55 protein-coding genes and 1 tRNA gene (1 of these 56 running past the window's edge) are annotated in these 57671 nt (G+C 29.5%); 35 read left to right on the top strand and 21 right to left on the bottom strand.

Going from position 1 to position 57671, the window contains the following annotated elements; translation table 11 throughout:
* The 7 genes from J0H68_09055 to J0H68_09025 form a co-directional block, all read right to left on the bottom strand.
* Positions 1-1026, bottom strand: the 5' portion of a protein-coding gene (locus tag J0H68_09055; GenBank protein MBN8828841.1) for an AAA family ATPase. 273 nt of this gene lie to the left of the window's left edge; only the first 1026 of its 1299 coding nucleotides appear in the window; it begins with the start codon at positions 1024-1026; its stop codon lies beyond the left edge, outside the window.
* A gap of 109 nt (positions 1027-1135) precedes the next feature.
* Entirely contained in the window at positions 1136-1606 is a 471-nt protein-coding gene (locus tag J0H68_09050) for a DNA starvation/stationary phase protection protein (protein MBN8828840.1), read from the bottom strand.
* Between the two features lie 27 nt (positions 1607-1633).
* Positions 1634-3400: an ATP-binding cassette domain-containing protein gene (locus tag J0H68_09045; GenBank protein ID MBN8828839.1), complete on the bottom strand. Its 1767-nt coding sequence runs from the start codon at positions 3398-3400 to the stop codon at positions 1634-1636.
* 1 nt (position 3401) lies between these two features.
* Positions 3402-3683, bottom strand: a complete 282-nt coding sequence (gene cyaY / locus J0H68_09040) for an iron donor protein CyaY (GenBank protein ID MBN8828838.1) — start codon at positions 3681-3683, stop codon at positions 3402-3404.
* A 70-nt stretch (positions 3684-3753) separates the two neighbouring features.
* Positions 3754-4545 carry a hypothetical protein gene (locus J0H68_09035; GenBank protein ID MBN8828837.1) on the bottom strand — a complete coding sequence of 264 codons (792 nt, stop codon included), beginning with the start codon at positions 4543-4545 and terminating at the stop codon, positions 3754-3756.
* Entirely contained in the window at positions 4521-4841 is a 321-nt protein-coding gene (gene trxA, locus J0H68_09030) for a thioredoxin (protein ID MBN8828836.1), read from the bottom strand. Before trxA ends, J0H68_09035 begins: the two co-directional genes overlap by 25 nt.
* A 77-nt stretch (positions 4842-4918) precedes the next feature.
* Positions 4919-5647, bottom strand: a complete 729-nt coding sequence (locus J0H68_09025; GenBank protein MBN8828835.1) for a prepilin-type N-terminal cleavage/methylation domain-containing protein — start codon at positions 5645-5647, stop codon at positions 4919-4921.
* Positions 5648-5801: 154 nt separating this feature from the next.
* Here J0H68_09025 and rpmI point away from each other — a divergent pair, with 154 nt between their 5' ends.
* The 4 genes from rpmI (at position 5802) to J0H68_09005 (ending at position 8535) form a co-directional block, all read left to right on the top strand.
* Entirely contained in the window at positions 5802-6011 is a 210-nt protein-coding gene (gene rpmI / locus J0H68_09020; protein MBN8828834.1) for a 50S ribosomal protein L35, read from the top strand.
* Between the two features lie 3 nt (positions 6012-6014).
* A complete protein-coding gene (gene rplT / locus J0H68_09015; GenBank protein MBN8828833.1) occupies positions 6015-6368 on the top strand; it encodes a 50S ribosomal protein L20 in 354 nt (117 codons plus the stop codon).
* Between the two features lie 132 nt (positions 6369-6500).
* Positions 6501-7688 carry a hypothetical protein gene (locus tag J0H68_09010; protein MBN8828832.1) on the top strand — a complete coding sequence of 396 codons (1188 nt, stop codon included), beginning with the start codon at positions 6501-6503 and terminating at the stop codon, positions 7686-7688.
* Between the two features lie 58 nt (positions 7689-7746).
* The gene (locus tag J0H68_09005) at positions 7747-8535 is read left to right on the top strand and encodes a hypothetical protein (GenBank protein ID MBN8828831.1); all 789 of its coding nucleotides are present in this window, start codon (positions 7747-7749) and stop codon (positions 8533-8535) included.
* Between the two features lie 410 nt (positions 8536-8945).
* On the opposite strand, the gene J0H68_09000 is transcribed toward J0H68_09005, so the two are convergent.
* From J0H68_09000 to hflK, 3 genes are read right to left on the bottom strand one after another with little or no spacing between them, the layout of a single operon-like run.
* Positions 8946-10451: a Do family serine endopeptidase gene (locus J0H68_09000; protein MBN8828830.1), complete on the bottom strand. Its 1506-nt coding sequence runs from the start codon at positions 10449-10451 to the stop codon at positions 8946-8948.
* Between the two features lie 5 nt (positions 10452-10456).
* Positions 10457-11317 carry a protease modulator HflC gene (locus J0H68_08995; protein ID MBN8828829.1) on the bottom strand — a complete coding sequence of 287 codons (861 nt, stop codon included), beginning with the start codon at positions 11315-11317 and terminating at the stop codon, positions 10457-10459.
* A gap of 5 nt (positions 11318-11322) precedes the next feature.
* Entirely contained in the window at positions 11323-12438 is a 1116-nt protein-coding gene (hflK, locus tag J0H68_08990) for an FtsH protease activity modulator HflK (protein ID MBN8828828.1), read from the bottom strand.
* 221 nt (positions 12439-12659) lie between these two features.
* On the opposite strand from hflK, the gene J0H68_08985 reads away from it, so the two are divergent.
* The 10 genes from J0H68_08985 to J0H68_08940 all read left to right on the top strand — a co-directional run bounded on the left by J0H68_08985 (position 12660) and on the right by J0H68_08940 (position 25687).
* A complete protein-coding gene (locus tag J0H68_08985) occupies positions 12660-13133 on the top strand; it encodes a hypothetical protein (protein ID MBN8828827.1) in 474 nt (157 codons plus the stop codon).
* A gap of 93 nt (positions 13134-13226) precedes the next feature.
* The gene (locus tag J0H68_08980; protein ID MBN8828826.1) at positions 13227-14147 is read left to right on the top strand and encodes a D-alanyl-D-alanine carboxypeptidase; all 921 of its coding nucleotides are present in this window, start codon (positions 13227-13229) and stop codon (positions 14145-14147) included.
* A 78-nt stretch (positions 14148-14225) separates the two neighbouring features.
* Entirely contained in the window at positions 14226-14390 is a 165-nt protein-coding gene (locus J0H68_08975) for an adenosylhomocysteinase (protein MBN8828825.1), read from the top strand.
* A gap of 70 nt (positions 14391-14460) precedes the next feature.
* On the top strand, positions 14461-16911 hold the full coding sequence (locus J0H68_08970; protein MBN8828824.1) for a PAS-domain containing protein: 2451 nt from the start codon (positions 14461-14463) through the stop codon (positions 16909-16911).
* 121 nt (positions 16912-17032) lie between these two features.
* Entirely contained in the window at positions 17033-17914 is an 882-nt protein-coding gene (gene galU, locus J0H68_08965; GenBank protein ID MBN8828823.1) for a UTP--glucose-1-phosphate uridylyltransferase GalU, read from the top strand.
* A gap of 2 nt (positions 17915-17916) precedes the next feature.
* On the top strand, positions 17917-19227 hold the full coding sequence (locus J0H68_08960) for a UDP-glucose/GDP-mannose dehydrogenase family protein (protein ID MBN8828822.1): 1311 nt from the start codon (positions 17917-17919) through the stop codon (positions 19225-19227).
* Positions 19220-20008 carry a signal peptide peptidase SppA gene (gene sppA / locus J0H68_08955; GenBank protein MBN8828821.1) on the top strand — a complete coding sequence of 263 codons (789 nt, stop codon included), beginning with the start codon at positions 19220-19222 and terminating at the stop codon, positions 20006-20008. Before J0H68_08960 ends, sppA begins: the two co-directional genes overlap by 8 nt.
* A 3-nt stretch (positions 20009-20011) precedes the next feature.
* Positions 20012-20890, top strand: coding sequence for a glycine--tRNA ligase subunit alpha (locus J0H68_08950; protein ID MBN8828820.1), 879 nt, complete (start codon positions 20012-20014; stop codon positions 20888-20890).
* Between the two features lie 45 nt (positions 20891-20935).
* Positions 20936-23026, top strand: a complete 2091-nt coding sequence (locus tag J0H68_08945; protein ID MBN8828819.1) for a glycine--tRNA ligase subunit beta — start codon at positions 20936-20938, stop codon at positions 23024-23026.
* Positions 23027-23029: 3 nt separating this feature from the next.
* The gene (locus tag J0H68_08940) at positions 23030-25687 is read left to right on the top strand and encodes a pyruvate, phosphate dikinase (GenBank protein MBN8828818.1); all 2658 of its coding nucleotides are present in this window, start codon (positions 23030-23032) and stop codon (positions 25685-25687) included.
* A gap of 4 nt (positions 25688-25691) precedes the next feature.
* On the opposite strand, the gene J0H68_08935 is transcribed toward J0H68_08940, so the two are convergent.
* Positions 25692-26828 carry a hypothetical protein gene (locus tag J0H68_08935; protein MBN8828817.1) on the bottom strand — a complete coding sequence of 379 codons (1137 nt, stop codon included), beginning with the start codon at positions 26826-26828 and terminating at the stop codon, positions 25692-25694.
* Positions 26829-26943: 115 nt separating this feature from the next.
* Here J0H68_08935 and J0H68_08930 point away from each other — a divergent pair, with 115 nt between their 5' ends.
* From J0H68_08930 to lon, 10 genes are all read left to right on the top strand, one after another.
* A complete protein-coding gene (locus J0H68_08930; protein MBN8828816.1) occupies positions 26944-27912 on the top strand; it encodes an AAA family ATPase in 969 nt (322 codons plus the stop codon).
* A 44-nt stretch (positions 27913-27956) separates the two neighbouring features.
* Positions 27957-28604: a tRNA (adenosine(37)-N6)-threonylcarbamoyltransferase complex dimerization subunit type 1 TsaB gene (gene tsaB, locus J0H68_08925; GenBank protein ID MBN8828815.1), complete on the top strand. Its 648-nt coding sequence runs from the start codon at positions 27957-27959 to the stop codon at positions 28602-28604.
* Positions 28604-29308, top strand: a complete 705-nt coding sequence (locus tag J0H68_08920; protein MBN8828814.1) for an RNA methyltransferase — start codon at positions 28604-28606, stop codon at positions 29306-29308. The genes tsaB and J0H68_08920 overlap by 1 nt, the downstream gene beginning before the upstream one ends.
* A 104-nt stretch (positions 29309-29412) precedes the next feature.
* Positions 29413-30030: a 30S ribosomal protein S4 gene (gene rpsD, locus J0H68_08915; protein ID MBN8828813.1), complete on the top strand. Its 618-nt coding sequence runs from the start codon at positions 29413-29415 to the stop codon at positions 30028-30030.
* Positions 30031-30191: 161 nt separating this feature from the next.
* The gene (locus J0H68_08910; GenBank protein MBN8828812.1) at positions 30192-31148 is read left to right on the top strand and encodes a hypothetical protein; all 957 of its coding nucleotides are present in this window, start codon (positions 30192-30194) and stop codon (positions 31146-31148) included.
* 190 nt (positions 31149-31338) lie between these two features.
* Positions 31339-31423: transfer RNA gene (locus J0H68_08905), tRNA-Leu, on the top strand.
* A 57-nt stretch (positions 31424-31480) separates the two neighbouring features.
* Positions 31481-32758 (top strand): trigger factor, encoded by a 1278-nt coding sequence (locus J0H68_08900; protein ID MBN8828811.1) that lies wholly within the window; start codon positions 31481-31483, stop codon positions 32756-32758.
* A 98-nt stretch (positions 32759-32856) separates the two neighbouring features.
* On the top strand, positions 32857-33462 hold the full coding sequence (gene clpP, locus J0H68_08895; GenBank protein ID MBN8828810.1) for an ATP-dependent Clp endopeptidase proteolytic subunit ClpP: 606 nt from the start codon (positions 32857-32859) through the stop codon (positions 33460-33462).
* A gap of 64 nt (positions 33463-33526) precedes the next feature.
* Positions 33527-34822 (top strand): ATP-dependent Clp protease ATP-binding subunit ClpX, encoded by a 1296-nt coding sequence (gene clpX, locus J0H68_08890; protein MBN8828809.1) that lies wholly within the window; start codon positions 33527-33529, stop codon positions 34820-34822.
* Positions 34823-34854: 32 nt separating this feature from the next.
* Positions 34855-37284, top strand: coding sequence for an endopeptidase La (lon, locus tag J0H68_08885; GenBank protein MBN8828808.1), 2430 nt, complete (start codon positions 34855-34857; stop codon positions 37282-37284).
* Between the two features lie 40 nt (positions 37285-37324).
* On the opposite strand, the gene J0H68_08880 is transcribed toward lon, so the two are convergent.
* A complete protein-coding gene (locus J0H68_08880) occupies positions 37325-39013 on the bottom strand; it encodes an ankyrin repeat domain-containing protein (protein MBN8828807.1) in 1689 nt (562 codons plus the stop codon).
* A gap of 198 nt (positions 39014-39211) precedes the next feature.
* On the opposite strand from J0H68_08880, the gene J0H68_08875 reads away from it, so the two are divergent.
* The 3 genes from J0H68_08875 to J0H68_08865 all read left to right on the top strand — a co-directional run bounded on the left by J0H68_08875 (position 39212) and on the right by J0H68_08865 (position 40932).
* Entirely contained in the window at positions 39212-39703 is a 492-nt protein-coding gene (locus tag J0H68_08875) for a HEAT repeat domain-containing protein (protein MBN8828806.1), read from the top strand.
* Positions 39704-39736: 33 nt separating this feature from the next.
* Positions 39737-39958 carry a DNA alkylation repair protein gene (locus J0H68_08870; protein ID MBN8828805.1) on the top strand — a complete coding sequence of 74 codons (222 nt, stop codon included), beginning with the start codon at positions 39737-39739 and terminating at the stop codon, positions 39956-39958.
* Between the two features lie 533 nt (positions 39959-40491).
* Positions 40492-40932, top strand: a complete 441-nt coding sequence (locus tag J0H68_08865) for a hypothetical protein (GenBank protein ID MBN8828804.1) — start codon at positions 40492-40494, stop codon at positions 40930-40932.
* On the opposite strand, the gene xseB is transcribed toward J0H68_08865, so the two are convergent.
* On the bottom strand, positions 40929-41180 hold the full coding sequence (gene xseB, locus J0H68_08860) for an exodeoxyribonuclease VII small subunit (GenBank protein ID MBN8828803.1): 252 nt from the start codon (positions 41178-41180) through the stop codon (positions 40929-40931). The genes J0H68_08865 and xseB overlap by 4 nt on opposite strands.
* 168 nt (positions 41181-41348) lie before the next feature.
* On the opposite strand from xseB, the gene J0H68_08855 reads away from it, so the two are divergent.
* On the top strand, positions 41349-41732 hold the full coding sequence (locus J0H68_08855) for a DUF805 domain-containing protein (protein MBN8828802.1): 384 nt from the start codon (positions 41349-41351) through the stop codon (positions 41730-41732).
* Between the two features lie 32 nt (positions 41733-41764).
* Here J0H68_08855 and J0H68_08850 read toward each other — a convergent pair whose 3' ends face one another.
* The 8 genes from J0H68_08850 to J0H68_08815 form a co-directional block, all read right to left on the bottom strand.
* Positions 41765-42583, bottom strand: a complete 819-nt coding sequence (locus tag J0H68_08850) for an ABC transporter permease (protein MBN8828801.1) — start codon at positions 42581-42583, stop codon at positions 41765-41767.
* Positions 42567-43202, bottom strand: a complete 636-nt coding sequence (gene nth / locus J0H68_08845; protein ID MBN8828800.1) for an endonuclease III — start codon at positions 43200-43202, stop codon at positions 42567-42569. Before nth ends, J0H68_08850 begins: the two co-directional genes overlap by 17 nt.
* A gap of 81 nt (positions 43203-43283) precedes the next feature.
* Positions 43284-43598, bottom strand: a complete 315-nt coding sequence (locus J0H68_08840; GenBank protein ID MBN8828799.1) for a hypothetical protein — start codon at positions 43596-43598, stop codon at positions 43284-43286.
* Positions 43599-43791: 193 nt separating this feature from the next.
* Positions 43792-44607, bottom strand: coding sequence for an SDR family oxidoreductase (locus tag J0H68_08835; GenBank protein MBN8828798.1), 816 nt, complete (start codon positions 44605-44607; stop codon positions 43792-43794).
* 83 nt (positions 44608-44690) lie between these two features.
* Positions 44691-45146 carry a hypothetical protein gene (locus J0H68_08830; protein ID MBN8828797.1) on the bottom strand — a complete coding sequence of 152 codons (456 nt, stop codon included), beginning with the start codon at positions 45144-45146 and terminating at the stop codon, positions 44691-44693.
* 91 nt (positions 45147-45237) lie between these two features.
* Positions 45238-46342, bottom strand: a protein-coding gene (gene prfB, locus J0H68_08825) for a peptide chain release factor 2 (protein MBN8828796.1) whose coding sequence is annotated in 2 segments (ribosomal slippage) — positions 45238-46272 and positions 46274-46342 — 1104 coding nt in all. Because the reading frame shifts where the segments join, the coding sequence is not laid out codon by codon here.
* Positions 46342-48729 (bottom strand): penicillin-binding protein 1A, encoded by a 2388-nt coding sequence (locus J0H68_08820; GenBank protein MBN8828795.1) that lies wholly within the window; start codon positions 48727-48729, stop codon positions 46342-46344. Before J0H68_08820 ends, prfB begins: the two co-directional genes overlap by 1 nt.
* 1 nt (position 48730) lies before the next feature.
* Complete coding sequence (locus J0H68_08815) at positions 48731-49981, bottom strand: N-acetylmuramoyl-L-alanine amidase (protein MBN8828794.1); 1251 nt, start codon at positions 49979-49981, stop codon at positions 48731-48733.
* A 250-nt stretch (positions 49982-50231) separates the two neighbouring features.
* On the opposite strand from J0H68_08815, the gene J0H68_08810 reads away from it, so the two are divergent.
* The 7 genes from J0H68_08810 to tuf form a co-directional block, all read left to right on the top strand.
* Positions 50232-50606 (top strand): hypothetical protein, encoded by a 375-nt coding sequence (locus J0H68_08810; protein ID MBN8828793.1) that lies wholly within the window; start codon positions 50232-50234, stop codon positions 50604-50606.
* Positions 50545-52860 carry an Rne/Rng family ribonuclease gene (locus J0H68_08805; GenBank protein ID MBN8828792.1) on the top strand — a complete coding sequence of 772 codons (2316 nt, stop codon included), beginning with the start codon at positions 50545-50547 and terminating at the stop codon, positions 52858-52860. Before J0H68_08810 ends, J0H68_08805 begins: the two co-directional genes overlap by 62 nt.
* A complete protein-coding gene (gene aroA / locus J0H68_08800; GenBank protein ID MBN8828791.1) occupies positions 52839-54179 on the top strand; it encodes a 3-phosphoshikimate 1-carboxyvinyltransferase in 1341 nt (446 codons plus the stop codon). Before J0H68_08805 ends, aroA begins: the two co-directional genes overlap by 22 nt.
* A gap of 308 nt (positions 54180-54487) precedes the next feature.
* Positions 54488-54859: a 30S ribosomal protein S12 gene (gene rpsL / locus J0H68_08795; protein ID MBN8828790.1), complete on the top strand. Its 372-nt coding sequence runs from the start codon at positions 54488-54490 to the stop codon at positions 54857-54859.
* Positions 54860-54887: 28 nt separating this feature from the next.
* The gene (rpsG, locus tag J0H68_08790; protein MBN8828789.1) at positions 54888-55364 is read left to right on the top strand and encodes a 30S ribosomal protein S7; all 477 of its coding nucleotides are present in this window, start codon (positions 54888-54890) and stop codon (positions 55362-55364) included.
* A gap of 24 nt (positions 55365-55388) precedes the next feature.
* Positions 55389-57476 (top strand): elongation factor G, encoded by a 2088-nt coding sequence (gene fusA, locus J0H68_08785; GenBank protein ID MBN8828788.1) that lies wholly within the window; start codon positions 55389-55391, stop codon positions 57474-57476.
* Positions 57477-57542: 66 nt separating this feature from the next.
* Positions 57543-57671, top strand: a 129-nt coding sequence (tuf, locus tag J0H68_08780; GenBank protein MBN8828787.1) for an elongation factor Tu, incomplete at its 3' end; no start/stop codon positions are given.

Genomic DNA, 57671 nt, shown 5'->3' with positions numbered 1-57671 from the left:
AGTTGTTAAATCGAATTCTTCATAATTCCAACTATCAAAACCTATAACTTTTACAACGCCGTTATTAAATTTTACTACAGGCAAATGATATGAATCTTCAGCAACAAAATCAATTATTTTGCCAATAGATCCATTAATAATTCCATCTTTATAGTAATTGTTTTTAAGCATCATTACTAATGCCCCAATTTTAAGCTCTAAAACTTTAGGTGCTATACAATTATTTGCAAGAAATTCTGATTTTTTCTCATCTCCTTGTGAAGACATTTCATAAATAAATGACTTAGAGGATAATGACTTTAAATGCGTATTATTGATTTGTTCAATTTGATAATTATGAGTAGCGAGAAAAGTAGGTGTAATATTATTTGGCCTAGTAATAGTTCGAGATTTAATTAAAGCAACATCATTATCATTTAGCCTTCCTTTTCTTAGATTTGATAAAAAATCAATAAATAATTGTTCGCTATGTCTAAAAATTTTCTGTAAACAAAAAGTGGTGATTTGTCCTTCTTGCCAAGCGCGTGTTTCAAAGCAAAATATTGGGGTTTCATTATCTTTAGTAACAGGCGGTAATTGAAAAAAATCACCAGATAAAATTAATTGAATTCCTCCAAAAGGTTTCGGAGAATTTTTTACAGCTTTAAGCACAGTATTTAATTTATTAAATATATCGCCAGGAAGCATAGATATTTCATCAATCGCTAACATCTTACAATTTTTTATTTTTCTTCTAACATATGTTCCTTTTCCTGAAAGAATATAATCAATTAAATATTCTACATTCGCTTGGCCATTACCAAGTCCTGCCCAAGAGTGAAGTGTATGACCTCCAATTTGTACCGCTGCAATACCGGTACTAGCTGTTATATGTAACCCTTTGCCATAATATAGGTCTCTAATACATTTAAGTAAATATGATTTACCTGTACCCGCATGTCCTGTAATAAAAACATTCCGTCCATTTCTAATTGCTTCCAGAACTTGAAGCTGGTCAAATGATAAACCATTAAGGCTATTTAGCATTAAAATATATTCCAGATAGATTTTGTGATTGTTTATAAAGTGCTGAACTTTTTAGCATATTAGTAGGTTTTTAACAATTTATCAAGAATGAAAAATAATATTAATAATTTTACTTTGTAAGAAGTGCTCTAAGCATCCACATAGTTTTTCCATATGTGCTAATTTTTTGTGTAAGCAAATCTGCTGTTTCTACATCATTATAATTTTCAGTTTTTTCAATTGCATCGCGTATATGAGTTATAATCAATTCAAAATCTTGATGTAAAATCTGAATCATCTCATTTGCTGTTACATGGTTTTCGCACTCTTTCACTTCAGAATAAGAAAGTAATTCAATATAATTATATGGAGCCAAGGAATTTAAGGCTCTTATTCGTTCAGCAATTTCATCAATATCTTCATGTAATTGTGTATAAATATTTTCAAAAAAAGTATGTAATTCTAAAAAGTTTTGCCCCTCAACATTCCAGTGAAAGGAATGAGATTTTACATATAAAACATAGGTTTCAGCTAAAATTTTCTTTAATAAAGAAATTATAATTTGCGTGTCTTCTTTTTTCAAACCTAGAACGTTAGACATTGGATAAAACTACCTTAAAAAAATTACTCAAACTTCAGAATAAACTTCATTATTAACTTTTGCAAGTTTTTGATACGTTTCACAATTTTTAATTAATTCATGGTGAGTGCCCATGCTAATTATTTCGCCATTATCCAATACAATAATTTTATCAGCATTTAATATAGTAGAAAGTCTATGAGCTATTACTAAGGTTGTCCGTCCGGTCATAAGCCGTGCTATAGCTTTTTGAATTAATAATTCATTTTCTGTATCTAAGTTACTTGTTGCTTCATCTAAAAGAAGTATTGGAGAGTTTTTTAAAATAGCTCTTGCGATTGCTATTCTTTGTTTTTGACCTCCAGATAGTCTCATTCCCCTTTCACCAACAAAAGTATTATATTTTTGTGGAAATTTGTTTACAAATTCATCAACTTCTGCAGCTTTCGCTGCTTCTAAAATTTCATTATCTGAAGCATCGGGATTGCCGTATTTTATATTATCCCAAATACTTGCTGAAAAAATTACTGTATCTTGTGGGACAATAGAAAAATGTTCCCTTAGGTTATTTAATGATAGATCCTTAATATTGATATTATTAATAGCAATTTTCCCTTCTTCAACGTCGTAAAACCTTAAAAGTAAATTAAATAATGTAGTTTTTCCAGCTCCGGAATGGCCAACAAATGCTATTAATTCGCCTTTATTAATTTCTAAAATGAAGTTTTTAATAATCCCGAAATTTTTATTAGCTGGATAAGAGAAGAATACATTTTGAAAATTAATATTTTCAAATAATTTTGGATTATTATATTTGGGATTAGGGTTTTCAATTATTTTAGATTCTAAAAGAGGTAATTCAAGAATACGTTCTATAGCTCCACTTGCTCTTTGTAAATCGCTAACAATTTCACTTATTGCACCTAAACTTGAAGCAACAATAATTGAATAAAATACAAAAGATGATAATTCGCCAGCGCTTAAATTCCCTTTTAATACTTCTTTGCCTCCAATCCATAGGACAAAGCTAATAGCCCCAAAAATTCCTGCTATTACAAGAGCTATTAGAACTGATCTTTTAAAAATTCTATTTTTTGATGCAGTAAGGGCATCATTTACCGTATTATTAAATTGCGATATTTCAAAATTTTCACGATTAAAAGCTTGAACAGTAAATATACCATTTAAACTTTCTTCAATTTGATATCCAATTAAAGAAACTTTTTCTAACGCTTCTTTTGAAAGGCCTCTTACTTGTTTACCTATTAAAAGAATAGGGGAAATTACTATTGGAATAAGTAAAATTACATATAGGCTTAACTTTGAACTTGTGTTCAATAATAATATTAAACCACCTATAAATAATATTATATTTCTAAGAGCTACAGAAAGGACATTGGCTATTACATTTGTTAAAAGTGTGGAGTCGTTAGTCAGTCTACTAATAATATCGCTAGTTTTATTTTCTTCAAAATATTCTGGTGATAAATTGACTATTTTTCTATAAGCATCTTTTCTTATATCAGCTATCACCTTTTCACATAAATTATTTGTAAGAAAAGATCTAAAAAAAGTAGCTATAGCTAAAAAGATAGTAATACATATTAATATTAATAAAGCAGTATCTAAAACATTTGAATTATTATTTTTAAACCCTTTATCAATAAGGTTTTTAATGCCTTGTCCTATAGCAAGAACTGAGCTTGAAGTTAAAATTAATGATAAAACTATCCATGCAAGGTCAAATTTGTATGGAAGGATATATTTTAGTGATCTTGAAAATGATCTAAATGATTTTTGTATTTTTTCTGACATTTTAGTTAAATTCTTTATCTAATAAATCAAATAATTCCTGTCCTTTAGCGCTTATCCAAGATTTTAAATTTTGATCCCATATAAAATGATGTCCTCCAGACATTGGAGAAGATAACCATACTTGTTCAGTAGGAGCATGTTTATTAACTACGTATTCACCATGTGTAGTGTAAATACATAATACATCATTTATTAAATCATAATCAAACTCTTTTCTATCACTAATTTCAATTATTTGATTGAAAGTTTCATTTGCAATTTTATTAAATGTTAGTGCTTCCATGATATTTTCTAATTAATTATAAAAATTAAATTCAATATGACTAGTAAGATTAACGAAGAATAATAATCAATTAAAGAGACATTAACATATGCCATTGAATTTTGCTATTAATATTATAATTAAGTGCTTCTAAATAAGTTTGTGGTAATACTTCTTTAAAGTATTGTTCATTACTTGCAATGCCGTAAGTTGGTTCAGGAGGAAGAAGCTGTTCGTCTATTCCAAATTTTGCTGCATATAAAATTACCGAAATAGCTAAATAAGGATTAGCGTTTGGTGATGAAATACGATGTTCAATTCTTTTTACATCGCAATTTTCATTGGGAGGTGGAACTCTAATAGCAGTGCTTCTATTATTAAATCCCCAGCTAATATTTTTTGGACTATGTAAATCAGCTTTATTAGTAAAACGTGTATAGTCATTGTCGCTCGGGCAAAAATAAACTAATGATTCCTTTAAATATTTTATAAGACCTTGAATAATGTATTTAAAGTTATTTTCAAAAAAATCTTTATTAGGGAAACTAAAATTAAAGTGTAAGCCGCTTGAGGGTTGATTAATAAATGGTTTTGCTGAAAAAGTTATATCTGTAAGGTTATTTTTTACTTTATCAATTAAATTTGCTAAATTTAAAGCATCATTGAAAGGTGGAAAAATAATCTCAAATTGATTTTCACCATCTTCTTTTACTACTTTAATATTTTTATCAAAAGAACGTAAGAATAAATTTAAATTCTCTAATTCTAAAGGTTTTAAGGAATAAAATTCTAATTCAGCTCCAAAAGTTACTTTTTCTTTAAAATAACCTAAAGAGCTGATTAAAATTTTTTCTGAATTTAAGCTATATGTTTTTCTAGCCATTCAACTAACGAACTTTTTGGTAAAGCGCCTACTTTAGTATCTAATAGTTTACCATCTTTAAAAATCATTAAAGTTGGAATTCCTCTTACTCCATATTTTTGAGGTGATTCAGGACTATTATCGATATTTACTTTAACCACTTTAATTTTTTCTTTCATTTCTTCAGCTATAGAATCGATTATTGGAGTAAGTTGACGACAAGGTCCGCACCATTCAGCCCAAAAATCAACTAATACTGGTTGGTTAGATTCTAAAACTTCTTGATCAAAATTTTCATCAGATATTTGATTTGCCATATATATCCCTTATTAATAATTGTTAAGTTATTATATTTATTATTAAAATAAAACTATGTAAATAATATTATCAAACTTTAATTAGTTGTTGAATAAAAATCTCGTTTAATTCTAAAATCTATATAACAATTAAGTGTTTCTGAATTTTGGTCAGTAGGAGTAGCATAATTTCCCGCGTTCACACATGAATTAGCGGTAGCATCACTCCCAGTATAAGATATTATCATACCTAATGATGGATTACCGTCATCATATTTAGTATCTAACGCTTTAGTATCAACTACTGTTAAAGCTGCACGAGTTAGAGCTGCGCCTGAAATAACAGTTACATCAGGATTTGAATATGTTACTTTTGCAAAGCGTAAAACTAGTGGGTCGCCATATGCTGAAGTAAAGTAAAATACACTATTAGCTATAGGTCCTTTGTACATTCTATTATAAATCCACTGTCCATTATAATTTCCTGTAATAATATTTGCTAAAGCTAGATGTTGGAAAGCATAAATCCCCTCATTTCCGCTAATGGTACCATTACCATCTCCTCTTGTAGTTGCAGGGTTTCCATTTACAGAACTAGTGGTAAAATAATTGTCCGGATTATACATATCCCCGGGTAATTGTTTGTAGGTAATTTCAAATGTTTCCACTGCATTTTTAATTTTTGTAACTTCACTCATAATAGATTGTAAATTTGCATTGTTTTTCAGAGTAAGACCGTAATAAGCAGAAGCAGAAATTATTGATATAATTAATAAAACAATAGCTATTTCAACAAGGGTAAATGCAGAAGAATTATTTTTTGACATATAATTAATATTTTAATAAGTGTAAGTTTTTTTGATTGCGCCTAATATCTTGACTAAAGTGATTAAATATTATATTTTAACCACACAATTATCAAGCAGAAAAGGCTATAGGCATGCCTTAATGCTATATCAATCAATAGTTTAGGAGACTAAAATGCCAAAAATGAAAACAAAAAGCGGTGCTAAAAAACGCTTTAAAATAACTGCAAGTGGTCTTGTTAAGGCAACTCAGGCAGGTAAACGCCATGGAATGGTTAAACGTACAAATAAACAAATTAGAAATCAACGTGGTACTACTATTTTAAAGCCATGTGATGCTAAAATTGTTATCCAATTCTTACCTTATAGAAAAAAAGGAGTTTAAGCCATGACCCGTTCTGCTAAAAGTCCAAAAATCCGTAGAAAAAAAATATTAAGCCAAGCTAAAGGTTACTACGGTCGTAAAAAAAGCTGTATAAGAGTTGCAAACCAAGCAGTTGAAAAAGGTTTACAATACGCTTACCGTGATAGAAGAAATAAAAAGCGTACTTTCAGAAATTTATGGATTCAACGTATTAATGCTGCAGTTAGAATGCATGATATGGTTTATTCACAATTCATTCGTGGATTAATTCTTGCAAATATAGAAATTAATAGAAAAATGCTTTCAGAGATTGCTATTCATAGCCCAGAAAGCTTTAAAGAGTTAGTGGAAAGTTCTAAAAAAGCTTTAACCAGCTAAAATATTTATTAGCTTTATAATTAAGCGGCCTAAGGGTTTAATCCTTTAGGCCGCTTTTTTTTTAACTTGCTTTACATTTTTAAGAATTTTAAATTAAATAAACATTCTTAAAAAATTAAGGAGGTTAATTAAATGATACTTTCTGAGCATGATAAAAACGCAAAGACGACTGCTAAAGAATATAATGAAATTTATGACCTTATAGATGAGGAACAAAATGAAACATTTCTTAGATTAATGGAAAATCCAGTATTTATTCAAAATGTTATAGAAGTGAATAACTGGGGATTGTTTAGAAAAATAATTATAACTAAAAATTTACTTTTATTTCAAAAAGTTTTTGAATATTGTAAAACCTATATCCCTGATAAACTTAAAGATTTTTTAAAAAAAGAAACTAATTATATTTATTACCCTTATGACGGTATTGAAGTTGACGATTATACAAGATACGTTTATTACACTCCTTTAAAACTTGCGTGCTGCAAAGCTCAAAATGAAATGGTTTTAGAAATAATAAATTTTCATGGATTGAGTGAAGAAAGTTTTAGCGAAGCTATAAAGGAATGCGTAACTTATAATAACTTTTCAACTTTTATATTACTATTGAATAAGGGAAAATATTATCTAACTCCCGAAATTTACTATCAAAAAATAATTAATGCGGAAACCTTGAAGCTTTCATACGGATATAATTACAATAATGAATGTTTTAATTTTATCTTCAATACGTTAATAACACGATTTGAAAAAGATATAAAAAATTATCATTTAACTAATAATCCTATTACTACTCGAATTAATTTTACATTTAATTCGCCTTATAAAGGAATTGCAAGATTTGCAAATATATTATCTATAGTAAAAGATAGAGATAGATTGCACTTATTAGTAAAAGTAATAGATAACAATAGTTTGATTGATGTTTCAAAAAATAAAAGTCTTCTTGAATATATTAGTAAGAATTATCCAAAAGATTTTATAAATTTTATTTGTTCAATATGTAAAGAATTTGAGAATCGTAAAAGTGAATTTGTAGATAAAAAAGAAATTAAAGAATATAATATATTAAAAGCAAACTTTATTGAAAATTTAAATTCACATCAAAGTATTAAAAATATCTTTCAACCAAATGCATTTACTGTCACGAATGATCTTAAAGTTAATCTTATAATTAATGAAAATTTATCATCAAATTTAACTGATAAGAATGTTGATGAACAAATTGCATTTATACAAAAATTTTTTAAAGAAGATAAATTAAACAATTCTTATAGGCATAAAATAAAAAATAAAGATACATGCTGTATTTTTATTTAATTTCATCGTAAATAATATAATTAGCTTTTAAATATAAAATTAATTAAGCAGGTTAAAAATGAGAAAACCATTGCTATATATTTGGTTAAGAGGATGGGGGGAAATCGCTCATCATAAAATTCTTCCATATGTAAATATTTTAGATACTACATATAGTAAATTTTTTTCAGTAAAATTTTTAATTTGCACTAATGAAAATGATATTATTTTGAAGGACAATAATTTTTTATCATTATTTAAACATAAAAAATTTCAAATTATATATGCCAATATGCACTTATTTAGCGATGCAATAAATAATCTTGCTAACGCTACCCCTAAAAATGTTCCTGTTTTGAGTATTTCCTTAGGAATAGAGCTTGAGATGCAGGCTTTAATAAATGCATATGGCTGGATAAAAGTAGGTGCTTATGCTCATGGTTGGCAAATAAAAGGTTTAGGTAATGATGGTACTGAGCCTGGAAAAGGTTGGTATAATACATGTGTCTTATTAAATGCAAAATTTATAAAGTCAATTAAATTAAATCCTTTACCTTCATGGATTGATAATGGGATTTTAGGGAATATTAAAGTTAGAGAAAAAGAAATTCCTATAGGGGGAGGAGAAGAAATATTATTAATGAAAGATATTTTATTAAAAGATAAAAATGCTTATTTTATTCTGGATACAAATATGAAGCTAACTAATCATGAACATATTGCTACTGAAGTAAATTTTGAAGAGAAGATTGAAAGAAAAGTAGCTGTTGCTGCATATTATTTATCGAATCAACTTAAAATTTCAAAAGATATGTTATGGAATTCTTTAATAGTCATAAAAAATGACGGTTTATGGCGTGGTGTTTAAATAAATTATTTATGTGGAACAATTTTATAATTAATGCTCAAAGGTATTCTTTCTAGTATTTCTATAATATTATCTTTCCTAGAATTACAAATAATCGTAATGTGCAAGTTAAAATTAGTACGTAAACCTCAGAACACTTGATATTCTTTAATCAATTATTTTTCCCTAAAGTAGGTAAGATAGTCAATTTATTTAAACAAATTAATTGGTATAAAATTTTTAATTCAAATATTAAAATATAAGAAATAATTTATATATCACTTGCAAAAGTAACTAATATAAATCAAAACTTTAAATAAATAATTTTGGAAAGCTAATGCTTTTTGCGCCCTAATAGATTGAGTAAGTGACTAGTATCACCAATTAAACAGTAATACTTTCGTATTAAAAAATGAATACTCATTTATGCTCTATTTTACATCAACTGCAACTAAGTGTTTTTGGCCATTTCTATCAACAAGCATAATTAAGCTTTTCTTTTTATCATCATAAATAGCTTTTTTAGTAATATTATAAAAATCTTCAATAGTCTTAATATCTTGCTTATCAATTTGAACTATAATATCACTTTGTCTTAGACCGTTTACAAATGCAAGCGATCTAGGTTTTATTTTCGCAATAACAACACCGAATTCAACTTCACTTTTAAGTCGGCTTTTAATTCTGGTATCTAGTTCAGCAAGTTTAATACCAAAATAACCTTCCATATCTTCAGAAACTTTACTAAATTTTGGTTTACTTAGATTACTCGCCGAACCTGGGTTTTCGCTAATGTTAACTTTATATATTTTAACTTTACCATTTCTAAAAACTTCCATTTCATAAGTTTTCCCTATTTCTGCTTCTGCAATTAATTTAGGTAAAGTTCTTGCTGAATTCTTTTCTAATTTTTTACCATTAAAAGAAATGATAATATCATTTGGTTCAATTCCTGCTTTTCCAGCCGGTCCTTCTTTTAATAATTGTGAAACAACTACCCCAATTTTATCTTTATAATTTAAAGCTTGAGCGATTTTTTCATCAACAGGCTGTATATAAACTCCAAGCCAACCGCGTTTTACCTTACCATATTGCTTAATCTGATCAGCAACTTTTTTAACTATTGAAGAAGGAGTGGCAAAAGCAATACCGACATTTCCGCCTGAAGGCGAATAAATAGCAGTATTAACACCAATAACTTCACCATTAGTGTTAAAAAGAGGGCCTCCTGAGTTGCCAAAATTTACTGCAGCATCTGTTTGAATAAAATCGTCGAAATTACCATATTTAATATCACGACCACGCGCAGAAATTATTCCAGCTGTAACTGAGCCAGTTAATAATCCAAATGGATTTCCTATTGCAACTACCCAATCTCCAACCATCGCTTTATCTGAATCACCGAAGGGAGCTACCGGAAGATTTTTGTTAGCTTTAATTTTAAGTAGAGCTAAATCTGTTACTACATCAAAACCTACTACTTCAGCGCTATGTTCTGAATAATCATTTAATGTAACTTTAATATCATCAGCTATAATATTATTTTCACTTGGGGATGTTGGAGACATTGAATTGTTAGAAGCAGCGATTACATGATAATTAGTTATAATATAACCTTCATTATCTATAATAAAACCTGACCCTTGTGAAGCCATTTGGCGCCCACCGCCACCCTCAAGGTCACCGTCAATGCCTGGAATCATAAAGCCAAACCGTTCTAATAATTCCATTAAATCCTCATTTAAACCGGGATCGTTTGGAAAGCCTTGCCTGCTAATATTATTTTGAACTTTAAATTTTGCAACTATATCAACTACGCTTGGCATAACCTTTTCTACAACATCACTAAAGCCACCATGTGGCAACATTGATGCATTAATTTCTATAGAGTAAAATATTGTAATAAGTGCAATAAAATAATTAACAAACTTTTTCATGTTTTTTACCTTACTTCATTTACTATGTATTTAAAAAATTCGCTTTCCGGTGTTATAACTAACTTAGTATTGTTTTTATTTAAAGCTGTTTTGTAAGCCTGAAGAGTTCTATAAAATCCATAAAATTCAGGATCAGATTCAACGATCGAAGCGATTATTTTATTTGCTTCCTTATCACCTTCACCACGAGTAATTTCAGCCGTCATTTTTGCCTCAGCAAGGATTTCACGACTTTCCTTATCAGCTTCAGATTTAATCCGTTGAGCATCTTCAAAACCTTGTGCTCTAAACTCTTTTGCTTCTTTTTCTCTATCAGCCTGCATGCGGCTATAAATCGCATTACTGTTTTCTTTTGGTAAATCAGCGCGTGAAATTCTTACATCAACAATTTTAATACCAGCTTTCAATGCTTTTTCATTAACAATACTACTGATACGTTTCATCATTAAAGCTCTTTCATTAGTTAGAAGAGCTGATAATGGAACCTCACCAATTACCTGACGCATAGAAGATTCTAAATCGCTAATTAATCTAGTTCTTGCTTCAGAAATGTTACGCACTGATTGATAATATTTAAGAGGGTCAATAATTTTATATTTAGCATACGCGTTAACAATAATTCTTTTTTGATCCTTTGCTAGAACTTCTCTTTCAGCAGCTGCTACATCTAGAATCATTTTATCAGAATAAGCTACTCTTTGGATAAATGGCACTTTAATATGTAACCCTGCCTCTCTTTCGGTCCGTACAACTTCACCAAATTGAAAAATAAGAGCTTGCTTTCTTTCATCAACAATGAAGAGTGAATTAATAATTATAAATAATCCTAGAACTACAGCAAAAATTTTCATCATATAGTTATTCATAATTTCTAATCCTGTTTAGATTTTGATATTTTATCAAGTGGTAAGTAAGGAACTAAATTTTTTGCATTTTGATCAATAATAATTTTATCCATATCACCTAAAATTGATTCCATCGTTTCAATATATAAGCGTTTTTTTAAAGTTGACTTAGCATTTTTATATTGATCATAAACTGCTTTATAACGACTAGATTCACCTTGCGCTTTAGCGGTTACTTCGCTTTTGTAAGCTATAGCGCCTTGTACTATTTTTGTTGCTTCACCACGAGTTCGTGGCAAGAGATCATTTTTATATGAATAAGCTTCATTTATTTCTCTTTCTTTATCTGCTCTAGCTGTTTGAACATCTCTAAATGCATCAATAACTTGTTGAGGTGGATCAACTTTTAACATTTGTAAACTTACTATAGTAATGCCAGTTTTGTATAAATTAAGTATATCCTGAAGTAAATTCATAGAGCTAACTTCAACTTTAGAACGACCAAGTGTTTGTGCTTCAGCAAAAGGCGTATTACCTATAATTTCCCTTACAGCGCTTTCTGCAGCCATTTTAACGGTTTCTCTCGGATTACTAACATTTAATACATAATCTTGAATATTGTCTATTTTCCATTTTACCATAAAATTTATATCAACAATATTTTCATCACCTGTAAGCATTAAACTTTCTTCTGGTATATTTCTAAGATCTGCACGTCTATTTGAACGGTACACATCATTTTGAGCTGATCTATAGCCAAATTCTTCTATTTGATGGACTGTGACTTTATGTTTTAAAGTTGACTCAATTGGATAAGGTAAATGAAAGTTAGGGCCTGGATTTGCGATCCTTACAAACTTACCAAATCTAAGCACAACAGCTTGTTCATCTTCTTCAATAATGTAAAAACCTGAAGCAAGCCAAATTGCAAAGAGAATAAATAATATTCCATAAATAAAATTATTATTACCACTGAAATTCATATTATCTTGCCCAAATGGGTTGTTTTTCTTAAAAAAATTATCAAATTTATTTTGATTATTTTTAAAAAAGTTTTCTATTTCCTCACCTTGACCCCAGGAAGTTTTTTTCTCTTTGTTATTTTTATTGTTATTGTCGTTATTTTGCTCACCCCAAACCATAAAAAAACCACTTTATAAAATTTTATTAAATCATCATAAGCATTTTGTTTTTTTTATCAAGATTTTATATTTGTAATTACAAATTATAGTTTTTAAATTTATTTTTTAGTAATATTCCAATTGACAACTTTCAATTATAAGTTGATATTAAAATTAAACTTTTAAACACTTTTTTAGGATTTAAATTTATAATTCTAAATAAAATTAGGAGAACGCATAATATGAAAAATGCTAAAAAAAATGTTAAGCAAACAGTAAAGCAAAATAGCGCGCAAAAAGCTGACAAAAATAATAATACGCCATTTACTGAACAAACATTTTTTAATCAGGAAACATTTGATAAAGTAAGTCGCAATCTTAGTGCTGCAGCAAATTATGAAGAAGTAAATAAACTATTAGAAGAATGTGGAAATTTAAATTCCAACTTTTTTAATTATGTATCTAATATAGCTCATAATACTATTAAAAATTCAACTGAAGTTGGTGAAGTTATAACTGACTATACAGATGCATGTTATTGTACTACAGCCGACGCTTCAAAAGCTTTTCTGTCAGCCACAACTATTACTGATCTCATAGAAATTAATCAAATGGTAATAAATAATACTATTGACAATAACTTTAGATTGTTTTCAAATAATATTAAGATATTAAGTTTAGCTTTTGGAAATTTATTAACAATAGATTCACAATAAAAAAGTTAATAATTAAATTCTTGATTTTGATAGTAAAATAGGTAGTTTTAGCCAATTATTTTACTAAAACATGAAATTAGGTTATATAAATTTATGCGAAAGAAGCTAACAAATAATTTGTTAATCATTATATATTTTCTTGTTAGCTTAGTTTCGTTAGGCAAAGAAGGTTGGTCTTTTGATAAAGCAAAATATGCTACTTTAGTAGTCGATCAAGCTACTGGAAAAGTATTATATGAAGAAAATGCAGAAAAAACTAGATATCCTGCTTCAATAACCAAAGTAATGACTTTATATTTAGCTTTTGAAGCTCTTGCAGAAAGAAAAGTAACTCTTGGTCAACAACTCACTGTTTCAAAAAAAGCTGCTCATATGCCTAGGACAAATTTAAATTTGAAACCAGGGCAAAAAATGACATTTCAAGAAGCAATTCATGCTGCAGCAATAAAATCTGCTAATGATGCAGCAATAGTAATAGCAGAAGCAGTGGCAGGAAGTGAAGAAAAATTCGTAAAAATTATGAATATGCGTGCGAAAATGTTAGGAATGAAACAAACACATTATAGTAATCCTACTGGTTTACCAGATCCAGAACAAAAAAGTAGTGCTTATGATATTGCACGACTTGCAATAGCTATTCAAAGAGATTATCCAGAATATTATCACATATTTAGTAAGAAAGAATTTAAATTTAAAGGTAAAATTTATAAGTCTACTAATAATTTATTAACAAAATACAAATATAATGGCTTAACAGGTCTAAAAACTGGTTTTACAAATATGTCAGGGTTTAATCTAGTTTCTACGGCGCAAAAAGGACATAGAAAAATCGTAGCCGTGGTCATGGGTGGTAACACAAGCCAAGATAGAGATAAAAAAATGATTTCTTTATTAAATAAATTTCTTGGCGTATCGAAAGGGGAAATAAGTACATTAGTTAGTAACTCTAAATCTCCTAAAAAGAAAATTATAAAAAAATCTCCTAAAAAGAAAATTAAACTGGTACAAAATTAGTAAAAGGCAAAATCTATAAATTTGAACTAATTCAGGCAGTTAGAAAAACTATTTTTAGTAAATTAATAGCATAACGTTATTCTAATTTATACAAATCAGGTGCTAGCGCAAATTGAACTATGGCAAAATACAAAAGAGTATGTTAATAAGGTGTATATGTTGCCAAAAAGCTTAGAAGAAAAAGTAGCTTGTCTGCATTTAAAGAAGTTAAATATAAACTTGACTAAATTAACTAAAGATTAAGCTGAATATTTAGTAATATAAGTGGAATGGCCTTTTAAGCTAGAGCATTATAGATATTAAAGATGTTAAAATGAAAAAATATCTGATTTTTTATATACCAACTCTTTTGTTTCCGTTATATGCTATTGCATATGAAAATGGTGTGGAAATTGTAGCAACAGAGAAGATTAATGAAATTTATAAAATTTCTATTTTATGTTGTTTCGGAATAATAATTTTTTTAGCAGGTTTATTAATAAAAAAATTAATAGCTCATAAAGAACTTTTGAACGACTTTCAAAAGCTTCATAAACTTACTATGGAATTACCAGATAAACCTACATGCGGTTATATTTTTGTTAATAAAAATGATAATAATATTTTCTTTTCTCCTACTTTCTTAAAAAGGGTTAGTTATGGAAAAAAGTTAGATAATTTAGAAAATCTCGAAGAATATTTTACTTTAGATTCCTACAATAAAATTTTAAAATTAATCAAAGAATTAAAGGTGAGTTTTGAGCGTTATAACGAAAACGTATTTATAGAATCTAATCTAGGCGATAAATTATGGCTTCACTGGCAAGAAATTTTATCAAATTATGAAGCCTCAGGGTTTATAATTTGGTTTGTTGAAGTTTCACCTTTAATCAACCAAATTGTTGAGATCAAAAATCAAAATCAAAAGATTAATAAAGAATTTAGTGCTTATTTTGAGCTTTTGGACCAAATTAATATACCTATTTGGTTTAGAGATGCAGATTTAAATATTAGATTTTATAATAAAGCTTACTCACAAATAGCTTTAAATAATAATAAGTTAGATGATTTCAGTCATGAACTAGCAATTGAAGCTGAGCAATTAAGTGCTGAGGCGCAATCTCAAATTTATTTGAACGTTAATGGTGAAAGGAAGGTTTTTAATACGTTTGAAAATAGTAATTCTTCAAATATTTTAAATGCTGGATATGCTATTGATATAACTAAAATTGAACAATTAAAGCAAGAAATAAAGCGCCATGTGTCAGCCCAATTAGATTTTATTTCTAGTTCATCAAGTGCTATAGCAATCTTTTCTCCTGATACTCATTTAACTATGTGGAACAACGCTTTTGAAAATCTTTGGCAACTTGATGAAAAGTTTTTGGCAAAACAACCGACCTATAGTGAAATATTAGAAGTGTTAAGGCAAAAAAGAAAATTACCCGAGCAATCAAATTTTATCCATTTTAAAAAAGCGCAAATAGACTTATTTAAAAACCTTACCTCTATACATAATGAATTTTTCTATTTACCAGAAGGTAAAACTTTACGTGTAATTGTAACTCCTTATGCCTTGGGAGGGTTACTATTTGCTTATGAAGATATTACTGATAAACTAGCATTGGAAAGATCGTACAATACTTTAATTGCTGTCCTTGAAACAACACTAGATAATTTGCATGAAAGTATTGTAGTTTATAGTTCAAATGGAAAATTGAAATTATACAACGCAGTTTTTTCAAAGCTCTGGCGGTTAGATCCTAATTACTTAGATTCTAATCCTCATTTTAACGATATCATTAAGCAAACTGAAGAATTTTATCAAGATAAATCAGATATAGAGCATTACAAAAATACTTTTTTAAGTGTGTCAGAAAGAAGGTTTGTTGCAAGTAGTAGAGTTGAGATGATAAATGGCTCAGTTATAGATAGAATATTTGTTCCTTTACCGGATGGTTCAATTTTAATTACAGATTTAGATACTACAGATTCTGTATTAGTTGAAAGATCATTGCGTGAAAGAAATGAAGCTTTACAAGAAACTGATCGTATTAAAACTGCATTTTTAGCTAATATTTCTTATCAGTTACGTTCTCCACTTACAACAATTATAGGATTTGCAGATATTCTTTTAAATGGATATTTTGGGAAAATGCCTACTAAACAAGAAGAATATATGAGCTATATATATACAGCCTCAAAAGAACTTATGCAGCTAATTAATGATATTTTGGATTTAGCGCTTCTTGATTCAGGCAATATTAAATTAAAAGTTAATCAAGTAAATTTTGTAGAAGTTATTGAATCAATTATTATTACTCTCATGAATGAATTTAATAATGAATTGATAGATATTGAAATGGATCTTCCAGAAGAAGAATTACTAATTTATATAGATCATATTAGGATTAAACAAGCTCTTTTTAATATAATTAATCGCATTATTTTAAGTGCAGAGAAAGATAATAAAATTGTAATAAGGGTTACTTTTGAAGAAAATTTTTATCACTTAGTTATCAATGATAGAAAACAATTTATCACTATACAAGAGCAGCAGCACTTTTTTGATCGTTTCTATAAAACCCCTAATGATGAAATAAATAGAAAATTTGCTAATGGTTTAAGTTTAAGTATTGCTAAAAATATTATTGAACTTCATAGCGGAAAAGTTGAATTGTATTCTAGCATAGACACAGGAATTCAAATTAAAATTAGTTTACCAGTAGCTAAAGAAAGTAAGGATAATTTTCAAAACAAGGCAATTAATTATGTTGCAATGTAATTAATAACTATTTTGAAATTTTTATAATTCAACTTTTTTTCTAATATCAACTATTTTTAAAAATAACTTTGAATATTTTATAAATCTTGCTAAATTCCTTATGATTTAAATGAGAATAACAATGGTTAACAAAAAAATTAAAAAAATAATTTTTCCAGTAGGTGGATTAGGTACAAGATTCTTACCTGTAACAAAATCTTTACCGAAGGAAATGTTGCCAATTGCCAGTAAACCTTTAATACAATATGCATTTGAAGAGGCAAAGAAAGCAGGTATTGAGCAATTTATATTTATTACCGGAAGAAATAAAAACGCTATCAATAACCATTTTGACCATGCTTATGAACTTCAAACAGTTCTTGACGAACAACAAAAAGAGAAGCAATTGAAAGAAGTTACTGACTGGCTACCTGAAGCTGGGCGTATAGCTTTTGTTAGACAACAAGAACCTTTAGGTTTAGGTCATGCAGTCTGGTGTGCAAGACATTTTATAGGAGAAGAGCCTTTTGCTGTAATTTTAGCTGATGAAATGCTTATGAGTAAGGATGGTTTTTTAAAAGAAATGGTAGAATGTTTTGAAGAATTAAACAAAAGTATTATTGGAGTTGGTGAAGTAGACAAGCGATATACAAATTCTTACGGTATTATTGATCCTGAAAAAATAGACTTTGAAGGTAAAGCAGTATATAAAATTAAAAATATGGTTGAAAAGCCTGACCCTGAGAATGCTCCTTCAAATTTATCTATTATAGGTAGATACATTTTAGAACCTGAAATATTCAAATATTTATCTGTACAAACTAAGGGTAAGGGCGGAGAAATACAATTAACTGATGCAATGAAAGAAATGTTAAAAGAAAAAGAAATGTTTGCATTAGAATTTAAAGGGCCAAGATTTGATTGTGGTAATCAGGTAGGTTATTTAGATGCTAATATTGCCTATATGCTTGAACAATCTGAATTTAATTCACAAATAAAACAAATTTTAAAGAAATATATTTAATTATGAAAATTGCAGTAATAGGAACAGGATATGTTGGTTTAGTTACAGGGACATGCCTTGCTAATCTGGATAACGAAGTAACTTGTATTGATATTAATGAAATTAAAATCAAAAGTTTGAAACAAGATATTATCCCAATTTATGAGCCTGGATTAGAAAAAATCCTCTCTAGTGCTAAGAAGAAAAATAAAATTCATTTTAGTATAAATTATGAGGAAATCCTTAAAGCAGAAGTGGTAATTGTTGCTGTTGGAACACCTACAGATGATATAACTGGCGAAACAAATCTTACGCAAGTTGAATCGGTGTTAAATGAAATAACAAAAATAGCTGATAAGTTTGAAAGAAATAATGTTTTAATAATAATAAGATCAACAGTACCAATCGGTACTAATAAAATGTTGTTAAAAAAAATTGATAGCATTTTAAATATTGAACTTGTTTACAATCCTGAATTTTTGAGAGAGGGTTCTGCAGTTTTTGATTTTATGAATCCAAATAGGTTAGTTTTTGGAGTTAATTCTGAGTTTGCCAAGGGACAATTAAAAAAGTTATATAAATTTTTTGAAGGAAAAGCTCCTTTTATATTTACCGATCTTTCTTCAGCAGAACTTATTAAATACGCGGCTAATACCTTTTTAGCTATGAGAATAGCTTTTATCAATGAAGTAACAAAATTTAGTGATAAATTTAATGCAAATATTGATGAAGTTATAGAAGCCTTAGGGCATGACCCGAGAATTGGAAAAGAATATATAAAACCGGGGCCTGGTTTTGGAGGGTCGTGTTTTCCAAAAGATACTAAAGCGCTTTCGACAAGTGCGATTAAAAATTCTATAGAAACTCCGATTCTTAATTCAATATTATTAAGTAATGAATTGCATAAAAGATATTTAGCAGAAAGAATTTTGCTAATATTAAAAAAATATAATGCCAAAAGAATAGCTGTACTTGGAATAACATTTAAAGCTAACACTGACGATATAAGAGATGCAGCTTCTTTAACAATTTTACCAATATTAAAAAATGCAGGGATCGAAATAATGGTTTATGATCCTATGTACAAAGAAAAGATGCCGGATAATTTAAAAGATTTTGCTCATACTTTAGGAATAAATGACGCTATTAAAGGAGCGGAAGCAGTAGTTATTTTAACAGAATGGGAAGAATTTATTGAAATGACCCATTTAGATTTTAAAAATATGATGATTAATCCTCTGGTAATTGATTTTAGAAATATATATAATCCGGAGCAAATGAAAAATAATGGAATCAAATATTATTCTTTAGGTAGGCTAGGATTATATGATTAAGTTAGTAAAGAAGATACAAGAGCTGTTTAAAAAGAAAAGTTTAGTAGTTTCAATTCCTCTTAAAGGGGTTATAGGTATTAAAAAAAATGGTATAACGTTAGATAGCTACAATGATATTATTGAAAAAGCTTTTGCGTTACCAAAAATTAAAGCGGTAATTCTCCAAATAAATTCACCTGGTGGTTCTCCTTCTCAATCTGAACTTATTTATAAGAAAATTAGAAGATTAAGCGTAGAAAGAAAAATAAAAGTTATTACATTTGTAGAAGATATTGCAGCGTCAGGCGGTTATTATATTGCTCTTGCTGGAGAGCAAATTATAGCTCCGCATAATAGCATTATCGGAAGTATAGGAGTAATCTCAGCTGGTTTTGGTTTACATGAAGCAATAAATAAATTAGGCATTCAAAGAAGAATTTATACGAGTGGAAATAGTAAGAGTTTTCTTGACCCTTTTCAACCAGAAAAACCTGAGGATGTAGAAATATTAAAAGAGTTACAAAATGACGTTTACGAGAATTTTGTTAGCTTAGTAAAAGAGAGAAGAGCTGCTAGACTAGAGTCTGAAGATAATATTTTTTCTGGTAGAATTTGGTCGGGTAAAAAAGCTAAAAAATTAGGACTTATAGATGAAATCTCTGATTTAGAAACATATATTGAAGAAAAATTTGGTAAAAAAACTAAAATTATAAAATTAGAACCAAAGAAGAAAGGTTTACTTTCAAAATTTGGGTTCGGAGATTTTTCATTAAGGAATATGTTAGAAGAAATTTGGTGGTAGGTCATGCGCTATAATGCTTCAGAGTCATTTCAAGATTTAATTTTATCTCTCCACGATTATTGGCAAAATTTAGGGTGTGTCATTTTAGAACCTTATGATATGGAAATGGGGGCTGGCACTTTTCATCCTGCTACACCTTTAATGGGAATAGGTCCAAGACCTGTAAAAGCAGCCTATGTGCAGCCATCTAGAAGGCCAACTGATGGAAGATATGGTGAAAATCCAAATAGATTGTATAAGTTTCATCAATATCAGGTTATTCTTAAGCCTTCACCTGAAAATATTGTTGAATTATATCTCGATAGTTTGAGAACAATAGGTATCGATCCTAAAGAACATGATATTCGGTTTGTAGAGGACGATTGGGAAAGTCCAACTTTAGGAGCATGGGGACTAGGTTGGGAAGTGTGGTGTGACGGCATGGAAATATCGCAATTTACTTATATGCAGCAAATAGGTGGAATTGAGTGTGATCCTATTACAGGAGAATTAACATATGGTCTCGAACGTATTGCAATGTACTTACAGAATAAAGAAAATGTGTACGATTTAAAATTTAATAATCCAAAAGATCCCCAAGATGCATATACTTATGGTGATTTGTATAAGCGTAACGAAAAAGAAATGACGGCATTTTGTTTAGATTATGCTAACACTGACATATTAAAAAATCATTTCAAAGATTCTGAACAGGAGTGTGAAAAGTTAATTGATTTAAAGCTTGCGCTACCTGCTTATGAACAATGTATTAAGGCTAGTAATTATTTTAATGTCTTAGATGCAAGAGGGGTAATAAGTGTTAGCGATAGAGCAAGCTATATTGCTCGGGTACGTGCACTTGCAAAAAAATGTATAGAAACTTATTTAAATAATGCAAATTAAATTATAAAAAGATTTACTCTTTAATAGGGATTTTTAGGTTACAACATGGCTGAGCTTCTTTTAGAAATATTATCTGAAGAAATACCTTCAAGAATGCAATTAAATGCTCGTGAGCAATTAAAAAAAGTTTTTACTGAAGGGCTAACAAAAAATAATCTAAGTGCTACAAAAATTCAAAGTTTTGTGTCAACCAGAAGATTAGTTTTGTTTGCAGAAAAAATTGAAGTTTCTTCAAATGCAAATTTAGAAGTTAAAGGTCCAAAAACAGATGCGCTTGTTCAAGCTGTTGAAGGTTTTGCTCGTAAATATAATAAAGAAATAAGTGATTTAGAAAAAAGGCAAACCGAGAAAGGTGAATTTTATTTTTTAGTTAATAAAATAAGTTCACAACAAATATTAGAAGTTTTAACTAATCTTATAAATGATATTTTATTAAACTTTACCTGGCCAAAATCAATGCGCTGGAGTAACAATTCAAAATCTTGGGTAAGGCCTATTAGAAATATACTATGTCTTTATGATGGTAAAATTTTACCAGTGAATTTTGAAAACATTAAAGCAAATCGACAGTCAATTGGGCATAGATTTTTAAGTGATGGGTGGTTTGAAGTTAGATATTTTGTAGATTATAGTGAAAATCTTAAAAAACGCTTCGTAATATTAGATTTTGAAGAAAAATTAAAATATATTGAATCAGAAATTTTAAAAATAGCAGAAGAAAATAATTTAGTTTGTAAAAGCGATAATAAATTATTAGAAGAAGTTGCAGGGCTTGTGGAATGGCCAAGTGTATTACTTGGAAAATTTAAAAGCGAATTTTTAAACGTACCTGAACCTATACTTACTATTACAATGAAAACTCATCAAAGATATTTTCCTCTTTATAAAAAAAATGGAGATTTGAGTAATTACTTTATTGCAGTTGCAAATTCTGATCAGAAAGCTAGTAAAACAATTATACAAGGTAATGAAAAAGTTTTAGCAGCTCGCCTTTCAGATGCTCAATTCTTTTTTGAACAAGATATAAAGAATAAATTACTAAATAATATACCTAAACTTAGTAGAATAACTTTTCATGCTAAACTTGGTAATATGCAAGAAAAAGTGGAAAGATTATCTAAGTTAGCATTGTTTATTGCTATGTGGGTGCCATTTGCAAATCTGGAAAAAGTTGAAAAAGCTGCAAATCTTGCTAAAGCTGATTTAATGACCTATATAGTTCAAGAATTTCCAGAACTTCAGGGTTTAATGGGAAAAATTTATGCTGAATTAGAAGGATATGATAAAGAAGTATATGAAGCTATTCAAACCCATTATCTTCCTCTTGGTCCTGAATCACAACTCCCTGAAATTCCAGAAGCAATCACAGTATCACTTGCAGATAAAATAGATAATATAGTAGGTTTTTTTAGTATTGATGAAATTCCTACCAGTTCAAAAGATCCATATGCTTTAAGAAGAGCAGCTTTAGGGATAATTAGAATAATTATACAACATAATATTCAAATACCACTAAAGATAGTGCTCGATACTTCTTTTACATTATACCCTTCACATTATTTTAAAAATAATGAAGTGAAAGAAAATGTTGTTAAAAAACATCGTCGTGTAGTTGAGGAAATTATAGAATTTATCTTTGAAAGATTTAAATATTATAAAAAATTGCAAGGAATAAGGCAGGATGTATTTGATGCAGTTATGGCTTTAACAGATAGTGATAATCTTGCTACAATCAATAATAAAATAGTTTTACTAGAAAAATTACTTGCAGATGGAAGTAAGCAACAAATATTAATAGCATTAAATAGGGTGGAAAGTATTTTATATGCAAATGAAGATGATAAACATTCATTAAAAGTAAATGAAAAATTATTTGAAAATACTTTTGAGAGTGATTTATTTGAACTAATAAATGATATAAAAAATGATGCGCTCAAATATTTAAAGTATCAAAAATATGAAAAACTTTTTGAAGTAATTAGTGTGTTAGTTAATCCAATAAATCAATTTTTTGATAACGTTATAGTTAATGATGAAAGGCCAGAGATTAGAAAAAATAGATTAGCCTTATTACAAAATATTCAAGAACTAACGAAAGGATTAGCTAATTTTTCAATGTTAAATTTTAGGAATTAGAACATGGAGAAGTACGTTTATACATTTGGTGATGGTAAAGCTGAAGGAGAATCAAAGATGCGCGATCTCTTAGGAGGTAAAGGCGCTAACTTAGCTGAAATGTGTAAAATTGGATTGCCGGTACCACCAGGGTTTACTATTACTACTGATGTATGCGTGCATTATTATAAAAATAACAAGCAAATACCTATTTCTTTAACGGATCAAGTCAAAGCTGGTATACAATATATTGAAAATATTATTGGACATAAATTTGGAGATACCAAAAATCCTCTACTAGTGTCAGTACGTTCAGGAGCTAGAGCTTCAATGCCTGGTATGATGGATACTATTTTAAACCTTGGCTTAAATGATGAAACAGTCGAAGCTATTGCAAACAATACTAATAATATTCGTTTTGCTTATGATAGTTATCGTAGGTTTATTCAAATGTATTCGGATGTTGTTTTAGATGTTCATGCAAGTAGTTTTGAAGATATACTTGAACTTAAAAAATTAGATAAAGGTGTTCACGAAGATACAGAATTAGATGCTGATGATTTAAAAGATTTAGTAAAACAATATAAAAAATTAGTTCTTGATACTACAGGTAAGCCATTTCCAAATTCAGTTGAAGAGCAATTATGGGGAGCGATTTATGCTGTGTTTGCTTCCTGGATGAATTCACGAGCAATCGTTTATCGCAAAATGCATGATATTCCTGAAGCTTGGGGAACAGCAGTTAATATACAAGCTATGGTGTTTGGTAACATGGGAGAAACCTCAGCTACTGGAGTATGTTTTACAAGAGATCCTTCTACTGGTGATAAATATTTATATGGTGAATATTTAATTAATGCTCAAGGTGAAGATGTAGTAGCAGGTATTAGAACTCCTCAACAAATAACTGTTCATGGAAAGAAATTAAATAATTCTACCCTTCCTTCTATGGAAGAGACGATGCCAGTTGTATTTGATGAATTATGTGAATTATATAAAAAATTAGAAAATCACTATCAAGATATGCAAGATATAGAATTTACTGTTCAAAATGGTAAATTATGGATATTGCAAACTCGTTCTGGAAAAAGAAGTGCAAAAGCAAGTATGAAAATTGCCGTTGATTTAGTAAGTGAAGGTTTGATTACAAAGGAAGTTGCTATTACTAGAGTGAATCCAAATTCATTAGATCAATTACTTCATCCGACACTTGATCCTAATGCAAAATATAAACTTATTGATAAAGGACTTCCAGCATCACCAGGAGCAGCTTCTGGTAAAGTAGTATTTTCAGCAGAAGATGCTGAGAGATTTTCGGCGAATGGGTTAAAAGTTATTTTAGTTCGTACCGAAACAAGCCCTGAAGATATTCACGGAATGATTGTAGCGCAAGGAATTTTAACTTCACGTGGAGGCATGACATCGCATGCAGCAGTAGTAGCTCGAGGTATGGGTAAACCATGCGTATGTGGTGCATCAAATATTAATATAGATTATAAAAATAGAATGTTTCGCGCAGGTGATTTAATAGTAAAAGAAGGTGAGGTTATTACTATTAACGGTAGTAGCGGTGAAGTAATTATTGGTGAAGTTCCAACTGTGAAACCTGATTTATCAGAAGATTTTAAAAAAATTATGTTATGGGCTGACGAAATAAGGTCATTAAAGGTTAGAACAAATGCTGAAACTCCACAAGATGTAAAAACTGCTCGTGAATTTGGCGCAGAAGGGATTGGTCTTTGTCGTACTGAGCATATGTTTTTTGAGCCAAATCGTATTATAGCTATTCGTGAAATGATACTTTCAGATTCAAGTGAAGGTAGAAAAAAAGCCTTAGCAAAGTTATTACCGATGCAAAAAGAAGATTTTATACAAATATTTAAGATAATGGACGGTTATCCGGTAACCATTAGGTTACTTGATCCACCTTTACATGAATTTTTACCTCATAAAGAAGAAGAATTTGAAGAAATAGCAAGCTATGCCGGTTTAAGTGTGCATCAAGTTAAATTAAGAACAAGTCATTTGCATGAAGCTAATCCAATGCTTGGTCATAGAGGATGTAGACTTGCTATTTCTTATCCTGAAATATATGAAATGCAAGTTGAAGCTATCATAAGGGCTGCTATAGAGATGAGTATGGAAGGCGTAAAAGTTTATCCAGAAATCATGGTGCCGCTTGTTATGAGTAAAAAAGAAATAGAAATAATAAAAGAATTAATTGATAAAACAATAAAAAGAATTTTTGTAGAAGCAAAAACTGAGTTGCCGTATTTAGTAGGTACAATGATTGAACTTCCAAGAGCAGCTTTAAAAGCTCATGAAATTGCTGAATATGCAGAATTCTTTAGTTTTGGTACAAACGACTTAACTCAAACAACACTTGGAATGTCACGTGATGATTCTTCCTCCTTTATAGGTTGCTACAAAGATGTAGGGATTTTTACTAATGATCCATTTGCAAGTCTTGATGAAGAAGGAGTTGGTGAGCTAATGCAAATAGCAAGCGAGCGTGGTAAAAAAACTAGAAAAGATTTAAAACTTGGAATTTGCGGAGAACATGGTGGCAACCCTGATGCTATTAAATTTTGCCATAAGATTGGTTTAAATTATGTTTCTTGTTCACCATTTAGAGTACCAATTGCACGTCTTGCAGCTGCACAAGCAAAAGTATTAAATTAAAAAATTATTTAATTGAAGTAAGTTGAGAGTCAATAGATGATGTAAGATTTATTGACTCATTACTAGATCGAAATGATCTCTTATTTTGAAAATAACAATTACAGTACTCTTGTATATCTTTATGCATAAATGATAGAAGAGGGTAATCATTATTTAAATTCTTCCTTTCCAAGCTTGTAGTAATATTTAAAAATTTCTCTTGATCTTTAATTTTTGAATCAAATAATGTTATTAATGTGCTAATTTCCTCGTTTTCCATTCTACTTAGAGTAATAATTTCAAATATATTATTACTAATAACATCAAATGTATAATTAGCGTATTTTTCTTGGTATTTTACTTTGAAATTACCTTCTAAAAATTTTCTTATCTTATTTAAAACTTTACTAAATTTTGCATTATCTAATAAAGTAGTTATGCAAAACATTTTTCTAGAGTAGTGATTATTATCGTATAAAGGAGTTCTACAAAATTCATAAATGGCGTTTAAATTTTTTTTAAATTCATTACGCATGCTTTCTAATCTTAAACCTAAATAAAATCCTAACATAGAAGGAAAATATAAGATTTTTATATCAAGACTTTTTTCTTTTAAATACTCATAAGTAATATTAAATGACTTATTAGGAAATATACGTGAAATTAAATAAGCAGTGTTAAAAGGTATGAATATATTCTTTTCAAAATGTTGATCTAAGTAATTTTCAATAATTAAACTCACGCTATTTTTGACAGCTTCTTTTTGCGCCTTATCCCCTTGAAAATTATAGGTAGCTAATAACAAGCCATTAATAAATGCAGAAATTTTTACAAGATTTTCTAAATATTCGTCTTTATAAATAATATAATTATATTCAGGGTGAACTAAACTAAACTTTGCTAGAGTTTGAAAGAAATTTTTTAAAGAAATATTTGAAGATTTTTCCATTTCTTGTAAAATTTCAATTGCTTCAAATATATTTAATTCTAAAGTTTGAATGAATTGTAGTTCATTACTTATTTCATCAATTCCGTTAAAAGCTTTTAATTGTTTACTAAATATTTCTATTGCTTTTACCCTAGTTTCTAAATTTGGGGCAATGTTTATTATTTCAGGCAAAATATCTGGTTTATCTAATTGAATTCTAAAATTATGTAACATATAGGTAACTAATATAAATTTAATAAATTACAGATAAATTTTTAAAAATTTAAATATCTCTTGTATTTTATATAACTGAATTTTATAAATAAAAAAGGGAATTAATAGGTTAAAGATGAAAATTTTTCATAAAAAACAAATTGTTGCAGAAGTTGAAACGACAAAAAATGTTAAAGAGTTATTTAATTTAGAAACTAATATTGAAGTTGCTATTTTAAAAGATGATAACTCATATATACCTAAAATAGATCCGACGTATGTTTTTAATGAAGAAACAACTCTGGCAATTTTAGCTGGTTTTTCCTACAAAAAAAATGTTTTAATTCAAGGTTTACATGGTACTGGTAAGTCAACTCATATTGAACAGGTAGCTGCAAGACTTAATTGGCCTTGTATTAGAGTAAATTTAGACGGTAATCTAACACGTACCGATTTTATTGGTAGAGATTATATCATTATAAAAGATAATAAACAAATTACAGAATTTAAAGAAGGAATCCTTCCTTGGGCTGTGAAAAATGGTATAGCATTAGTACTAGATGAATATGATGCTGCAAGACCAGAATTTTTATTTATCTTACAAAGACTTTTAGAAAACGAGGGCAAATTAGTTTTAATTGATGAAAATCAAGTAATTGAACCTCATCCAAATTTTCGTATATTTGCAACTGCTAATACACTAGGTTCAGGAGATTTTATTGGCATTTATGCAGGTACCAATCAACTTAACCAAGCTCAAATTGATAGATGGCATATTGTAGTAAGCCTTGACTATATTTCTCCTGAAGTAGAAGAAAAAATAGTTACAAGTAAAGTGCCTGAATTAGAAAGTTTAATCGGTCTAAATAATGTAAGAAATATGATAAATATTGCAAACTTAGTTAGAAAAGGTTTTGCAGGAGGAGAGATAACTACTGTACTAACTCCTAGAACTTTGATTAACTGGGCTGAGAATATTTTAATATTCGGTAGTATAAAAAAAGCTCTTATATATACTTATACAAATAAATTACTACCAGATGAAAAAGGTTTAGTAGCAGAATTTTATCAACGTATTTTCGTAGAAGAATTATTTACAAATTAAATTTTTCAGGCAATATACATCCAAAATTAACAATGGATAATTAAATGTATAGATTAGCAGTAGAAACTGCCAATAGTTCATGTTCAGTTGCTTTGATTCATGGTAATGAAATTATAGATTTTATAATTGATGAAACGCCTTCACAGCAATCAAAGATGTTATTTACTTTGTTAAATACAATTTTAGAAAGCAATAAGCTAACTTACGATAATATAGAAGCTATAGGTGTTGCGGTAGGCCCTGGTAGTTTTACAGGCATAAGAATTGGTGTTGCAGGTTGTGTTGGAGTGAATATTGCTAAAAATATTCCCCTTATTGGGATAACAAATCTTCAAGCTGCGCTGGCAGGAAGTTTAGATAAGAATACTATAAAACCGGTTGCAGTTATACTTGATGCCTCAAGAGGATACATTTATACAGAATTATATTCTAATGAATTAAAATCTATAAAAGAACCAGAAATGCTTAAAATAGAAGAGTTTGCAGATTATATAAACAATGAAAATGTATTTCTCTGTGGAAGTGGATCTTTATTAGTTAAAGGACAATATGATAATTTGAACAATAAAGTGACTACTGCAGAAGACGTAGCTAAAGCCTTGCTTTTAATTGGTAAAAAAGTTTTAAAACCTTATCCATGTGTGCCTCTATACATTAGAGAGCCTGATGTAACCTTATCTAAGAAAAAATAATGGAATTTATAATTGTATTAGATAAGCCGCAGATGGGTGAAAATATAGGTGCTGCTGCAAGAGTAATGGCTAATTTTGGTATAGAAGAGTTGAGAATTGTAAACCCACGTGACGGTTGGCCAAATGAAACAGCTAGTTACATGGCAACTTGCGGAAGTTATATTATTGAAAATGCTAAAATATACACTGATCTTAAAGAAGCTATTAGCGATGCTGATTATGTAATTGGCACTATGGGTAGAGATTTAAGTGATTTTTCTAAACCAATATATACGCCAAGGTATTTAAATAAATTATTAGGTTTTAAAAAAGTGGTAATAATTTTTGGTTGCGAAAGAGTGGGGTTAAATAACGAAGAATTAAGTTTATGTTCTGCGGTTTTAACGATTGATACTAAAGAAAAGTGTAAATCTATGAATCTAGCGCAAGCTGTAGCAGTTATATGCTACGAAATTAGTCAAATAAATATTGATACTTACAAGTTAAAACATGAAATTGATGGGGAGATAGCCACTCAAACTGAAGTTAGTGAAATGCTTCAGCATCTTGAAGATGAATTAACAAGAAAGAATTTTTTCCAGGAACCCAGCAAAAAGCCACGAATGATGATAAATATTAGGAACATGTTTAATAGAAATATCTTTTCAAAACAGGAAGTTAGAACCCTTAGGGGTATAATAAGGACACTATCAAAGGATAATTAACGGCTAAAATCAATATAAATAATTTATTATTGACATTCCTATCACATTTAGGTAAATATAGGGCATTATTTATTATCAACTCTATTTATTAGTGGTTTAATTCAGTGACAAAGATATTACAATCAAAACACAAAATTAGCCGTCGTTATGGTCAAAACCTTTGGGGTTCTGCAAAAAGCCCAGTTTTAAGAAAAAACTATAAGCCAGGCCAACACGGTCCGAATTCATCAACAAAGCTTTCTGATCATGGTGTTCAGTTAAAAGCTAAACAATTGCTTAAAGGTTACTATGGAAGAATTACTGAAAAGCAATTTGAAGCTTATTATAAGGAAGCTGTAAGATTAAGAGGCAACAACTCAGATAACTTAGTTGGTCTTCTCGAAAGAAGATTAGATACAGTAGTTTATCGTTTAAACTTTGCTGCAACAATTTTTGCTGCTCGTCAGATGGTTTCTCATAAACATATTAAAGTTAATGGTAAAGTGGTGAATATACCAAGTTATTTAATTAAACCAGGTGATGTTATTGAAGTTCTTGAATCATATCGTGAAAACGTGCATGTTCTTGAAGCAATACAAAAAATGGAACGTGATGTACCTTCATATTTAGAAGTGGATCCTAAAGCTCTCCATGGGAAATATGTATTTATTCCAAAATTAACTGACATTCCATATCCAATTAAAATGGAACCACATTTAGTAATTGAGTACTACTCAAGCTAATTAGTACAAGTTTACATATTAAATTTTAAAAAGCCCTTAAGTATTTGTTCTTAAGGGCTTTTTTTATTATATATTTAAAAATTGTTAAATAAATGTTAATTAAGATATTTTTTTAGTAAGTTTTATGCTATATTATGTAAAAATATTAGATAGGTTTAAAAATGATTAAATCAACTGATTACCAAAAAAAGAAAATTAATACAGGCTACTATAGCGTTTTTGAATTTTTAGCTAGTACAATTAGTTGGTTTTTTAAATTAGAAAAGCGTATTGAGCCAGAAAATGCAAACTATGGCACAATAGACTTTATCAGTCATTATGCTAACCATTCAAAGGGACTAGAAAATTCGACTCAACGAACTTCTTTAATTAAAGCGTTATATAACAGAAGGCGTTATAATGAAGAATTTTATCCACAAGATGATAAAGAAATGATTAAAGGTTCTTTTCAACCTTTAAAGGATTTAAAAAGAGGATTGCAAAACTTTTTAAATGGTGAGCGTTTTAGATTTAAATCATCTAAATATGTTAAATATGAAGTAATGAAGCCATTATATGGTTTAGGAAATATTATACGTGGTATTGGAGAACTTTTACTAATATTACCTACGTATGTATTGAATGAGAAGCAATTTTTTACTTCTGATAAAAATGAAAAATGGGTAAGGGTAGGAATAGAGTATAAACCTTTAAATATTAACATATTAAAAGCTTGGGCAATTGAAGGTGGTTTAAGTATAGTTAAAGGGGCAATGCAAATTGTTTCTACTCCTTTAAGCTATTTTACAGTTTTGCCCTTTAGAGCGTTATACACTTCTTTTAAAGGATATAAACCTATTGAGCAAAATAAAGACATTCAGGCTTTAATTAAAAAAGGGCGAAATCTCCTTAAAGATCCTCATAAAAATTTATTAAGTAGTAATGTGGAATTAGAGTTTCAATCTTCACCATTCGACAGAAAAGCAAAATTCATTAGAACTGAAATTGAAAGAAAAGTAAAAAAATATGCAGCGCGTGGTCAACTAAAAGAAGTAAAAGATTGGAATTACATGAATTCTTCTACTGAACAAGGAAAGCTAAAGAGCGTATTAGATAATTTAACGCCACAACAAAGATAGAAAACTAGGCTTATTATAATTAATAATAGTTATACAAAAGATAGCTAAAACTTCCATAAAGAGCATTTAACGAAGTGTTCATAAAAAAAATTTAAGAAATATTTGAATTAATAAAATTTAAATATTACTCATGTTTTTTCTTGTAGTGTCCTTAAATCCTTGCTATTAATATCCAAATTATTAAAATTACGCGGATGTGGCGAAACTGGTAGACGCGCAAGATTTAGGTTCTTGTAACGAAAGTTGTGGGGGTTCAAGTCCCTTCATCCGCACCATATAACTTTAAGTTTTATAAGCTAAAAATTATAAAGCTCATATAAAGAGAGGATTGCATGCAAGTTACAGAAACTCAAAACAAAGGTTTAATCAGAGAATTTGATGTTACCATTCCATATACAAATATAGAAGATGGAATTGCTGATGAATTAAATAAGCTTCAGCCTACAGTTTCTATTCCAGGATTTAGAAAAGGTAAAGCTCCACTTAAAATTTTACGTACAAAATATGAACATGAAGTCATTTCTAATGTGGTAGAAAAATTAGTAGCAAAAACTATCGATGATATTTGTAAAGATAGAAAAATTAAACCTGCCTTACAACCGAAATTAGATTTTGAAAACTTTATAAAAGGTAAAGATTTAAATTTTAAAGCGCATATTGAAATTTTCCCAGAGTTTGAAAATATTGATTTCTCAAAAATCAGTATTGATAGATATAAAGTAGAAGTTTCGGATAAAGAATTAGAAAATATTATTAATGATATTAGAAAAAATCATAGAGAATTTATTCCAGTTGAAAGCAAATCTCATAAATTAAAAGAAGGTGAAATTGCTGTTATTGATTTTGTGGGTAAAATTGATGGAGTAGAATTCGAAGGTGGAAAGGGATCAAATCATGAACTTGAAATTGGCTCAAAATCTTTTATTGAAGGTTTTGAAAGTCAATTAATTGGGTTAAAAAAAGGTGATACCAAAACTGTAAAAGTTACTTTTCCAGAAGGATATCATGCTAAAGATTTGGCAGGAAAACCAGCTGAATTTGATGTTACAATTAATGAAATAAAAGTGCCTGGCGATCTTCCAGAACTTAATGATGAATTTCCTAAAAAAGTAGGTTTAAATGCAAAAGACCTAGAAGAATTTAAAAGTAAAATTAAACTTGCTAAAGAAAATGATTTAAAATCTTCCTCTTATAATTTTAGTAAGAAAGATTTATTTGATAAACTAATGAATAAGTTAGATCAAGATGTTCCTCCAACACTTTTAGAACAAGAACTACAAAATATTAAGTCTATGAAAGTTGATGAAAGTGAAGAAGAGCTTAATAAGCTTGCTCGTAGAAGGGTTTTGTTAAGCTTGCTATTCATTAAGATTGCAGATGATAATCATATTAATGTTAGTCAGCAAGATGTAAGAAATGGGATATTTGACCAAGCAAGAAAATACCCAGGTATGGAAATGCAAATAATAGATCTATACAGTAAAAACCAATATCTTGTTAATGAAATTAAAAACTCACTTCTTGAAGATAAAGTAGTTGATTATGTTATGAAACAAGTTCAAATTAATGAAATGCCAATTAGTATGGATGAATTTTTGGTAAAACTTTAAAATTTTATAGAATATAAAATTTTTGCATGATAGTATGTTATTAGAACATATAAAAGGGAAAGTGTATGACAGATATCATTAATCGTTTTGAAGAATATATGGATTTAGTACCAATTGTTGTTGAGCAAACTCACAGAGGTGAGCGTTCATATGATATCTTTTCACGTCTCTTAAAAGAAAGGATTATATTTTTAGTTGGTCCTGTACATGATACTATGGCAAGCTTAATAGTAGCTCAATTGTTATTCCTTGAAGCTGAAAACCCAGATAAAGATATTTGGATGTATATAAATTCTCCAGGAGGAGTAGTAACTTCAGGTTTGTCAATTTATGATACTATGCAATATATCAAACCTAAAGTTTCAACTCTTTGTATTGGTCAAGCTTGTTCAATGGGCTCATTATTGCTAACTGCAGGCGAGCCAGGAATGAGGTTCTCTTTACCAAATTCAAGAATCATGATTCACCAACCGTCAGGTGGATTTAGAGGACAGGCAACAGATATAGAAATTCATGCTAAAGAAATTTTAGATCTTAAATATAGATTAAATAATATTTATGTTAAGCATACTGGTCAAAACTTAAAAACAATTGAGCAGAATATGGAGCGTGATAATTTCATGTCGGCAGAAAAAGCTTTAGAATTTGGTTTAATTGATAAAGTTGTAGATAAAAGACCACTTGAAATATCAAATCCGGCTTAATATATATAAATAGAATATATAATATAATTATTGAATTTTTTTAAATACATTAAGGGGCATCTATATGGCGAGATCAGATGACAAAGAAGGGAAGGGAACCCTCTATTGTTCATTCTGTGGTAAAAGTCAGCATGAAGTTAAAAAGCTTATAGCAGGTCCAACAGTTTTTATTTGTGATGAATGCGTTGACCTTTGTGCAGATATTATTAAGGATGAAAATAAAGTTTCGCCAGTAAAAAAGGTAGATTCTTTACCACGACCAAAAGAGATTTATGACGAATTAAATAATTACGTTATAGGACAAGAACAGGCTAAAAGAACATTAGCGGTAGCTGTTTATAATCATTATAAAAGATTACTTAACCTTGAAAAGGGTAACTCTGAAGTTGAAATAGCTAAATCTAATATTCTTTTAATTGGACCAACAGGTAGCGGTAAAACTTTACTTGCACAAACACTTGCAAGGTTTTTAAATGTACCATTTGCTGTTGCAGATGCTACTTCCTTAACAGAAGCAGGTTATGTAGGTGAAGACGTTGAGAATATTATCCTTAGATTATTGCAAAATGCAGACTATAATGTCGAAAGAGCTCAGAAAGGGATTGTTTATATTGATGAAGTAGATAAAATATCGCGTAAGTCAGATAACCCTTCAATAACTCGTGATGTATCAGGTGAAGGTGTACAACAAGCACTATTAAAAATTGTTGAAGGTACAATTGCTGCTGTACCACCACAAGGTGGCAGAAAACATCCGCAACAAGAATTTTTACAAGTTGATACAACTAATATTCTTTTTATATGCGGTGGAGCATTTGAAGGTATTGAAAAAATTATTTCTGATAGATTAAATAAAGGATCAATAGGATTTAATGCTATTGTTAAATCTAAAGAGACTCCAAGAACTAGAGAAATATTACCTAAAATTGAACCGGGTGATTTAGTAAAATATGGCTTGATCCCTGAGTTCGTAGGAAGGCTTCCAGTAATTGCTACATTACATGATCTTGATGAAGCAAGTTTAATTGACATTTTAACTAAACCAAAAAATGCAATTATTAAGCAATATCAAAAACTATTTGAGATGGATAATGTAGAAATAGATTTTGAGCCAGAGGCACTAGACGCAATAGCTAAAAAAGCTATTCAACGTAAAACCGGTGCAAGAGGGCTTCGAGCTATTATGGAAGAAATCTTGATGGATGTAATGTTTGAGGTTCCTAATTCTAAGGACATACAAAAAATAATTATTACTTCAGCAGTTGTTAATCAGAATTCTACACCTATATTAGTAAATAGCGGTAGTGCAGAAACTGTTAAGAAAAAGGGAACTACAAAATCGGCCCCTAAGTCTTCTTAAGAGCTTTCTTTAATCATTATTTTAGGTAGCTTATGGAAACTATAGAAGAACAACAAAATGTTAAACCTTATGCTGTCTTACCACTTAGAGATATAGTAATTTTCCCAAAAATTATCGTAACTCTCTATGTGGGTAGAGAAAAATCTCTTCAAGCTATCGATTATGCAATTAATAGCTCAGCTAATAAAATTATACTTGTAGCTCAAAAGGATCCAAGTATTGAAGATCCTACTAATTTTGATTTATATAATTATGGAATTATAGGCAATATTCTTCAAATATTAAAATTGACCGATGGCACGCTTAAAATTTTAGTAGAAGCAGAGAATAGAGTTAAAGTAAAAAAATATATTAACTCTGATAATTATCTTCTTTGTGAAGCAGAAATAATAGATGATTATGCTGACGAAAATGATATTGAAATGTTAGCATTAAGTCGTTCAATTAAAAATGATTTTGAATATTATTCTAAACATAGTCGTAAAGTTAATCCTGACCTACAAGCTATTGTCTCTTCAAATACCGATGCATTAAAACTTTCAAACCTAGTTGCTTATAACTTACCTATTTCGATTGATGAAAAACAAAGATTATTAGAAATTCCATTTATTAAACAAAGATTAGAAGAAATTCTTAAATATTTGAGCAGAGAAATAAATTTAATTGACGCTGAACAAAAAATTAAGTCTCGCGTTAAGAAACAAATGGAAAAAACTCAGAAGGAATATTATCTCAATGAACAATTGAAGGCTATCCAAAATGAATTGGGTGACGGTGATGATAAAAATGAAGTTAAAATTCTTGAAGCTCAAATAAGAAAAACAAAACTTCCAAGGGAAGCAAAAGAAAAATTAGAAAATGAGCTTAAAAAACTAAAAATGATGAATATGATGTCTGCTGAGGCATCAGTAATACGTAATTATCTTGATACTGTTCTTGCTTTGCCATGGAATAAGCTTACTAAATCAAAACTTGAATTAGATAAAGCCCAAAAAATCTTAGAACGTGACCATTATGGTTTAGAAAAAGTTAAAGAGCGCATAATTGAATATTTAGCTGTTCAAAAAAGAACTGATAAACTTAAAAGCCCGATTATATGTTTAGTTGGTCCTCCTGGTGTTGGTAAAACCTCTTTAGCTAAATCAATTGCTGAAGCAACTGGTAGAAATTTTGCAAGAATCTCACTAGGTGGCGTACGTGATGAAGCAGAAATTAGAGGTCATAGGAAAACATATATAGGTGCTATGCCTGGCAAAATTATTAATGCTCTTAAGAAAAGTAAATCTTCTAATCCAGTTATTTTGCTAGATGAAATTGATAAAATCGGTATGGATTTTAGAGGAGATCCAACTTCTGCATTATTAGAAGTTTTAGATCCTGCGCAAAACTCAACCTTTGTTGATCATTACGTTGAGCTTGAATTTGATTTATCAAATGTAATGTTTATTGCAACAGCTAATTCAACTAATATGCCTCGCCCGTTACTTGATAGAATGGAAATGATAAGACTTTCAGGTTATACTGAAGAAGAAAAAGTAGAGATTGCTGAAAGGCATTTAATTTCTAAAGTTTCCAAAGAACATGGTATTAAATCAGGTGAATGGAAAATTAAGCGTGAAGCAATAGTTGAGTTAATTAGAAGTTATACACGAGAAGCAGGTGTAAGAAATCTGGAAAGGGAACTTGCAAAAATTACACGTAAATCATTAAAAGAAATTTTAATGAATAAAGACGTAAAAAATATTACCATTACATCTGAAAATTTAGAAAAATATTCTGGTGTAAAACGTTTCTTACAAACTGAAGTTACTAAAGCAGATAAAATAGCTGTTACTAATGGTCTTGCTTATACGGAAGTAGGAGGAGAATTGCTATATATAGAAGCAGTGACGTTCCCAGGAAAAGGAGCGGTTAAAGTAACAGGTAAATTAGGTGAGGTTATGCAAGAATCCGCGCAAGCTGCCTTAAGTTTTGTAAAATCTAGAAGTTTAGATTTTGGAATACTCCCTTCAATTATTAAAAACAAAGATTTACATATTCATGTACCTGAAGGTGCAACCCCAAAAGATGGCCCTTCGGCAGGTGTTGCAATTTGTACAACAATAGTCTCAGTATTAACTAATATTCCAGTAAGGCATGATATAGCAATGACGGGGGAAATTACTTTGAGTGGTAGAGTACTTGCAATTGGCGGGTTAAAAGAAAAATTATTAGCAGCTCAAAGAAGTGGAATAAAAACAGTTTTAATACCTGAAGAAAATAGAAAAGATTTAGCAGAAATTCCTGAGAATGTTAAAAATACTCTGGAGATCATTCCTGTAGAAAGGGTAGAGAAAGTTTTTGAACATGCATTAATTAAAGAACTTGTACCTATTGCTTCTGATCATCCAGAGCTTCTTGCTGAACTTGCTCCTAAAAAACCACGAAGCGGTGATGATTTGGAAGATTATATTACGCACTAACTTTTAAAGGAGAGGTTTAAACCTCTCCTTTAAACTTATACTACTTTTCTTTACACTTTTCATTTTTAGATTTTTCTTCGTAATCTAACCTATTATTAGATTCTGTATTTTCAATAATATTTACATTAGATGTTGGTAAACTATTACTGGCAACATTATTAGGAATAGGAAAGCTTAACATTGAATATAAGTATGAACGTACAGATATAAGAGCTGAGTTAAATGTTGAATTGGTAAAATCTACAATATTTTCAGCTGCTTTTTTTATTATTTTACGTTCTGTAGTTATTAACCCTGGTAATAGATTTCTTATTTTATCATTTTTTGCTACATCATACGGAGTTTGACCCTTTTTATTTTTTAAATCAGCTATAATATTAGGATCTTCGAGTAATTTCCTTACAATAGCTTCTTTTCCATTTTCAGCAGCATGATGTAATATTGTGTCACCACTTAAATTTTGATAATTGAGATCAATACCGTTTTCCATTAAAATTTCGAAAGTTTTAACGTCATCATTTTTAATTAATGAGATCAAGTAGGTGTTAAGTAATTCTGGTGATAAATTACTAATGTTAATTTCTTTTACAAAGTATCTCATATATTCACGCATTGTGTTGGAACTGATTTCATTGAAAATTTCTATACCCCCAATACAACTACTCGTACACGCTCCATGGTTTAATAATAGTTTGAATGCTTCTAAATTATTATTTTGGACTGCAAGATACAAAGGAAAAGTGTTAAGGCCAAAAATATCTTCCACATTTGGATTAGCACCATGTTTAAGTAAAATATGAACAATTTTATTTAAACCATGATTAATTGCAAAATGTAAGCAAGGTTCCCCATTTGGCATTTTAGAATTTGGATTAGCACCTTGTCTCAATAAGTCTCGTACTAAATCTTCATTTTGATTAAGATTTTGACATAATTGTGTATTTAAATTTATATAAACATCTAAAGCGTTTTTTATATCTTGTGAAACATTTTTATAGGAATCAAGTTCAACGATAGCTCCCTTTTCACTAATTAAAGATTCTAATTTCTCTAGATCTTCTAAAGTTAACTCTGTTTTATTTAAAAGCTCTAATAATTGTAACTGAATTGCTACCACTGTAAAAGGTCTGTTATGATTACATTTACCTTGGAAATTGCGAAGCTTATTAAGTATTTCATTACTAAAAGAATCAGGGGCAGTTAAAATTTCATTTAGTTTTTTTATATCCCCTCTATAGGCTGCAGTAATTGCTTGATCTATAGATTTAGATCTAGGGTGAGAATTAATGAAATCTATAACTAAATCAGTTACTGCACTTCCGTTTAAAATATAATTTCTTATCGATTTTAAATCTTGTTTTGCTATATATTTATTATAATATTTTTTTTCAATAAACCTCATTACACTGTGGTTCATAGGATAACCTTTAGTTATAAGATCCTGAATTAAATTTATATTGTTTTCTGTTATAGCTTCAGAATAAATCTTTTGTAGAATTTTTAAGGATATTGAGGGAGTATATGGGTTATTTTTAATATACGCTTCTTCTACACGAATTAAATATTTCCCAATTTCATTCAACAATTTTGAAGTTTGAAAAGTATTTGAAGAAAAAGGTAAATAGCCCAATATTTTAGCTAAAATTTCTGAAGGCAACTCACTTAAATAATCCTGAGTATCTTCATTTAAGAGGCTACTATTTTCGTTTAATTGCTTAGATAATGACATTTTATCCTCTAATAAGATTTAAGGAGTAAAATTAACATAATATTAATTAAAAGTAAAAATAAAAATATGCTTTAATCTAAAATTAATAAAATTGCAATTTTAAAATATTGAAATATAATTTAAAATTATTAAATAGTGTATTCATATAAATTTTAAGCTAAAAGGTTAATTAATAATAATTTAGTTAAGTTAGAAAATATGAAAAAACAAAGTAAATTAACCTCTGAACTTATTTTACAATTAAATAAAGGGGAGATAGAAGCAAGAAATTTAGAAGAAACTTTAGCTATTGATTTTGCAGAATTTTTAAAATATGTAGTGCCGAATATTAATATAAAAAATTTAGAAGTGTTTAAAGCCTCAAAACTTGGAATAACTACTAAAATGAAATTAGCAGCTCAAATTTTATACGAGCAATTTCAAAAAGATATAATTGAACAATTACTTACTCATAAATCTGACACAGGAAGAGGAATAGTTGCTTACATTATTGCTTTGATCCCAAATTTGAATATTAAAGAAACTTTAGAATTAATAGAACCATTAGCCAGAGATAAACATTTCGGTGTAAGGGAATGGGCATGGCTTGGGGTAAGGGAAAAAGTAAGCTCGAATTTAATAGAAGCAATAGAAATTTTAAAAACCTGGAGTAAAAATTCTGATGAAAATATAAGAAGATTTGCTTCTTAAGTTACTAGGCCAAGAGGTGTATGGTGTAAGCATATAGAGATTTTAAAACAAAATCCTAGCATAGGTTTACCTGTTTTAGAACTTCTTAAAGCCGATTCATCGCGGTATGTTCAAAATTCTGTAGGGAACTGGCTTAATGATGCATCAAAAACTCAACCGGAATGGGTATTAAATCTTGTACATCTCTGGCAACTTGATAATAATAAATATACTAATTATATATGTAAGAGAGCTATCCGAAGTCTAAAAAATTAAATATAAACTTCCCAATTGTAAGCACATTTTTATTTTTAAATTGATTAGATAATTTATAATTGGAGCTATGTAATGCTTCGACTTTAAAATTTTTTAAACCATTTTATAGATATAAAAGGGTTATTAAGCGTCTTTAAGCAAATAGTTACAAATTGAGATTTGTATATATACATATTTATCTAATCCAAATTTTTGCGCATATTATTGCAAGTATACAGGTATATTTGCATACATTAGTTTTTATGGTGTCCCAAATACGACCTTTGGAATTACTCCATTTTCTACCAATTTTATCTAATTTTTCAAAAACCAGGGATAAGACTTTGATCCAAATAATGCCTTAGCTATTACTAAACCTGCTGACCCTGCACCAATGATAGCGATTCATTTATCATCGCTAGTTCTTATACCTCATGCCCCTTTTTTGTTGGTCATAGGTAAGTCCTATGATAAACTTCGCGCAAATATTATAATAGAAAATATTTAACATGCTTATGAATTAATTCGTTATTTAAAGATCGATAGAAAATTTTATGGAAGAAAATTATATTTGGAATCTTTTAAAAGGTGATTGGAAATTTATCAGAGAAATAACAAATTATGAAAAAATATACGGAAAAGCAAGTTTTAAAGAAATTTCCTTAAATCAATTATTATATAAAGAAGAAGGTAAGTGGTTTAATGAAGGTAAAGAGTTAAATTTTATGCGTGAATATATATATGAAAATAAAGTAAATGAAATTTTAAGTTACTTTGTAGTTACAAATTTTGAAAAGGGAAAATTATTTCATAAAATTTGTTTAAAACAAAATAATAGCATACTCATCGCAGAAGACATCCATCTTTGTATACGCGATTTATATAAAGTATATTATGAATTTTATCGTGAAAATAAAAATAAATTTACAATTACTTATGATGTGAAAGGACCTTATAAAAATTTTATTTCAAAAACTACTTATGAGAGAAATTAATTTATTTCAATTTTCTCACTTATTTCTTCATTTTCTTGATTTTTAGATACAAGTTCAATTTTTAATTTAGCTTCTTTTAATTTTGTATCACAATGTCTTTTAAGCTCGTTGGCATATTCATAGCTTTTAATTAAATAATCTAAAGAATTTTTACCATTTTCAAGATTTTTAACAATAGCTTCCAATTTTGTTAAAGCTTCTTCAAAAGATAAACCATCAATTCCATCAAAGTCAAATTTATGATCCATTGACATAAAGCTACCTATTAAACGACAGTTGAAATATATGAATTTATTTAAGTATCAGATTAAATTTATCTTAGCAAGGTATATTTGGAAATGCAGATGCAAGGTAATTATCATTTACAACTTCAATAAAAAATTATAATTTTAATAATATAATTATTTGGAGAGAATATGGACTTAATTTATGACATGCTTAAAATGATTACTATATGCCTAAAAAAATATACTGAATTTAAAGGCAGAGCTAGTAGATCAGAATATTGGTATTGGGCTTTATTTATTATTTTAAGCGACATTATTTTATATATAATTGAAGAAGTAGTTTTTGGTTATTCTCCTACACTTATTATAAGTTTACTCTTTCTAATTATATTTATTACCCCCACAGTATCAGTGTCAGTACGAAGATTACATGATATAAATAAATCTGGTAAGTGGTTATTACTGGCATTATTTCCGATAATTGGGTGGATAATTTTATTTATATGGTCAATTAAAAAAGGCGATGAAGGAGATAATGAATTTGGTTCAGATCCATTAAAGTCAGGCACATAAAAATATTTAAGATATTAAAATAAGAATGAAAGCTATTTTCTATTATTATTTTTATTTTTTATAGTAATAAAATTAGAAAATATTCCTATAAACATAATTATTATTATTAAAACGCTTGCTAAGGCATTTATTTCTGGGCTAAGTCCAAGCCTTATACGAGAATGAATAAGCATAGGTAAGGTAGTGGAGCCAGGCCCGCTTGTAAAGCTTGCAATAACTAAATCATCCATTGATAAGATAAAGGCCAGTAGCCATCCATTAATCAATGCAGGTCTAATAAGAGGTAAGGTAATTTTTCTAAAAACGCAAAAAGGTTTGGCCCCTAAATCGCTAGCAGCTTCAAATACTGAAGTATTTAAATTATCAATTTTTGCTTTAATTAAAATTGTTACGTATGATATAGCAAGCGTAGTGTGTGCGATAACAACTGTAAACCAGTTTCTTCCACCAAACAATCCAGTAGTTCTTTCAAGAGAGACGAATAATAAAAGAAGAGATAATCCAATAATAACTTCCGGTACAGTAAATTGTATATTTATAACACCCTCTACTATTCGTTTTTTCCAATTAGAATTTTTATTACTTGATAGAAATAAAGCTATTATTAAACCTAAAATGCTCGAAACAGTTGCTGCAAATATAGAAATTTTCAGACTAGTTAAAAGTGCATGTATAATTTCCTTATCATGTAGTAATTCTTGATACCATTTAATAGAAAAGCCACTCCACGAGGTCATTAGTTTAGAAGCATTAAATGAATATGCTATCATTATCATTATAGGAAAATAAAGAAAAATAATCCCTATTAAGGTGGTGACAAAAAATATTTTATTTTCAGTTAGTTTTTTCATTTTGATAATAATTACAATATTCCCTAATTAAACATATATCGCAATTCGGCTTTCTAGCTTTGCATATATATCTGCCATGTAATATTAACCAATGATGAGCATGTTGGCGATATTTTTTTGGCACAATTTTTATAAGTTCATTTTCCACTTCTTCAGGAGTAGTACCCCTTGCTAACCCAATTCTTTTACTTACTCTAAAAACATGAGTATCAACTGCTATAGTGTCATGACCAAAAAGGCAGTTTAAAATTACATTTGCAGTTTTTCTTCCTACGCCTGGCAGTAAAATTAATTGATCAAATTTATGAGGAACAATTGAATTATATTCGTTAATTAAAACTTCAGTCATTTTAATTACGTTGCGCGCTTTATTTTTATAAAAATTAATTGATTTAATATATTCAATTAAATTATTTTCTCCTAATCCTAACATTTGCTTAGGAGTTAAAATTTGGTCAAAAAATTTATCAGTTGCCTTATTAACGCCTACATCTGTTGCTTGTGCAGAAAGAATAACAGCAACAAGTAATTGATATTCATTGTTATATTTAAGTTCGGTTTTGGGATGGGGATTATTAGCAGCAAAAATTTGGAATATCTTTTGTAATTTGTTTTTCATAACTAACCTTTGCTTTTCACAAAAAAATAGCAAAAGTACTCTTATAAGTCTATGAATTTAAGAAATATATTAATAAGTTTATTAAGCCTCGAGTTTTGTTTCAGGCTCTTTAGAAATATCAGTATTATTGATATTTTCCTCTTTTTTAATTTCAGCTTCCCATTTAACTAAAAAAGCAGGGTTATTTATAAAATCACCTAATCTATGGATTATTTGTTGAACTAGCACTGGCTTAGTCACTTCACTTTTAACAATGGCTTCGTAAGCAGTAGTAGCTTCAACATCAATAAATTCTTTTAAAGTTTTATAGACTCGATAATAACGTTTACCAGCTTCAGTATATTTGAGCTTAGGTAGTGTTAGAAGTTGAAAATCTTCAGTGTTACTATGAGACATTTGTTTAACTTTATTACCTTTCTTAATTATTTATTAATAATACCATAAATATTAAGAATTGTAAAGCATCTGTTAACTCTAAAAAACAATAGGTTATAAAGATTTTAATATAAATATTAAAGAGAAAAGAATGTTAAACACGAATGCTTTAGGGCATTCTAATTATTATTTAATAATTTGATTAACAGAGTTTTTATTTATTAATGTAATCAAAGTAATTAAATCTATTGTCTAAATGTTGCGCACCACTTCCAATAACCCAATCAGCCCCCTGAACTCCTTTACTTTTTAACATATATAATATTCCTTCAGCAATATCTTCGGGGGTATAAGCATTCTTACTAGGTACAAGATTTTCTCTATTTTTCCAAATTTCAGGGTATTCTTCTCTTTGCTTTTGATTTAAGCCGGTGGCAGTCAATCCTGGAGAAATTATAGAGATATCAAAATGCTCTGCATATTCTATAGCCAAATGTTTCATATATTGAGTTAAAGCTGTTTTACTTGCGGCATAGAGAGCAGCATATTTCATATATATAAAAGAACACATTGAGGAAATACTTATTATTTTAGGCCTAAAATCTTCTAATAAATTTTTATTTAATTTAAAATTTATAAACTCTTTTGCAAGTAATATTGGGACATAGGTATTAATTCTCATTTGTTTTTCAATAAGCTCTAAACTTACATCTTTTGAAGAGCTTCTTATTACTGTACCGGCATTATTTATTAGAATATGCACGTTTCCTAAGCTATCTACTACATTATTAAATAACTTTTTTATATTAGCATCAGTTATATTAGAAAAATCTGAATTAAATTTAAAAGCTTTTACTCCGAAATTTTCAATTTCTTTTTTTATAGTTAAAGCCTCTTCTTGACGAGAGTTATAAGTAAAAGCAATATTAGCTCCTTTTTTTGCAAGAAGCAGAGCCGCTGCTTTTCCTATACCACTACTGGCACCTGTAATAAACACATTTTTATTTTTGAAGAATGGATTCTCTGACATACAAATAACATTTTTTAATTATTATAATTAAATTTAATTTTTTTATGCTTACTTCTGTGTTTTTAAAACTAAATTAATACTTATTAAGAAAGATAATCAGCTTCTGTATTTAATTCAATTAATTCTTTATAATGAGAATCGTATGGTTCCTCTTCATAATGTATGCCTTTAAGATGATGTTTTTGCATATATTTTAGCATGCCACTATTTGTCCATGTTTTATATATATTATTGAAATCTTCATTATCTATTAAATATACTTCACCAGAAAATTTTGCTTTACCAGGATTAAAGCCACATTCCTTATTAATAAAAATATAATCAGCTTTTACTAATCCCTTTTTAAAAGTAATATTTGAGTTTTTATCTATACCAAACATTATAGTTTCAAAATTAAAATCAACGTATGTTGTTTTAAAATTAGAAAAATATCCGCTACTACCTGTTTTTTTATAATAAAAATCTTTTAAAAAATTTTCACAATTACAAGGAAGGTTTAAATATTGAATTTGCATTGGGTAAGTAGCGGTAGTAGCCATATCAATTAACTCCTTTTAAAAATCTAATAAGTCTCTAATTTATTACTTGTATATAAAGTATAAATTAATCATTTATTCGTACAATAAAACTTTAATGATTACCTACTTTCATCTTTAGGTAAGCTGACATAAAATTGTCTAGGTTACCATCAAGGACTCCAATAGTATCACTTGTTTCATAGTCAGTCCTAAGGTCTTTTACCATTTGATAAGGTTGAAGCACATAAGATCGGATTTGATGACCCCAACTATTATCTGTTTTCGTAGCGCTTAAACTATTTACTTGTTCTTCTTTTTTCTTAAGTTCGAGCTCATAAAGCCGTGATTTTAATACTGACATACATTCGGCTTTGTTTTTATGTTGCGACCTATCATTTTGAGACTGGACTACAATACCACTAGGTAAATGAGTAATTCTGACTGCGCTATCGGTTTTATTAACGTGTTGCCCGCCGGCCCCAGAAGCACGATAAGTATCAATTCTTAAATCTTTTTCATTAATTTCTATATTAATAGTATCATCTATTAGAGGGTAAACATACACGCTTGCAAAACTTGTTTGTCTTTTACCAGCAGCGTTATAGGGAGAAATACGAACAAGTCTATGAACCCCGCTTTCGCTCTTACACCATCCATATGCATTTATTCCAGTAATTTTTATAGTAGCAGATTTTATACCTGCTTCTTCACCATTAAGTAGATCTACAATTTCAGCTTTAAATTTATGTTTTTCTGCCCAGCGTAAATACATTCTAAGTAACATATCTGCCCAGTCATGACTTTCTGTTCCGCCAGCGCCAGCATTAATGTCCATAAAACAATTATTAGAATCTACTTCACCTGAAAATAAACATTCAACTTCTTCCCGTTTTAAATTTTCCAATAATTGAAATAATTCTTTTTTAGCTTCCTCAACCAAAGAATCATCATTTTCATCTTTAGCTAAATCAATTAATTCTAATAAGTTACTATAAGTATTTTTAAAATTATAAAAATGTTCTAAACGTGCTTCTAAATGTGATTTTTCTTTTAGAATTTTTTGAGCTTTTTGCTGATCATTCCATAAATCAGGAAGATTTGCTATTTCACTTAATTCTTGTAAGCGTTTTTCTGTTTTTGTCGGGTCAAAGTGACCTCCCGAGCAGTTCTATTATTTGTTCTACCTGCTCCTTAAGATTGTCTACACTAATATCCATTAATAAACTCCATCGTTATCTTCTAAATCTTCGCTAGTGTTCTCTTTTTCATCAGCTTCAGCTTCATTTTGAAGTAAATCATTAGTAATTTTTGGTTCAGTACCAATTTTAAATACTTCTTTTATTACATGTCTACCATCAGCTTCAGCTTGTGTGATTTGACCTGTTTGACTGTCAATATTTACAATTCTTATACCTTCTGGCACATAGAATTCAGTTTCATTATATTCTTTAGCAATATTTTCCATAAAATCAATGAAAACAGGTAATGCAAGAGTTGAGCCAGTTACCCTTTGACCTAAGTCCCTTGGTGTATCGTAACCAATATATGTTCCAACAATTATATCTCTATTACCGCCAACAAACCATACGTCTTTACTATCATTAGTAGTTCCTGTTTTACCAAAAAGTGGTATGTTTAATGATTTTGCTCTTTGTGCAGTGCCACGTTCAACTACTCCTTGTAAAATTGAAAGCATTTGATAAGCAGTACGTTCGTCAGTTGCTATTTTATCTTTCCTATTAATAAATGGTTTGACGTCAATAGTATCTTTATTGGCTTCGATTAAATTACAACCTATGCATTCTCCATCATAACTATTAAATATAGTTTTACCTGAGCCATCTTCTATATAATCAATTAGGCTCGGAGTTACCATTTTGCCATAATTTGCAAAAGCGGCAAAAGCAGTTATCATCTTAATTAAAGTGGTTTCTTGAGAACCAAGAATGGTTGCAAAATTCTTTGGTGGATTTTCATATATGCCAAATCTTTGAGCTACTTCAGCTACTTTACTCATACCTACCATTTGTGAGATTCGAGCCGTAATAGTGTTTCTTGATTTTTCTAACCCTGTACGTAGAGTTATAGGACCTAAGAAATCACCTTTATAGTTTTTAGGACGCCACATTGGAAGGCCAGGGCCTTGATAAATTTCTATAGGGCCATCTTCTAAAATCATATTTGGAGTATATCCTTTTTCTAAAGCAGAAAGATAAACAAACGGCTTAAATGTAGAACCAGGTTGTCTCCAAGCTTGGGTAGCACGATTAAATTCACTTAATTTATAATCAAATCCACCAATCATAGCGAGCACTTTGCCATTTTTTGGATTTAAAGCAATCATAGCGCCGCTAACTTCTGGTATTTGACGAAGAAGATTTTTATTCTCTACTTTTTCAATATAAATAGCATCGCCAATTTTTAAAATATCAGTAAAAGATTTTATATTAGCTTTTACCCAAGCATGATCTTCTAAATCAACTGTAGCTATTTGTTTATTTGAAAAAGTAACATAAGCTTTTTTATCTTCAAGTTTGGTTATAGCTCCAATTCGCCAATTATTAATTCGTTTATCTTTTTCAAGAATTTTTAGCTCTTTCTCGAGATTCGTAATATCAATATTTGCAATAGGTTTTCTATATCCTTTTCTTTGATCATAGTTTATTAAACCTTTTTTAAGAGCAGCTTCTGCATAATTCTGTAATTCTGGTATAACGCTAGTAGTTACAGATAGACCTCCTTCATAAAGCATTTGAGTACCATACTTTTCTGCAATAAATCTTCGTACTTCTTCTGCAAAATAATCGGCATGAGTTATAATTATATCTGATTTAGAAGCTATTTGAATTTTACTGTTAATCGCATCTTTTGCTTCATCGTCTGTTATCATATTTTCTTCATACATACGATCAATTACATAATCGCGTCTAGCTTTTGCGCGAGCATAATTATTACGTGGATGGTATGTACTAGGAGCTTTTGGGAGACCAGCTAGAAAAGCGCATTCAGCAACAGTTAATTGATCCAATGATTTATTGAAATAAGAAAGAGCCGCTGAAGCTACACCATATGCGCCATTTCCCAAATATATTTGATTTAGATATAATTCAATTATTCGATCTTTTGAATAAACTTGTGTAATACGAAAAGCTAAAATAGCTTCTTTAACTTTACGAGCCATGGTTCTTTCATTTGTAAGTAAGAAATTTTTAACTACCTGTTGTGTAATAGTAGACCCACCTACTAACGATTTATTTTGTCCCACATTTAACATGTTCTGAATAATAGCTCTAACAACGCTTGTATAATCGACTCCTGGGTGAGAGTAAAAATTCTGATCTTCTGCTGCAATAAAAGCATTAATCAATTTTTTTGGCATCATATTTAATGGAACAAATATTCTATTTTCTTTAAAATATTCAGCAATTAATTTGCCGTCATGACTATATACTCGAGTTACAGCTGGAGGGTTATAGCTTTCAAGTTGCCTATAATCTGGTAAGTCTTGGTGATAATAATTAATTAAATAAGTAAGAGTAGCTATTCCTAATGCAGCCGTGAAAAAAATTATTAGTGAAATCAGATAAAATATACGTTTATACATATTAGTTAATTCTTTGATGGTTGTTAAAATAATGGTCTATAGCGCTTGCAAGTGAAATAATAATTTTCCTCTTATACACCTCATTCATTAGTAATTTTTCTTCTTCAGGATTAGATAAATAGCCTAACTCAATTAGGACAGAAGGTACATGTTTACTTTTTAAAACTTTGAAGTTAGCAAACCTGTGTGAATTGTTAAGCAGTTTTATATGTTTTTGCAACTCTTTTACAATTATGCCTGCAAATAATTTAGCATGATTTTGCTTTTTTTGATAAATCATATCTAAAATTAAATTAGATAATTCTTCGTTTTCTTCGTCAAAATCTATTCCTGTTAATATCTCATATTCATTTTCATTTTTAGCAAGAGTCGCAGCTTCACTATCTGAGGCTTTATCGGATAGTGTGTAAATTGATAATCCTCTTAATTTGGGATCTTTATGGGAATCAGCATGAATAGATATAAATAAATCAGCATTTAAAGTTTTAGTTTTATGTACCCTTTTGGATAAACTTAAAAACTCATCTTTACCTCTAGTAACGTGTACTTGATATTTTTTCTTAGCTTCTAAAGATTTTTTAAGTGCCAATGCATATTTTAGAGTAATATTTTTTTCTTGTACGCCGCTATTAATTCCAGCGGTACCGGCATCTTTTCCACCATGACCAGGGTCAATTAAAATTACTGGTTTATGAACTGGTTTCTTTATAGCCTTTATATCTTGGTTTTTATTTTCTTTTATAATGTTTGAGTTAGAATCAGGTAATTTAATAAGTTCAACCTTTTCAATGTTTTTTTGTTTATGAATAGGTTTAGAATTAAAATTGTCATTTATTATATTTTTAGAAGAAAGCGAATTATTAGGTGTAAAATCAATTACTATTCTGTAAAAAGGGTAATTATGTTTTTTCTCTAAAATAAAATGTTTTAAATTAAGCGAGTTGCGTAATTTAACATTTATAACAGTTTTTTTACCTTTTTGACTTAAATAAATATTTTTAATATTATTAGGATGATTATTAAGATTATTTTTTAAATTTAAATTTTTAACTTTACCTTGATCTAGATAAAGGTTTAACTCTTTGATCTTTTCTTCAATTGAATAATGAGGAAGCTCACTTGTTTCAATTACTAGTCTAGTTTGTTTATTATTATCTGACCACCTTATGTTAGTGATTGTAGAGGCATGAGATAGCTTGACTACTAAAATTACAACTAAAAAGTAAAAAGTTTTAAAAATTCTTTTATTCATTACTGTTTTTTAACAAAAATTTATGCAAAAAGTATTTGCTATTTTGCATATATGGATATTTAAATAATATAATTTTTATTAAATGCAAATTTTAAAGTAAAAAATTGCATTTATATTTTTGTACAAGTATACAAAAAAAATAAGTAAAAAAAAATTTGAATATATTCTGGATTATTTAGGGTTATTCACTAATATATATATGTGATATTTTTATAACAGTTTTTAAGGCAAAGAGCTTACAGGTAGTTAAATGAATTTTTATACTTTCCATTTTCCAAATAAGAAAATAGCGCTTTATGCTTTTGAAAACAGTTTCTTTATTGCTATTTTAAATCAAGCAATTACAAATTTTTGTATATCTATTTTAAAACATCAAGTAACTTGGGTATACACTATCAAAAATCAGAATGTGAACCATATGCCTCTAAAATCTTTTTTATGTTTAGGAAAAATTATTCCTTTTTTTATATTTACGCATATGTGTAGGTCGCATTACAAAAATAAAATAATGAAATTTATTAAGAATATATTTGATACAGTTAAAAATCGGGAGATATTAAATAATGAGCAGAAAGATACTTATAGATGCCACTTATCCAGAAGAGGTAAGGGTAGTAACATGTAGCGGAAAAAATATAGAAGGTTATGATTATGATACTATTACAAAGCAACAATTAAAAGGTAATATATACCTTGCTCGAGTAACTAGAGTTGAGCCTTCTTTGCAAGCAGCTTTCGTTGAATACATGCCTAATAAACACGGATTCTTATCATTTTCCGAAATTCACCCAGACTATTATTTACCACTAAATGATGGTTCATCTGATCCAATTTCTGATGATAATAACTTAAAGAAAATGCTTGAATCAAAAGTTTTAACTCCTCCAAGTCTTTTACCTGAGGATGATCAGCCTCCTGCGTCAGTGCCGGAAATTAAGGCTCATAATTTAGTAGTTGAGCAACCAGCTCCTGAGATTTTTGATATTATAGGAGAGCCTGCAAGTACAGAAGAAAGAAGAGTAGAAATAACAGAAGAAGAAATTATTCCATTAAGTGAAGAAACAGATGAATTATTAACAGAAATTCCTGAAAATGTAGAAGCATTAATTGTTAAAAAGCCTAAAATTCAAGATGTAATTAAAAAAGGGCAAGTAATTTTAGTGCAGGTTATTAAAGAGGAAAGAGGAAATAAAGGCGCTTCGCTTACCACTTTTATTTCTTTAGCTGGACGTTATTGTGTATTAATGCCAAATAGTGTTAGACAAGGTGGAATCTCTCGAAGAATTTCAAATAATGATGATAGAAAAAGAATTAGAGAATTAATTGAAAGTTTAAATATGCCTGTAGGTATCGGTGTAATTATTAGAACAGCTGGAGCTGATAGATCAAATGCCGAAATAAAACGTGATTTTGAATATTTGGTAAAACTTTGGAATAATATTAGAGAAACAATTTTATCTTCTAAAGTTCCTGCGTTTATTCATGCCGAAGGTGATGTTATAAAACGTTGTATCCGCGATAATTATGATACCTATGTTGAAGAAATAATGGTTCAAGGTGAAAAAGGTTTTAAGACTGCAAGAGATTTCATGAAACTTTTAATGTCTGATCATGTTAATAAAGTTAAGCAATATAAAGGTAAAACACCTCTACTTATGAGATTTGGCATTGAAGACCAGATTACTGCTTTACATGAACCAATAGTACCGCTTTCATCTGGAGGTTATTTAGTTATTAATCATACAGAAGCATTAGTCGCTATAGATATAAACTCAGGTAAATCAACTTCTGAAAAAAATGTAGAAGAAACAGCCCTTAAAACTAATTTAGAAGCTGCCGAAGAAATAGCTAAACAAATGAGATTAAGAGACTTGTCAGGACTTATAGTAGTCGATTTCATCGATATGGTTGAATCTAAAAATAGAGCAGCAGTTGAAAATACTTTACGAAATGCTTTACAGTACGATAGAGCAAAAATTCATTTAAGTAGAATTAGTCCATTAGGATTATTAGAAATTTCACGTCAACGTTTGCGCCCAAGCTTGCTTGAATCCAACACCATTGTATGCAACCATTGTAATGGTAAAGGTAGAGTTAGAGCGATTGAAAGTATGTCAGTAAATATTATGCGTTCAATTGAAACTGAATTATCTCATGGTGATTATGAAGAAATAAACACCTATGCTTCTCCTGATAGTATAGTATATATTTTAAATAACTACCGAAATGAAATTTCACGTATTGAGTCACGTTTTCATTGTAAAATCAATTTCCATATTGATTATATGATGCATTCAGAGCAATTCTCAATTGATAAAGTAAGAAGGTCACCATTATCATATTTTGAGGCTACTTCATTACCTGGGTCGGATTACAATGAAATAACTCAAGAAGATATGGACTTTAATTTTTCTGTTGAATTTGATGAAAATAAGCAAGACAGACCTAATAATAAATTCCGTAAGGCTTCTAAATGGACAAAGAAAAGTAATAACAATTTTAAGCGGGATAATAGAAATCAGGATAATAAGCAACCTGAAAATAAGCCAGGTTTTAATTCATATGAAGTGCAAGAAGGTGTGACTGAAACGCATGAAATAGTAAGTTCTCCTGATAATGTTGAAATGATAGAAGAGCCTATTAAAGTAAATAGAGAAGGTGGATATAGAAGGCAGCACAGAAATAAGCATCATAGATCTTCACGTAAATTTAAAAGAAGAAATAATAACGATAAAGGTAATTATAACAATACGCAGCAAAATCAGAATAATTATGTTCATGCAGTTGGTGAAGAACACAAAGAATTAGTTGGTGCAGAATCTAAAAAAGGTGAAAATTCATCTTTGCTTAGAGATTTATGGAAAAGAATATTGGATTAAATTATTCTAATGCATTTGTCACCCCATTCAAAGGTAGCCTTAATGGTGAAATAAGAATGTGTGGTGACAAATCGCTATCTCATCGAAGCTTGATAATAGCATCTAACGCCATTGGTACTTCAGCTATTACAGGTTTACTGCAATCATTTGATATACAAACCACTATACAAGTTTTAAAGACTTTAGGCGTAAAAATTGAGCACGATAAAGAAATAACGTATGTTACTGGCGTGGGGATAGGTGGCTTAAAAGAACCTAAGGATGTATTAAATTTCAATAATTCGGGCACAACTGCAAGGTTAATTTTGGGGATGCTTGCATCATACCCTTATAAAATTTTTGCAACAGGTGATTCTAGTCTTAGAAATCGTGCAATGAATAAATTAGCGGAAGTTTTAAACCTTTTTGGTGCAACTTTTGAAATGAATAATTATTTATTACCCTTATTAATGAAAGGGGCTCAATCTTCATTTCCTGTAAATTATCATTTTCCTACTGGTTCTGCACAATTAAAATCAGCTTTAATATTTGGTGCTATAAATACTTCTGGAATAAGTGAAGTTGTAGAAATAAACAAGTCGCGTGCTCATACAGAAACTCTTTTAAAGTATTTTGAATACCCTTTTGAAGTTTTAGAAGAAAATAAATTTTATCAAGTTCGAATAAAAGGCCATGAAACAATTAAGGCTCGTGAATTGGATATAATAGGAGATCCATCTTCAGCGCTTTTCATAACCTTAGGTACTCTAATTATTCCTAACTCAAAAGTTATAATAAGAAATATTTTAGGAAGTAAAGAAAGATTTAAAGTTTACGAAATTTTAAAATTAATGGGCGCTAATATTAAAATAATTACTCAAAAAGACCATGGGTATGAAGTTTCTTATGATATAGAGGTTGAAAGTTCTGAGTTAAAAGCAATTGAAATAGAGGAAGATCTTTTTCCTTCATTAGTAGATGAATATATTATTTTATCTTGTGCATGCGCATGTGCAAAAGGAGTGTCAATTTTAAAAGGATTAGAAGGGTTAAAAAACAAAGAAAGTAATAGATTGCAAGCGATTTTTGAAAATTTACTTAAAATAGGTGTGGAAGTCGCAATAAAAAATAATAATTTAATTATTCATGGAAATAAAACAATAAAGGGTAATTGCAAAATAGAATCATATTCAGATCATAGAATTAGCATGGCTTTTATAATTCTCTCCTTAATTGCCCAAGAAAATGTAGTAGTAAAAAATATTGAAAATATTGCTACTAGCTATCCATTATTTTTTAAACACTTGAAAAAAATAGGTGTAAACATTTGTTTATTATAAAGATAAAAAAAGGGTAGATTTAATATATGCAGGCTAAATAAATAGATAAATAATAAGTTAATAAAAATTAAAAATTATTTCTAATTATAGTTAACATATTTTACAACAAAATTAACTATAAGTAGTAGTTTGAAATATAATTAAAGGGGGCTTTTTCCCTTCTAAATTTATGCCTAAGAAGATAAATGCTTTTAGTACAGTTTTCTCTTAAATAATGCTTGACTAACTCTTACAACTTAATTAATATCCTGAGCTTAGTTAATAAAATATAGTATTTTACTTACTTTTTTAGAAAATAAGAGGATTAAATGGCTACAATAAATCAGCTAGTAAGGAAAGCTAGGAAGCAAAAGACTTACAAGTCAAAAGCTCCTGCAATGCAAGGGTGTCCGCAAGTTAGAGGTGTTTGTACACGCGTATATACAACAACACCAAAAAAACCTAACTCGGCGCTTCGTAAGGTTGCAAGGTTAAGATTATCAAATGGTATGGAAGTAATCGCTTATATTCCAGGTGAAGGACATAACCTTCAAGAGCACTCTATGGTGTTAATGAGGGGCGGAAGGGTAAAAGATTTACCAGGTGTGAAATATCATATCATTAGGGGTGCAGGTGATACCCAAGGTGTGAAAGACCGTAAGCAAGCTCGTTCAAAATATGGTGCTAAAAAACCTAAGTAATAATAATAAAAAAAATGGGTGATAACTAATGTCAAGACGTCGCGCAGCAATAAAAAGGAAAGTTTATCCTGATGCTAGATATAAAAACGTTACATTTCAAAAATTTATTAACCGTTTAACCCAAAGAGGGAAAAAATCGGTTGCAGAAAAAATATTTTATAAAGCAGTTGAAAATGCTTGTGTAAAATTAAAGATGCAAGGTCAAGAAGTAGAATTTTTTAACCAAGTATTAGATAATATTAAGCCAAGATTAGAAGTTAGATCACGTAGGGTTGGTGGAGCGACATATCAAGTTCCAACTGTTGTAAGAGCGGATCGCTCTACTTCCCTTGCTATTAGATGGTTAGTAACTTTTTCTAAAAAGCGTGGGAATAAATCAATGGTACAAAGACTCTCAGAAGAGTTTTTAGATGCCTTTAATAAGCGCGGTGGCGCATTCAAAAAACGTGAAGATACAGAAAAAATGGCAGAAGCTAATAAAGCATTTTCACATTATAGTTGGTAGTATTTTTAGAAGGGTAAATTCATTATGTCAGGTGTTAGTAAAGACGCGATTCCTCTTTCAATGTATAGAAACATAGGTATTTGTGCGCATATCGATGCAGGTAAAACCACAACTACTGAAAGAATACTTTATTATACAGGTAAATCACACAAAATAGGTGAAGTGCACGAAGGTGCGGCGACCATGGACTACATGGTTCAAGAGCAAGAAAGAGGTATTACTATCACTTCAGCGGCTACTACTACATTTTGGAAAGATAATAGAATTAATATTATTGATACGCCAGGTCACGTAGACTTTACAATTGAAGTTGAAAGGTCAATGAGAGTTTTAGATGGTGCTATAGCAGTATTCGATGGGGTTGCAGGTGTTGAGCCTCAATCAGAAACAGTATGGCGTCAAGCAGATAAATATAATGTTCCAAGAATTTGTTTTGCAAATAAAATGGATAGGGTTGGTGCTAACTTCTTCCGTTGCGTAGATATGATTGTGGATAGATTAGGTGCGCGTCCAGTTGTTATGCAACTTCCTATTGGATTAGAAGATACATTTAGAGGTGTAGTTGATTTAGTAGAAATGAAAGGTATTGTATGGCGCGATGATAGCCTTGGTGCCCAATTTGATTATGTTGATATACCGGATGATTTAGCTGAAAAAGCTAAACAGTATCATGCTAAATTAGTTGAAACTGCCGTTGAAATGGATGATGCTTTAATGGAAAAGTATCTTAACGGTGAAGATATTTCAGTAGAAAATATTAAGAAGTGTATTCGTAAAGGTGTTGTAACTCGTTCATTTGTGCCTGTATTTTGTGGTAGCGCCTTTAAAAATAAAGGTGTCCAGCCATTATTAGATGCAGTAGTTGATTATTTACCAAGCCCATTAGATGTGCCAGCAGTAGAAGGTGTTCATCCATATAAGGAAGAGCAGTTAACTCGTAAAGCTGATGAAAAAGAGCCGTTTTCTGCGCTTGCATTTAAAGTATTAAACGATCCATTTGTTGGTTCTATTACATTTATTCGTGTATACTCAGGTACATTAAATTCAGGAACTACTGTAATTAATACAGTTAAAGATAATAAAGAAAGAATTGGTCGTATGTTACTTATGCATGCGAATAATAGAGAAGATATTAAGCAAGCTAAAGCAGGTGATATTGTGGCGCTTGCAGGGCTTAAAAATACTACTACTGGTGACACATTATGTGATCAAGATAAACCTATAATTTTAGAAAGAATGGATTTCCCAGCGCCAGTAATTGAAGTGGCTGTAGAACCAAAAACTACTGCTGACCAAGAAAAAATGGCTATGGCTTTACAAAGACTTGTATCTGAAGATCCGTCATTACAAGTTCAGACAGACCAAGAAACTGGTCAAACTGTACTTAAAGGGCAAGGCGAATTGCATCTTGAAATTATTATTGATCGTATGCGTCGTGAATTTAAAGTAGAAGCTAATATTGGTGCTCCTCAAGTAGCGTATAGAGAAACTATTACAAGATCTGCTGATATTGATTATACTCATAAAAAACAAAGTGGTGGTGCAGGTCAATATGCGAGAGTTAAACTTACTTTCGAACCTCAAGAAGCAGGTCAAGGTTTTAACTTTGAATCAAAAATTGTGGGTGGTGCAGTACCAAAAGAATATATTCCTGGTGTAGAAAAAGGATTAGAAGCTGCTAAAGAAACTGGAATTTTAGCGGGATTCCCAGCGATAGACTTTAAAGTAACTCTTACAGACGGTGCGTTCCACGATGTGGATTCAAGTGTTCTTGCGTTTGAAATCGCTGCTAAAGCTGCCTTTAAAGAAGGGATGCAAAAAGCAGGAGCTAAATTACTAGAACCAATTATGAAAGTGGAAGTTATTACACCTGATGAGTACATGGGTGATATTATTGGTGACTTAAACTCAAGACGTGGTCAAGTGACAGGTATGGAGCATCGTGCAAATGCGCAAGTTATTAATGCTATCGTTCCATTAGCAGCAATGTTTGGTTATGTGAATCACCTTAGATCAATTTCACAAGGTCGTGCGCAATATACTATGTTATTTTCGCATTATTCACAAGTGCCGCAGCATGTTGCTGATGAAGTAATTAAAAAAGCGTCGTAATAATTGATAAAGAAAAGTCAAAGATATTAGAAAGTAAACAAACTAGTTAGTAATGGAAGGGAAGAGATGGCTAAGGCAAAGTTTGAGCGGAATAAGCCGCACGTAAACATAGGGACTATAGGTCACGTTGATCATGGTAAGACGACATTAACAGCGGCTATCACGAAGGTATTAGCGGAAGCTGGTAGGGCGGAG

Source organism: Sphingobacteriia bacterium (genome assembly GCA_017304685.1).
GTDB lineage: Bacteria > Pseudomonadota > Alphaproteobacteria > Rickettsiales > 33-17 > JAFKLR01.
The sequence above is the reverse complement of the archived record's forward strand: the minus strand, read 5'-3'. Positions and strand labels throughout refer to the sequence as shown.

Coding starts and splice junctions, on each gene's coding strand:
- J0H68_08850 (MBN8828801.1), bottom strand. CDS start 42,583: ATGAAAAAACTAACTGAAAATAAAATATTTTTTGTCACCACCTTAATA.
- J0H68_08880 (MBN8828807.1), bottom strand. CDS start 39,013: ATGTCATTATCTAAGCAATTAAACGAAAATAGTAGCCTCTTAAATGAA.
- J0H68_08930 (MBN8828816.1), top strand. CDS start 26,944: ATGAAAATTTTTCATAAAAAACAAATTGTTGCAGAAGTTGAAACGACA.
- rpsG (MBN8828789.1), top strand. CDS start 54,888: ATGTCAAGACGTCGCGCAGCAATAAAAAGGAAAGTTTATCCTGATGCT.
- xseB (MBN8828803.1), bottom strand. CDS start 41,180: ATGGATCATAAATTTGACTTTGATGGAATTGATGGTTTATCTTTTGAA.
- J0H68_08810 (MBN8828793.1), top strand. CDS start 50,232: ATGAATTTTTATACTTTCCATTTTCCAAATAAGAAAATAGCGCTTTAT.
- J0H68_08980 (MBN8828826.1), top strand. CDS start 13,227: ATGCGAAAGAAGCTAACAAATAATTTGTTAATCATTATATATTTTCTT.
- J0H68_08840 (MBN8828799.1), bottom strand. CDS start 43,598: ATGTCTCATAGTAACACTGAAGATTTTCAACTTCTAACACTACCTAAG.
- J0H68_08945 (MBN8828819.1), top strand. CDS start 20,936: ATGGCTGAGCTTCTTTTAGAAATATTATCTGAAGAAATACCTTCAAGA.
- J0H68_09025 (MBN8828835.1), bottom strand. CDS start 5,647: ATGTCAAAAAATAATTCTTCTGCATTTACCCTTGTTGAAATAGCTATT.
- J0H68_08985 (MBN8828827.1), top strand. CDS start 12,660: ATGAAAAATGCTAAAAAAAATGTTAAGCAAACAGTAAAGCAAAATAGC.
- J0H68_09050 (MBN8828840.1), bottom strand. CDS start 1,606: ATGTCTAACGTTCTAGGTTTGAAAAAAGAAGACACGCAAATTATAATT.
- J0H68_09005 (MBN8828831.1), top strand. CDS start 7,747: ATGAGAAAACCATTGCTATATATTTGGTTAAGAGGATGGGGGGAAATC.
- tsaB (MBN8828815.1), top strand. CDS start 27,957: ATGTATAGATTAGCAGTAGAAACTGCCAATAGTTCATGTTCAGTTGCT.
- clpP (MBN8828810.1), top strand. CDS start 32,857: ATGGATTTAGTACCAATTGTTGTTGAGCAAACTCACAGAGGTGAGCGT.
- sppA (MBN8828821.1), top strand. CDS start 19,220: ATGATTAAGTTAGTAAAGAAGATACAAGAGCTGTTTAAAAAGAAAAGT.
- trxA (MBN8828836.1), bottom strand. CDS start 4,841: ATGGCAAATCAAATATCTGATGAAAATTTTGATCAAGAAGTTTTAGAA.
- J0H68_08940 (MBN8828818.1), top strand. CDS start 23,030: ATGGAGAAGTACGTTTATACATTTGGTGATGGTAAAGCTGAAGGAGAA.
- rplT (MBN8828833.1), top strand. CDS start 6,015: ATGACCCGTTCTGCTAAAAGTCCAAAAATCCGTAGAAAAAAAATATTA.
- J0H68_08875 (MBN8828806.1), top strand. CDS start 39,212: ATGAAAAAACAAAGTAAATTAACCTCTGAACTTATTTTACAATTAAAT.
- J0H68_08970 (MBN8828824.1), top strand. CDS start 14,461: ATGAAAAAATATCTGATTTTTTATATACCAACTCTTTTGTTTCCGTTA.
- hflK (MBN8828828.1), bottom strand. CDS start 12,438: ATGGTTTGGGGTGAGCAAAATAACGACAATAACAATAAAAATAACAAA.
- J0H68_08960 (MBN8828822.1), top strand. CDS start 17,917: ATGAAAATTGCAGTAATAGGAACAGGATATGTTGGTTTAGTTACAGGG.
- J0H68_08815 (MBN8828794.1), bottom strand. CDS start 49,981: ATGAATAAAAGAATTTTTAAAACTTTTTACTTTTTAGTTGTAATTTTA.
- aroA (MBN8828791.1), top strand. CDS start 52,839: ATGGAAAAGAATATTGGATTAAATTATTCTAATGCATTTGTCACCCCA.
- J0H68_08805 (MBN8828792.1), top strand. CDS start 50,545: ATGAGCAGAAAGATACTTATAGATGCCACTTATCCAGAAGAGGTAAGG.
- J0H68_09035 (MBN8828837.1), bottom strand. CDS start 4,545: ATGGCTAGAAAAACATATAGCTTAAATTCAGAAAAAATTTTAATCAGC.
- J0H68_08995 (MBN8828829.1), bottom strand. CDS start 11,317: ATGAATAACTATATGATGAAAATTTTTGCTGTAGTTCTAGGATTATTT.
- J0H68_08855 (MBN8828802.1), top strand. CDS start 41,349: ATGGACTTAATTTATGACATGCTTAAAATGATTACTATATGCCTAAAA.
- J0H68_09000 (MBN8828830.1), bottom strand. CDS start 10,451: ATGAAAAAGTTTGTTAATTATTTTATTGCACTTATTACAATATTTTAC.
- cyaY (MBN8828838.1), bottom strand. CDS start 3,683: ATGGAAGCACTAACATTTAATAAAATTGCAAATGAAACTTTCAATCAA.
- J0H68_08835 (MBN8828798.1), bottom strand. CDS start 44,607: ATGTCAGAGAATCCATTCTTCAAAAATAAAAATGTGTTTATTACAGGT.
- J0H68_08820 (MBN8828795.1), bottom strand. CDS start 48,729: ATGTATAAACGTATATTTTATCTGATTTCACTAATAATTTTTTTCACG.
- J0H68_08950 (MBN8828820.1), top strand. CDS start 20,012: ATGCGCTATAATGCTTCAGAGTCATTTCAAGATTTAATTTTATCTCTC.
- J0H68_08830 (MBN8828797.1), bottom strand. CDS start 45,146: ATGGCTACTACCGCTACTTACCCAATGCAAATTCAATATTTAAACCTT.
- J0H68_09010 (MBN8828832.1), top strand. CDS start 6,501: ATGATACTTTCTGAGCATGATAAAAACGCAAAGACGACTGCTAAAGAA.
- J0H68_08910 (MBN8828812.1), top strand. CDS start 30,192: ATGATTAAATCAACTGATTACCAAAAAAAGAAAATTAATACAGGCTAC.
- clpX (MBN8828809.1), top strand. CDS start 33,527: ATGGCGAGATCAGATGACAAAGAAGGGAAGGGAACCCTCTATTGTTCA.
- J0H68_08920 (MBN8828814.1), top strand. CDS start 28,604: ATGGAATTTATAATTGTATTAGATAAGCCGCAGATGGGTGAAAATATA.
- rpsL (MBN8828790.1), top strand. CDS start 54,488: ATGGCTACAATAAATCAGCTAGTAAGGAAAGCTAGGAAGCAAAAGACT.
- rpmI (MBN8828834.1), top strand. CDS start 5,802: ATGCCAAAAATGAAAACAAAAAGCGGTGCTAAAAAACGCTTTAAAATA.
- fusA (MBN8828788.1), top strand. CDS start 55,389: ATGTCAGGTGTTAGTAAAGACGCGATTCCTCTTTCAATGTATAGAAAC.
- nth (MBN8828800.1), bottom strand. CDS start 43,202: ATGAAAAACAAATTACAAAAGATATTCCAAATTTTTGCTGCTAATAAT.
- J0H68_08900 (MBN8828811.1), top strand. CDS start 31,481: ATGCAAGTTACAGAAACTCAAAACAAAGGTTTAATCAGAGAATTTGAT.
- galU (MBN8828823.1), top strand. CDS start 17,033: ATGGTTAACAAAAAAATTAAAAAAATAATTTTTCCAGTAGGTGGATTA.
- J0H68_09045 (MBN8828839.1), bottom strand. CDS start 3,400: ATGTCAGAAAAAATACAAAAATCATTTAGATCATTTTCAAGATCACTA.
- lon (MBN8828808.1), top strand. CDS start 34,855: ATGGAAACTATAGAAGAACAACAAAATGTTAAACCTTATGCTGTCTTA.
- J0H68_08865 (MBN8828804.1), top strand. CDS start 40,492: ATGGAAGAAAATTATATTTGGAATCTTTTAAAAGGTGATTGGAAATTT.
- J0H68_08935 (MBN8828817.1), bottom strand. CDS start 26,828: ATGTTACATAATTTTAGAATTCAATTAGATAAACCAGATATTTTGCCT.